This is a genomic window from Actinocatenispora rupis (assembly GCF_016861975.1).
GTDB classification, from domain to species: domain Bacteria; phylum Actinomycetota; class Actinomycetes; order Mycobacteriales; family Micromonosporaceae; genus Actinocatenispora; species Actinocatenispora rupis.
In genome coordinates this window covers 1-50,406 of sequence record NZ_BOMB01000036.1, presented here as the reverse complement: position 1 = coordinate 50,406, position 50,406 = coordinate 1, and the positions used below count along the sequence as shown (strand labels likewise).

The following is a 50,406-nucleotide window of genomic DNA, read 5'->3' as shown; positions in this document are numbered from 1 at the left end:
AGCACACCACTTTCCAGTACCGCAGCGGCGGATATGTGGCGACGACCGGTGACGAGCACGTGCTGTACGACGCCGACGGCAACGAGATCAAGCAGTGGCAGGGGAACGACGAGTCGACCGCGTCCACGTACCATCCGGCGGCCGGTGGGAACTTCACGCTGACCGATCCGCAGGGGACGGTCACCGAGTACACGGGTGACGGTCGGCTGGTGCAGCAGCGGGCGAAGGACGGGACGCTGACGACGTTCCAGTACCGGGGCGACAGCTACGTGGCGACCACCGGCGACGACCACGTGCTGTACGACAAGAACGGTGACGAGGTCAAGCAGTGGCAGGGGAACGACGAGTCGTCGGCAAAGACCTACCACAAGCTGGACGGCGGGCACTACACGCTGACCGATCCGCAGGGGACGGTCACCGAGTACACGGGCGACGGTCGGCTGGTGCAGCAGCGGGCGAAGGACGGGACGCTGACGACGTTCCAGTACCGGGGCGACAGCTACGTGGCGACCACCGGCGACCACCACGTGCTGTACGACAAGAACGGTGACGAGGTCAAGCAGTGGCAGGGCAACGACGAGTCGACCGCGAAGACCTTCCACCAGCTGGACGGTGGGCACTACACGCTGACGGCGCCGGACGGCACGGTCACCGAGTACAACGACAAGGACCAGCCGATCCGGGTCGACCGGCCGGGGCAGCCGCCCGAGACTATCGCCTGGCAGCCGAACGGCGATTACGTTGTCACGCAAGGGGATCAGCACAGCAGGTACAACGGCAAGGGGCAGCTGCTGGAGACGTGGACGGGCGGCGACGAGTCGCTCGCGGACCACTACCAGTACCTGGCGAACGGCGATCTGGTCATCACCGGGCCGGACGGCACGACCACCGAGTACGGGCCGGACGGCAAGCCGGTCACGACGACCGAGCCGGACGGTACGAAGATCATCTGGAAGGCCGACCTGGCGGCGCTGAACGCCGCGATCGTGTCGGTGCAGGCGGAACGGGACGCGCTGGAAGTGGACCTGAAGAGTGTGAAGACCACGTTCACCAACATCCAGTCGTCCTGGCAGAGCCCGGCGGGTACGTCGTTTTCGTTGCTGTCGGACGATTTCACCAAGGCGACGCGCGACCTGACCGACGCGCTGGACGAGGCCCTGCGGCGGATGCGCTCCTCGTACAACAACTACGTGGACTCCGAGGAGAAGAACGCCGCGACCATCATGCAGATCAACCAGGAGGGCCACAAGTTGGCCAACCAAGCAGGAGGTGGCTCGTGAACTATCCGAAGCCCGCGCCGGCCAACTACGACTCCGTGGATGCCTTGAAGATCAGCCCGTCGCAGATCGAGAGCCACGCGACGTCCCTGAACGCCACCGTGGACAGCATCAACGGCCACATGGACAAGATCTCCAAGACGTGGCAGGGCCTGAACCTCGGCTGGGCCGGCAAGACCAAGACCGAGGTGGACGGGTTCAACGCGCAGTGGTTGGGCGCGGTGACGGAGATGTTCGGCCTGCCGGCCGACGACAAGTCCGGCTCGAACACGACCAGCAGCAACGCGGCGCCGCCGGAGGGGCAGGCCGCGCTCGGCAAGATCCAGGCGCTGGTGAAGGCGGCGGCGAAGACGTACGCGACGGCCGAGGATTCGTTGTGCCAGAACCTTTTGCAGTACGGAGACAACCTGCCGGGCGGGGCCCACGAGTACACGAAGGACACGCTGCCGGACGGCGACAAGCTGCCGACGCACGTGCCGAAGAGCGAGGATCCGGACAGCGGTGGCACCGCCGACGACGGCGGTGCGCGCGACTACGACGACGCGCCGATCAAGGAGCACAACGACAAGAAGTAGCCGACCGGGTACGAGAAAAGAAGTGGCCGGAAGCGTGAACGGGTGGGCCGTTCCATCCGTCATCCGGGCGTCAGGGTGCAGGGCGCCGGTCGGCGCCGATCAGCTGGGGCAGGTCGTGACGAGCGTCGACACGCGGCAGCGGGACAGGAACGTCGGTGAGCCGGGCGAGCAGCGACGGGAGTTCCTGCGTGCTTTCACCGAGCAGGGCTGGGCGCGGCCGGGTGTCGAGCGGCCGACCGCCCGGCCGCACGTGACGCTGATCGTGGCGACGGTGGCGACCCTGTTCGCGTTGCTGGCCGGGGTGGCGATGCAGCTCATCAAGCCGGTGAAGCTGAAGCCGACGACGCACCGGGCGGCGGCCGCGCCGACTGCGGCGGCGACCTGGTCGGCGGTCGCCGGCTGGGACTGTGCGGCCGCCGACGACCGCGGCTTCACCGTGACCGGCCGGCAGTCGACCTGGGCGACGGTCGGCAGCGGCGCCTGGACGCGGAACGGCTGCCACGGCGACTACGAGGCGGTTCCCTTCACCGGTACGGAATCCGGCGTCGCGCCGAGCGTCGAGTGGTGGTTCCGGCCGGCCGCCGCGATGGTGCGCTGTCGCGTACAGGTGCTCGTGCCGGCGCCGCATCCCGAGGTGTACCAACAGGTCCGCGCGGTGACGTACTCGGTGCTGGACGGGCCCGGTGGCACCGAGCTGGCGCGGTTCACGATCGACCAGGGCGTGTCGACGACGACGTGGGTGCCCGGCGGGACGTACCCGGTGGGCGGGAAGGGCATCACGGTGCGGCTGTCGAGCGGGGGGAAGTCGCCGTCGGCCCGCGCCGGCCTGGCGGTGGCGCAGGTCAAGGTCGGGTGCACCCGATGACGCGCCTGGCGTTCCACCGGCCGCCGCGGTTCGCGCCGCCGACGCTGTCCACCGACCCGATCACGCTGCCGCTGCCGCCGGACGCCGGCAAGGGCGCGAAGGCGGGCACGTGGGTGGCGATGATCCTGCCGATCCTCAGCTCGGCGGGCATGGCCGGCTACATGATCACGTTCGGCCGGCCCGTGCTGATCGCGTTCGGCATGGTGTTCGTGGTGGTGTCGATCGGTGTCACCATCGCGATGCGGTCGCAGCTGCGCAGCAGCAACCGGCGCGAGGTGCGGCGGCAGCGCGGCCGGTACCGGGTGCACCTGGACGAGGCGCGGGTGAAGGCGCGCACCAGCGCCGCCGTGCAGCGTACGGTGAACGCGCTGAACCATCCGGATCCGGTGCAGCTGTGGGGAATCAGCACCGCGCTGGACCGGGTGTGGGAGCGCCGCGCCCGCGATCCCGACTTCCTGCACGTCCGGGTCGGCCTGGGCCGCGCCAACCTCACCACTCCGGTACGGCTGAGCCAGCCGCTGGATCCGTTGGGGGAGTACGACTGGGGGTCGTTGACGGCGGCCCGCCGGCTGATGTCCCGGCTGGGTTCGGTGGAGGGGCAGCCGGCAGTGGTGAACCTGGGCGACGCCGGCGTGGTGAGCCTGCTCGGCCCGCCGGAGCGTACGGCCGGGCTGGCCCGCTCGCTGCTGTGCCAGCTCGCCGTCCTGCACGCCCCCGACGACCTGCTGATGGCGGTCGAGTCGGCGGGCGGCGACTGGGACTGGGCGAAGTGGCTGCCGCACACGCTGGAACCCGACGCGGCCGGTGAGGCCGGCGTCCGCTCGCTGGTACGGGTGGACACCGCCGACCTGTCCACGTACCTGGAGCAGGAGCTGCGCGCCCGGCGCGAACAGCAGGCGGTGCAACGGGTGCAGATCACGTTCGACCGCAGCCAGCTGCCGCGGCCGCGGCACCTGGTGGTGCTGTTCACCGGGTTCCAGCCGGTGTCCGAGTGGGGCCGGTCGGAGCTGCTGCGCAGCCTGCTCGCCGAGGCCGGCCCGCAGTACGGGATCACGGCGGTGTTCCTGGCGGAGCGCGAGTCGGACGAGCCGAGCCGGGTGGACCTGCGGATCCGGCTCGGCGACGACGGTCGCGCCACGCTGGAGGGGCGCGGCGAGCTGGTCACCGCGGCCGTCGACGACTGCGTACCGGACGCGGTGAGCGCGGGCGCCGCCGAGCTGATCGCCCGCCGGCTCGCCCCGCTGCGCCTCATCGACGAGCGCGAGCAGGTCCTGACCCGCGACGTGTCGCTGACCGACATGCTGTTCGACGGCGACCCGCTGACCGTCGACCCCACCACCCTCTGGGTACGCCCGGACAGCAGCCGCCAGCTGCGCGTGCCGATCGGTACCGACAGCGAGGGTGGCGTGGTGCTGCTCGACCTGAAGGAGGCGGCGCAGGGCGGTGCCGGGCCGCACGGGCTGGTCGTCGGCGCCACCGGCTCCGGCAAGAGCGAACTGTTGCGGACGCTGGTGACCGGGCTGGCGCTCACCCACTCGCCCGAGGTGCTGAGCTTCGTGCTCATCGACTTCAAGGGCGGCGCCGCGTTCGCCCCGCTGTCCGGGCTGCCGCACGTGTCCGGGCTCATCACCAACCTGGTCGACGACCAGGCGATGATCAGCCGGGTGCACGCCGCGCTGCTCGGCGAACAGCAGCGCCGGCAACAGATGCTGCGCGACGCGGGCGACGTCGACTCGATCCGGGAGTACCAGACGCGGCGTGCGGCGGGCGCGACGAAGCCGGACGGTACGGACCTGGAACCCATGCCGTACCTGATGATCATCGTGGACGAGTTCAGCGAGCTGCTGTCCGGGCGGCCCGAGCTGGTCGACCTGTTCGTGCAGATCGGCCGGGTCGGCCGCAGCCTCGGCATGCACCTGCTGATGGCCACGCAGCGGCTGGAGGAGGGGCGGCTGCGCGGTCTCGACTCGCACCTGTCGTACCGGATCTGCCTGCGGACGTTCTCCGCCAGCGAGAGCCGCACCGTCATCGGCACCACCGACGCGTACCAGCTGCCGTCGATCCCGGGCTCCGCGTACCTGAAGGTCGGCGAGTCGGTGTACCTGCGGCTGCGCGTCGCGCACGTGTCCGCGCCGTACCTGACGACCGCGCAGCGTACTGAGGCGGGCGGGCCGGTCCGGACGGTGGTGCCGTTCGACGTGGGGCCGTTGCCGGACAGCGCGGTGGCGCCGGTGGAGGACGAGCCGGACGGGGCGCCGGAGGAGTCCGGGCCGACCGAGCTGCAGGTGCTGGTCGACCGGATGCGGCCGCTCGCCGCGCCGGCACACCAGGTGTGGCTGCCGCCGCTTCCCCCGGTGGTACCGCTGGATCTGCTGCTGGGCGAGCCGGCGGTGCGGCCCGGGCGCGGGATGTGCGCGCCGGAGTGGGCGGGCGGCGACATGAAGGTCGTCGTCGGCGTGCTCGACCGGCCGCTCCAGCAGGACCAGCAGCTGCTGATGGTCGACTTCGCCGGTACCCAGTCGAACCTCGCGCTGGTCGGCGCCCCGCAGACCGGCCGGAGTACGCAGCTGCGCACGATGATGCTGTCCGCGATGCTCACGCACACCCCGGCCGAGATGCAGTTCTACTGCCTCGACTTCGGCGGCGGCACGCTGCACCCGTTCGCCGACGCGCCGCACGTCGGTACGGTGGCGGGCCGGGGCGACGAGGAGCTGGTGAGCCGTACGCTCGCCGAGATCCGTTCGCTGATCGAGGAACGCGAGCGGCTGTTCCGCACGTTGGGCGTGGACTCGATCGCGGAGTTCCGGGCGCGGCGGGCGGCGGGGCGGCTGCCGGCCGGCACCCGTACCGCGGACGTGTTCCTGCTCATCGACAACTGGGGCGCGTTGCGCGCCGCGTTCGAGGAGGCCGATCCGCTGGTCACCGAGATCGCCGCGCGCGGGCTCGGGGTCGGCGTGCACCTGGTGCTCACCGCGAGCCGCTGGATGGAGATCCGGCCGGCGCTGCGCGACTCCATCGGCACCCGCATCGAGCTGCGCCTCAACGACCCGACCGACTCGGAGATCAACCGCAAGCTGGCGGCCCAGATCCCGGCCGGCGTACCGGGTCGCGGCCTCTCCGCCCCCGGCCTGTACTTCCACCTCGCCGTACCGCGGATGGACGGCGCGGAGAGTACGGAGGGGTTGCGGGAGGCGCAGCTGGCGGTGCTGGCCGGGATCGTCCAGGGTTGGCAGGGGCCGGCCGCGCCGCCGATCCGGCTGCTGCCGGCCCGGATCGCGCTGCCCGACGTGTGCGCGCTGCCGGCGCGGCGCGAGGGCGGCGTACCGGTCGGCGTGGCGCAGAGCGACCTCGGGCCGGTCGACCTCGACCTGGCCGCCACCGACGAGTCGCACCTGCTGGTGTTCGGCGACAGCGGCGCCGGCAAGACGTCGTTCCTGCATACGTGGATCACGTCGATGGTGGAGCGGCGGTCCGGCTGGGACGTGCGGTTCGTCGTGGTGGACTATCGGCGGGCGCTGCTCGGCCTGGTCCCGGACGAACACCTCGGCGCGTACGCGGCGGACTCCGAAACCCTCAAGGTGTACGTCGAGCAGGTGTCGGCGAAGCTGCGGGAGCGGCTGCCCCCGCCGACGGTCACCCCGCAGCAGCTCGCCGCGCGCGACTGGTGGGAGGGCCCGGAGATCTACCTGGTCGTCGACGACTACGACCTGGTCGGCGGCGGCATGCAGAGCCCGCTGCGCGCGTTCGCCGACTTCCTGCCGCACGCCCGCGACATCGGCTTCCACGTCGTACTGGCGCGTCGGGTGACCGGGTCGTCCCGGTCGCTGATGTCCGACGTCCTGGTGAACCGCATGCAGGAGATGGGCACCGCCGGCCTGATCCTGTCCGGCGACCGCCGGGAGGGCACCCTCGTCGGCGACCAGCGCGCGGCGGTCCGGCCACCGGGCCGGGGCGTACTGGTGACGCGGCGGTCGGCGCCCGAGCTGATCCAGGTGGCGTACACCGAGGACCTGATCACGACCAGCGGGGCGCCCCGGTGACGCGCCGTACCAACGAACAGGAGGAGCGCAGATGACGCAGTACAACGTCACCCCGCAGTACGTGGCGAACGCCGCGACGGACTGCGACACGACCGCGCAGGACGTGCAGACCCAGCTGGGCCTGCTCCGCACGTACGTGGAGGGGCTCGGGGCGAGCTGGCTCGGCGTCTCCGCGACCCAGTTCGCCGAGATGATGACCAACTTCCAGGTGTACTCGGTGGCCCTGCACGACGCGCTGGTCGACATCGGCCAGGGCCTGCGCGGCAACTACGTCAACTACGTCAACAGCGAGGCCGACAACCTCCGTGGCCTGGTCGGCATCGACGGCAACCTGGTCGACACGCCCACCGACCCGTCCGGCCAGCCGGCCACGGTCACCCCGCCGCCGGCCAACCTCTGACCCGCACCGTTCGCGAAGGAGAACACCATGCCCGACATCGAATCGAGCAACCTCCAGGTGCCGCCGGAGCTGGCCGGGGCCGGCACCCACATCCGCTCGATCTCCGCCAACCTGGCGTCCGAGCTGGACACCCTGCGGAAGAAGCTGGCGCCGCTCGCGGAGTCCTGGAAGGGCGACGCCCAGCAGTACTTCACGGGTCTCCAGCAGGAGTGGAACCTGGCGTCGATGGGCCTGTGGGGTGACGGTTCCGGCGGCAACACCGGGCTGCTGCCGTTCATCGCGCACGCCCTCGACGTGTCGTACGAGAACTACGTGAACGCCGAGGCCTCCAACACCAAGACCTGGCAGCGCTGAGAAGTGCTGGACAGGCGCAGCCGGATCACCGTGGTCGGCGCGGGGCGTCGCGTCGACGTCGCGCTCCCCTCGGAGAGCCCGATCGGTGAGTACGTGGTGGGGCTCGCGGACCTGTGCGGGCAGACCGGCGGCGGGGTGGTGGCCCCGGCGTGGTCGCTCGCGCCGGCCGGCGAGCTGCCGTGGCCGGTGGAGACGTCGCTGGCCGAGGCGGGCGTCGCCGACGGCCAGGTGCTGTACCTGCGGGACAGTGCCGACGATCCCGGTACGGCGCCCGTCGTCGAGGACATCGAGGAACTGGTCGCGTCGGACGCCCGGGAACACCGGGCGGACACCGGACACCGCGGCGTACTGACGGTCTGGCTCGGCGCGGGCTGGGTGACTCTCGCGGCGGCCGTCGTGGCGCTGCGCCGGCCCGGCGGCGGGCTCGTCGCCGCGGTCGGGCTGGCGCTGGTCGCGATCGTCCTGCTGGCGCTCGCCTGGGCGCTGAACCAGAAGCGCGCCAGCCTGCCCGCCAGCGCCTGCCTGGCCGTCTCGCTGTGCGCGGCGCCGTGCCTGGCCGCGGTCGGCGGGCTGGTCGGCCAGTCCCTCGGCGGCGGGCTGTTCTGGTGCGGTGTCGTGGTCGGCGCCAACGCGGGTGCGCTGATGGCGCTCGCGGCAACGCCGGAGCCGGCCGTCCTGGCCGTCGAGGTACCGCTGGCGTTGGCCGGCGCGGTCGGCGTCGTCCTGGCGCTGCTGCACGCCGACGGTACGCAGACCGCCGCGGCCGCCGCCGTGTCGGCTCTCGCGATGGTGGCGCTGGCCCGGCCGCTCGCCGGCCTCGTCGCCGCGTGGAGCGCCCGGATGCCGAAGGACGCCGCCGGGGTGGCGCCGACCACCGCGCGGCTGATGCTGCGCGCCCGGCACCTGCTCGCGCTGATCCTGGCGATGCCGGCGATGGCGCTGGTCGTGGCGCTGCCGGCGCTCGCGGTCTCCGGCGACCCGTGGGCGCTCGGCCTGGCCGGTACCGCGGGCCTGGCCCTCGTCGTACGGGCGCGGCAGGTCGGGTTCACCGCCGAGGTGGTACCGCTCGGTGCCGCCGGCGCGGTCGGACTGTTCGGCGTCGTCGGCGCCAGCGCCTACCGGTACCTGGGCATGAACGCGGCCGTCTGGGCGCTGGTGCTCGTCGGCGGGCTGCTCGTCGGTGTCGGCGTCGCGGTGGCGGTGCTGCACCGGCCGAAGCGCGAGGACGACCACGCCGCCTTCGGTACGGTGCTGGACACGCGCGACCGCGGCCGGTTCGTCGAGGTGATCGGCGTCGTGTGCCTGGTGCTGTCGGCGGTGCTGGCGATGGGCGTGTTCGGGGTGTTCGACGACCTGTTCTCGATGGGCCGCACGCTCGTCGGCTGACCGCCGTACGGGCGGTCAACGGACCGCCCGTACCGGCCGGATCCGTTGCCGTGACAGGGATCGGGCCCCGCCGGTCACTCCTCGCCGAGGCGGGACAGGCCGTCGGTGAGCGGACGCATCAACTGCTCCGCGACCCCGCGTACGTTGTCCAGCGCGTTCTGTACGGCCTGGGCGACGTGCCGCTCCAGCCGGGGCAGGTCGTCGAGGTCGACCGCACGGGACTCGATGCGTACCGAGGAGACGTCGCCGGTCGGGGTCATCGCCACCCGGACGGCGCCGTCGGCCGCGGTGCCGACGACCTCGTGCCGCGCCATCTGCTCGCTCGCCGCGCGCATCTGCGCGGTGATCTCCTGCGCCTGCCGCATGAAGTCCTGCATCTCGTTCTCGTGCGCCATCGCGTACTCCCGTCCGGTGTTCCGTGTCGGCAGGGAGACGGCCGCCGGGGCGTACCGGTTCACGGGTGACACCGGACGTCCCCCGCGCGGGGTGGCCGACGGGTCCTCATTTTTGGGTTCTGTGGCGCGATAAGTCGCCGGTGGAAGGGTGAACTGCGGCGGCGTCTGATCGATACGTCAGGGGAGGCAGGCTGTGGGCGGCAACGTCTCCTACCCGGACCCGGACCAGCTGGACAAGCTCGCCGCCAAGTGGGACGAGACCGGCGACAAGCTCGACACGCTCACCACCGAGGTGACCAAGGCGCACGGCAAACTGCTGTGGAGCGGCCGGGCGTCGACGTACTTCGACGACATCAGCACGATGACGTCCACCCACGTCGGCAAGGTCGCCAAGCAGACGCACGACGTCGCCGACGCGATCCGGGAGTACGCGGAGGAGATCCGCAAGCTGCTCAAGAAGCTCTGGAAGTCGGCGGTCGTCGACATCATCATGAGCGTGCTGGGGATCGCGGCGTTCTTCCTGCCGTTGGGCCGGCTCATCGAGTTCCTGTCGAAGGTGATCGCGGCCGTCCTGTCGATCGGCGGCCGGATCGTCCCGAACATCGCGGCGAAGGTCGCGCCGTTCGCCTCGAACATCGTCGTCGGCGGTGCGGTCGGCGCCGGCATGGTGACCATCGCCGAGGGCCTCGCCGCGGCGGGCACCCACACGCCGTTCACCGTCGACGGTACGGAGTTCGCCATGGCCGTCGGGCTGGGCGGGCTGTTCGGGCTGGGCGGTGCGCTGCTGGCGGGTGGCAAGATCGCGCCGCATCCCGGCCCGAAGGTCGGCCCGGGCGGCGTCGACGGCCGGGTGATCCACCCCAACCCGGTCCCGGACCGCAACCCCGGCGGCGGCAAGTCGCCCACCCCCGACGGGAACCACCCCACCGGCACCGACGTCACCACCGGTACGACGAGCGCCCCGCCGGCCGTCCGCCCCACCGGCGGCGACAACCCCGCCAGGCCCGTCCCGGTAACCGTTCCGCACGACACCCCGCCGGTCGGTACGGACCGGACCGCGCCCCGGGCGCCGCAACCACGGCCCGACACCACCAACGGCGGCAACACGGTGACGCCTGCCGGGGGCCGGCCGGGCGGCACCACCGACCCCCAGCGCGTCACGCAGCCCGAGAGTTCGGTGCCGCCACCCGCCGGCGGCCGTACCACCCCGCCCGCCGGGCGTCCGACCGGCGGCACCGATCCCGCCCATCCGGCTCCCGACCGCGCCACACCCGGGAGCCGGCCACCCGTACCGGAGGGCGGGCCGGGGCAGGGTCGGCCGGGCGGCGGCCAGCCGGCACACGACGTGCCGAACCCGCCCGCCAGACCGGCGCCGCAGTCCGGGAACCCGCCGGCCCGGCCGGTGACGCCACCGGGCCGGCAGCCGACACCGGCCGACGGTCCGCCCACCTCCTCGGCACACCCCGGCCCCACCCACGCGGGCGCCGGGCCACGCCAGCCGGCCGGCGTACACGACCACGCGGCGGGCGGCGACAACGGCACGCCCGTACCGATGCGGCCCCAGCCGGGGAACGCGCCGCACGGGACGCCGCCGCACGGCCAGCGCGTACCGCCGCGGATGGCCGACCCGGACGGGCCGCACCCGGCCGACAACCTGCCGCACAACGGCGATCCGGCCGGCGGGCACGGTTCGGGACTGCCGGCCCGGCCGTCCACGCCGCAGACCGACCGCGGCGGGCAGGGCGAGGACCGGATCTCGGTGCCGCCGAAGAACACCGGGCAGGGCGGCGAGCCGGCCGCGCCGAAGGTACCGGGCGGCGGCGGTGACCGGATCTCCTTGCCACCCAATCAGACCGGCGACGGGACCGCCCTGCCGCCGAACGGTGTCCGTCCCGGTGGCGGCGAGGCCGCGGGCCACCCGCCTGAGCACCTGGGTTCGCTGTCGCCCGAGGGATCCGGCGACGGGGTGTCCCTGCCGCCGAAGGGTGTGCGTCCCGGCGGGGAGGACGTGTTGGCCCCGCCGCGTACCGATCGGGGATCGTCGCACGGCGGCGACGGGGTGTCGTTGGCGCCGAAGGGTGTGCGGTCCGACGGGGGGTCGACGCATCCGCTCGGACGGCCGCCGAAGGGCGCGGACTCCGACGCGGTCTCGTTGCCGCCCAAGGGATCCGGCGACGCGCTGGTGCCACCGGTACGCCGGGCCGGTGCCGGCGAGGACGGCGGGCCGCGCGTCGCGTCGCTGGACACGGCCCCGCGTACGCCGCAGGCCGGGTCGGGTCCGCACGGGGCGCCCGAGCGTTCCGCGCCGTCGACCCGGGACGGGCAGAACCCGCCGGAGGCCAGTGCCGCACCCCCGCCGGTACGGGAGGGCAGGTTCGGCGCCGGCCACGACGCCCCGGGCGTACGGAACGGTGCCGGCGGTACGGACCGGGCGGGCGTGCCGCGGCCCCCGGACGACGCCGCGACACCGGTGGCGGTGCGCCCCGAGCGGGGACCGGTCGGCGCGGACCGTACGCCGGTCGGCGGTGGCGTCCGGGACATGGTCGCCCCGGGTGGCCGCGCGCCGCGGAACCCCGACGTGGCCGACCCGCACAAGGGCCTGTCCGACACGGTGGCGAGTCGTGAGGACCTGCTCGACAGCCAGCGGCACAAGGAGCCGCTGTGGCAGGCCGCCCGGGACCGCCTGACCCAGCGGTACGAGGCGATCGGCGACGCCATGGCCAAGGGCCGCGGCACGCCGGGCGACCGCTTCGACCAGGCGTACGAGGCGTGGCGGTCGGCGGGCGGCCGGGACCTCGACCCGAACACGTTGGCGTGGTTGAAGGGCGACTTCAACCATCGGCTGAACCGGATCTGGCAGGACCGGTACGCGGACCCGGCGGGGCCCCGGCCGGGCTCGCAGTCGAAGGGCGGGAACCCCGACCGGAACACGGTGTCGCGGCTGACGGGCGGGTTCACCGACCGGCTGGCCCGGACCTGGCCGGACCGGTTCGGCGCACCGGACCGGCCGCGGCCGCCGGCGAGGCCGATCGAGCCGGTCACCCGCGGCACCGCGATGGACGGGCCCCCGGCCGGCGGCGGCGACCGGCCGCCCGCACCGCGCGACGCCGACGACCCCAACGCCGTGTACCGGCAGTGGGACGGCGAGATCGACGGCCAGGTGGCCCGGCTGCCCGCCGCGTTCCGGTACCACGCGGGGCTGGACGAGGCGCAGGCGCGCGCGGGCACGGCGTTCGACCGGGCGCGCGCGACGTTCGAGCGGGAGAACCCGGACAGCGGCCTGTCCGAGGGCGACTTCGCGGGCATGCGCAGCCAGTACGTGGGGGAGGTGAGCAGCGGGTACCGGGGGCGCTTCGGCGACGGGGAGCGGCCGGGCGGGCGGCAGGAGTTCGAGGGATGGCAGCAGCGCCGGGAGAACGCGCTGCCGGCGCGCTTCGACCGCGAGGTGTCGATCGACCGCTACATGAAGGGCGGGTACGCGGACCGGCTGGAGCGGTGGAAGCAGGACCACGGGTTCGGCCGCGACGACGTACGGCCGTGGGAGAAGCGGGTCGCCCAGGACGTCCGCTCGGAGCTCCGCGACGACCTCACCCGGGGCCTCGGTCCGCTCCGGCACGGCAAGGGGATCGGCGACGCGCTGTGGCGCGAGCGGATCAGCGCGAAACTGTCGAAACGCTTCGACGGCAACGAATCCCGGCTGCAGGACCGGCTCGCCGACGACCGGGTGACCGACGCGGTGCGGGCGGTGGACAAGGGCGAGACGTTCGACGACGTCGTCGCCGGGTTCCAGCGCGACCGCCCGGACCTGGCCGAGCATCTGGACACCACCGTCCTCGACCACACCCGCGTGCAGTACCAGGGGAGCCAGCGCGAGGCGTGGCTGAACTCGCGGCCGGCGAACGTACGGGCGGCGCAGGAGCGCGGGTCGGGGTGGCGCGGCATCACCGAGCGGTTGCAGAACTTCCGGCCCGGTGGTCGCGGACTCGACGAGTCGGCGCCGAGCTGGGCGGAGGGCCGCAGCCTCACCGTGGCCCGGACGAAGGACTACCTGGCGCTCACCGGGCAGCGCGAGCAGCAGTTCGGCGCTGGGAAAACCCGGGCGACCGACCAGGACGGGCCGCTCCCCGCCGACGCCCTCGACCGGGTACGCGGGCAGCTCGGCCGCGACCTGACCCGCGCGTACCACGAGGTGTGGGGTGACCGGCCGGGCGAGTTCGGGCGCGGGCCGAAGGCCGAGGGTGCGGACGACGCGCGCTGGCAGCAGTGGCGGCAGCGTACCGAGCTGGTGGACCGCACCCTGGACGCGCGCTTCAGCCAGGAACGCGACCTGACCACCACCCTGGGGAACGCCGCGCGCGACTTCGACGCCGTGATGGGCCCGATCGGGCGGCCCCGGTTCGAGCTGCCGGCGTCGACCCGGGAGAGCCTGGCCGAACAGTTCCGCGTCGACTACGCGAACGCGCGGCACGGCATCATGGGCCGCCCCGGCGAGCGGCTCGACAGCTGGCTGGCGCACGAGAAGCTGACCGGCGACGCGTTCCGTACGGCGACGGCGGTGCTGCGCGTCACGCAGGGCATGAAGGACGGCCGCTACCAGCTCCCGCCCGGCGACGGCCCCATCACGTTCCCGCTCTCCGACGGCCACGTCGTCGAACTCGGCGAGCGCGGCTTCTGGGTACGCCCGGCCGACGTGCCGGACGCGGTCGCCGCCGCCGTACGCTCCGGCCGTCTCGCCGACCCCGCCGGCACCGACCCCGCCCTCGTCGTCGGCATCCCGGGCCGGGCCACGCCCCCGGCCGTCGCCTCGCAGGGCAAACGGTTCGCTGACAAACTGACCGGCAGTCCGCACGACTACCACGTCACCGTCCTCGACAGCCGTCCCGGTACGGGTGGGCCCGCGCCCCGCCCGCAGGGCGGTCGTACGCGGGGCGGCGCTCGCGACGGCGCACCCGGCACCGACACGCCACCGGCCGTACCGGAGAACCCGGGCGGCGCCGGCCCCAAGGGGACGGAGTCGCCCGAGGGTGACGGGGTGAAGCCCGTCGACGGGGCTGGGACGGGTGCGGAGTCGCGCGCGCCGAAGGTGACGGCGTCGCCGGCGGGTCGCCGTTTCCTGGACGCGTACGATACGCGCCAGGTGCGGAGATCCGTTGCCCCGCAACGGATTGCCGACGGTGCGGGGACGCCCGTCGGCACCGATGCGCCGCCGGCCGGGGGCACCGACAGGCCGGGCGGAGAGCCGGCCGGCGAGGCGACGCCGCCCGCGACCGACGGTGTGAAGCCGAGTGCCGGAGCGACGCCGCCGAAGACCGATGACGTGCCGCCGGCCCGGGACGACGCTGCCGCCGCGAAGGCGCCCGCGGGCGAGAAGGCGCCGGCGACGGACGGGGCGAAGGCGTCGGCCGGGGACGAGGCGGCCGGGAAGGCGCCGGCGGGGGAGACGGGCGGCGGCGCGACGGCACCGGGCCGGGAGAAGTACTCGGAGGGGAAGCTGGGCAAGGCCCGTACGCCGGGGGTGCCGCGGGCGTCGAAGCCCGTACCGGGGCGGCAGTTGGTGCGCAACGACCTGTTCGGGCACGCGGACGTCGTACGGGTGACGGCCGCGTCGCGGCTGACCGGGCCGGGCCGGACGCTCGCGGCGGACGGTCCGCACGAGCCGGCGGGGCCGGGTGCGCGGCCCGCGGACGACTCGCGGCACCTGTACACGGAGCTGGGTGCGGACGGGGTGCTGCGGCCGACGATCCTGCGTCCGGGCGAGCGGGTCGTGGAGGTGAAACCGCTCAGTGGCAAGGATCCGGGCGGTGTCGACAGCGCTGTGTTCCGCGGCGGGAGGCGGGTGCCGGTGGGCGGGCCGCGCGAGCGTGCTCTCACGTACGACCCGCAAAGCCGGTCGTGGGACGTCACGCCGATCGACCGGGTGGCCGAGCCGGCGGGGGCGCGCGGTTCCGGGCCGGTCCGCACGCTCGGGCGGGACGCGGAGCCGGATCCCGCGCCGGTACAGGTGTTGCGGCGCGACCCGGACGGTTCGATCCACCTGGTGACGTACTCGAAGCCGCCGACGACGGGCGGGCGTACGCCGGAGCCGGGCGCGGACGCGCCGACGTACCACGGGCTGGACGCGGCGGGCGTGGCGCGCGGCTGGCAGCCGGGGACGTACCGGGGCGGGACGTTCACGACGGAGCGGATCGGGGTGCCGCCGTCGACGGGGCAGCGGCTGGACGGCGTGCAGCTCGGTTGGGAGCGGGAACCGACCGCGCTGATCGTCCGGGATCCGCGGACGGGCCGGTGGACGCCGCTGGCCACGACGAAGGGCGCGGCGGCGCCGGTCCGGGACGTACCGGCCGGGTCGCGGGACACCAGGGTGGAGACGCGGCCACCGGATGCGGACGGATCGACCGGCGGCGGGATCTACCGCTGGAACGCGGAGCGCTCCACCGTCGAGCCGATGCCGATGCGGGACAACGGACTGGACGTGGCCGAGGTCGGCACGGCGACGGGTCACGTCTCGATCGAGAGGTACCTGCCGCGCGGTGGCCGGGACGGTGGACCGGGTTCGTTGCGGATGGACGTGGACGGGGCGCTGGTGCCGCGGGACGGCGGCGGTGTCTCCGCGCGCGACCTGACATACGACGCGGGCGACGGCACGATCCGGTTCGGCGGGCCAGAGCCGTCGTCGCGGCCGGGGAGCCGGTTCGGTGGCGACGACGGCCCGGGTGGCGCCGGCAGGGCCAACCCCGGCACGAGCGGCAAGGGCAACCCAAGCGGCGCGGCCGGCAAGGGCAACGTCGCCAAGGGACGCGGCGGCAAGGGCAACGCTGCCAAGGGTGGCGGCGGGCTGTCGGTTCGCGGGCTGTCGGACGGTTCGCGGACGGAGACCGGGTCCGAGCGGCTGGTGTTCGTACGGCAGCGGCCGGCGACCGAGGTGGTCGAGGCGACCCCGGCGGCGCCGGACCGTACGGCGGGCGGCGGGGAGCCGCCCGGGGCGCCGCGCGGGGACCGGACGGACGGCGGCCCGGCCGACCGTACGGGCGGGGACGGCGCGGAGGGCGTGGCGACGCGGGGCGACGGGGCCCGCGCCGCGAGGGACCGCACCACCACCACGACGACCGGGGTACCGGCGGGCAATGCCAGGAACACGGTGCTCGGGGGGTCGCCGGGGTCGGCGGTGGACCTGCCGCCGCGGCCGGCGAAGAGCGAGCCGAAGGGATCGCCGGAACCGAACCGGATCGCCGCGGAGAAGCTGGCCGCGGCGCATGCCGATGACGCCGCGAAGGAGGCCGCGGCCAAGGCGAAGGCGAAGGCCACGCTCAGCGCGGAGACCAGGGCGGGCGCGGCGGCGGCGGCCGGCGCGCGCAGTACGGCGGAACGGAACGAGGCGAACTGGGCCGCGCAGGACGCGCAGCGCGCCGCCGACGGGCCGCGTCTCGGGATCGAGCCCGACGCGCTGCCCGACGGCATCGGCATCCGGTTCGACGGCAACACGCTGGTGGTCTTCCGCGGCGCGGCACCGGTCTCGTTCGTACCGAGGGTGCGGGCGCCGGGTGACGGTGTGGTCGTCCAGGTGGACGGTTCGGTGACGAGTCTCGCGGACGTACGCCGGGTGCTGACGGCGATCCCGGCACACCGTCGCCCGAGCCTGCTCGTCCAGTTCCTCGGCAACCGCCGGCCGGTCGATCCGGCGCGCGCCCAGGCCATCGCCGACGCCGTACTCAAGGGGCTGGACGGGCAGACCGGCCCGGCGGGCGTGCTGTTCGGCCGGGACGCGGTGCTGGAACCGTTGGCGCACACGGCATTGCACGTACCGGTGACGGCCGGGCGCAAGGTCACCACGACCGGTGGCGCGGACGACTTCGTGGTGCATCCGCAGGACCGGCCGGGCCGCGGGCCGGCGGACGAGCAGCCGGAGCCGGAGCAGCCGGCCGGGCCGGTGGAGGTGCCGATGCGGGAGCCGACCCCCGAGGAGGCGGAGCGGTTCACGGCGATGCCGAGCGGCCTGTCGTCGGTCGTCGTCGGCGACACCGTCGTCCTGTACCGGGGCGACGCGCCGCAACAGCCGGCCACCGACGCGGGCACCCCGACGATCGTCGTGGACGGTTCGGTACGCGAGGTCGGCCTGGTCGCCGCCGCCGTCGCGCACCTGCGTCCGGGGTCCTCGTCGCCGGTCGTGGTGCGGTTCGCCGGGTACCGCACGCCGGTCACGCCGGCGCGCGCCCGCGACCTCACCGACCGGATCCTCGGTGGTACGACGGCGAACGCGGTGCTGTACCTGCCGGCGGACGCGCTGTCGGAGCGGCCCGCGCCGGACCCGTGGCTGGTGCCGGTGTCGGCGTCCGGCGGCCCCGCGTTCGTGCTGGTGGCCGCGGGGTACCGGTTCCATCCGACGCACCTGGCGTCGCCGCGCACCCGCGCGCCGTACGGGTTGGCGCACGGTCCCGTGCCGGGCACGTACCGGTCGGCGGAGGGGTTGCACTGGGACACCCGGGGCGCCGGCGAGGTGTGGGTGGGCGGCACCCCGCCGGCCGGCGTCGTACCGGCGGGGCGGACGGGTGCGGTCGTCGTCGCGGAGCCCGGCGACGTGCTCACCGCCGACCAGGCCGCGGAGGTCGAGCGGGTACGGGATCTGTTGCTGCACAACGATTCCAGCATCGAGACGGTGTGGCTTGGGCGGGCGTCGACGGCGGCCGAGCGGGCCGAGCTGGACGCGGTCCGGGCCGCGCTGCCGGCGGGCTGGACCGTGCGGCCGGTCGAGGCCGGCTGGGTGCTGGCGCCGGCGGGGGCGCCGCTGCGGGACCTCGGCCCGGTGGCCCTGCAGTCGCCGGTGCCGGGCGCGCGGGTCCTGTTCGTCGACCCGACCGGTACCGGGCCGGCGACCGTGGCGGCGTCCGTCGCCGACACGCTGGCCGCGCTGCCCGCGGAGCTGCGGGACCGGATCGTCGTGCAGCCGACCCCGGGCGTCACGCTGCCCTGGCGTACGGTCCGGGCGGTCGCCGGGCGGGTGGGCCGCCCCGTCGTCGTCCCGCGCGACCAGCTCACGGACGTGCCACCGGTGGACGCGACCGGCTTCGTACCGATGGCGTGGACGGCGCGCGGGCCGGTGCGTGCCGTGCCGCAGGCCGCCGACCACCACCGGGTGTACCCGCCGGGTACGGAGCCGGCCGAGGAGCTGCCGCCCGGGCTCGTACCGGGTGGGCGACCGGGCTGGTACGACGTGGACCTGCCCGGGTTGGACGGCTGGCAGGTCGACACCACCGACCCGGCCGCGGTGCGCATCCACCGCGCCGACACCGAGCCGGTCGCGTCGGCCGACCCGGTGCCGCCGGGCGCGGTCCCGGTCGAGATCACCGGCCCGGCCGACCAGGCGCAGCGCGCCCAGCTGTACCGGCTGGTCGAGCGGATCCGCGCCGGCCGGCCGCCCGCCGTGACCCTCGACGACGACCCGGGCGGCCGGAATGCGTTGGAGCACGCGGCGATCCGGGCGAGCCTGCCCCCGGGGTACACCGCGCACCGGGTGCCTGCCGGGCACGTCGTCGCCCCCGACACCGGCGCGCCCGTCGACTTGGACGGCGCCCGCCAGGTACCGCCGGTGGCCGAGGCGACCCTGCTGGAGATGGCCCCGGACGTACCGGTCGGGCAGGTGCTCGGCGCGCTGCCCGCCGCGATCCGCAACCGTGCCGTCGTACGGCGGACCGGCGAGCCGGCGCTGCCCGCCGACTGGGCGCCGACGTACCTGCGGCAGCGGCGCTGGCCGTCGGCGTCTGGTACGACACCGGTCACCTCGCCACGGCGTTCCGCCGCGGTGCGCTGGGCGCTGTCCAGCGCGGCGCTCACCCGCGCCCGGGTGGAACAGGTCCGCCAGACCCCGCCGGTCACCCGCCCGCCGGACACCGCGCCCGCCACCGCCCGCGCCATCCAGCTCGCCAACCTCGGGTACGCCGGGGCCGGCGCCGACCACCTCGCCGTCGAGTACATCGAGGGGGCCGACGCGCACGTGCAGGCGCTGCTGCGGGAGACGGGCGTCCCCAACCCCCCGCCGGTACGGCTCGGCGGCGGCGACGGCGCCCGCGCCCAGCACCACGCCCACACCGCCGTACTCGAAGCGGTGCGGTTGACGCTGGGCGGCGACCTCGACCGGGCCAGCCTCGTCGTACGACGGAACCGGAGCGCGCTCGTCGGCGAGGAACGGGTCACCTGGGTCCGCTGGCTCGGCGAGCTGGGCCACGCCCGCCCCGACCACGCCGGCGACCTGTCCCACCTGGCAACAGAGGTACTGACGTGCTGACCCGACCGCCCACCGGACGCGCGCCCGAGTCGCGCCCGCACGTAGGCGCCGACGTACGGACCGGACCTGTCGCCGAGTGCACGCCCCCAAGTCCCGCTGGTGCTGGCGTGCTGAGTCGATTCGCCGGCGGGTACGCGCGGGCGGACGCGCCGGCGCCGGGCCCGTCGGTACCAGGTGGGCACGGGAACGGGTCGGTGCGCCGGCCGGGTGGTCGTGCGCGGGCCGACCTGCCGGCGGCGCGGCGACGGGGGGTGGGGGCGTGACGGCGCCGGGCAGCGTACTGCTGATCTGCCGGGACGGGCGGATCATCGCCGCGCGGGGCGGCCCGTACGTGCACAACCGGCCGCTGACGGAGCCGGTCGACCAGCTGGCGATGGTGACCGCGCTGACGTCGGATCCGTTGCCGGACGAGCATTCCACCCTGGTGCACTCGGCGCCGGGTGCGGAGCGGTCGCGGCTGATGGAGAGCTACCTCGCCGGGCTGACCGACGGTGTACGCGACCGGCTGGTCATCAAGCCGTCGCGGGAGGCGCTGGAGCCGATCGACGTGGCGGCGCTGGAGTCGCTGAGCGACCACCACGACCTGCCGCTGCTGCTGCCGGTCGCGGACGAGCTGAAGCGGTCGGCGCGCGCGGTCCCCGTCGACGCCACCGGGTACGAGACGGTCTGGTCGCGGGCGACGTCGGTGCGGCTGCTGACCCGCGGGCAGGCGGCGGCGCGTACCTCGGCGCGTGACGCGATCCGTACGGCGGCGGGCGAGGAGCGGCCGTCGGTGCAGCGGCTGGCGGAGTGGTCGCGCCGGTCGGCGAGGACCCGGGAGGGGCTCGACGGTTCCCGGATACCGCCGGCGGCGGAGGCGTTCGCGGTGCACCTGGCGCGCTACGGCGTACCGGAGGGTGCGGACGTCGAGGCGGTGCTGCGGCCGGCGATGGCGCCGACGTGGGACACGGTGCTCACGGCGATCGGTGGGACGGCGGCGGAGGCCGACCCGGCGCGGCTGGTGGCAGGGCTGGTGGCGCATCCGGGGTCGGCGGCGCTGGTGCGGTTCCGCCGGGATCCGGACGGTCCGGCGCAGGTCGCCTGGCTGATGTCGGCCGACCGCCGGTCCGCGCTGTTCTGGCTGGAGCCGGGTGCCGGTCCGGTGGCGGTACCGACGACGCCGGACGCGGAGGACCCGTACCTGGCTCTGTTGAGCCGTTCCGGGACTGTCGTGGTGCCGGTGGACGCGACCGGCAGGGCGACGACGGTGGACGACCTGGCGGGCGCGGCGGATCCGGCGGACGACTTCGTCCCGCCGCCGCTGCAACGCGTCAACAGCGGCTTCTCCGTACTGGACGACCACCTGCGGGACCTGGTCGGCGCGCAGGTGGCGCACGGTCGTCACCTGATCGGCGAGCTGGTCGACCTGTCGAAGCAGCAGTTCGTGAAGGAGTCGCCGCGGGCGGCCACGACCGTGCTGGTCTCCCGGGTACGCGTGGCGCGCGCCGTCTCGCGGTTGGAGGACGACGCGCGGCACCTGCCGGGTCCGCGGCGGCGGGTGGCGCCGGCGCTGCACGAGCAGATCGTGGCGCGGATCGCCGCGTCGGTGGAGCACTTCGGCCAGGTGTCGGAGCACGCCAGCCACCGGATCCGCGACCTGATCGAGGACGCCACGTACGAGAGCTATCTGGCGACCCGGGACGACAAGGTGCGGGCCCGGGCGAAGAAGGTGCTGGAGTACGCGAGCAAGGCGCTGAACATGTCCGGCCCGCTGTTCCTGCCGGCGGGTGCGTCGTTCGCCCCCGCGGCGATGGAGCTGGGTACGACGGCGGCCACGATGGCGGCGGTGAAGGCGTTCGAGAGCTGGCAGCTGCGCCACTTCCGCAACGGGCACGCGGTGGGCGAGGTGTGGCTGAGGCACGACGACGATCCGCTGATCATGGCGAAGGCGATCGTCAAGGGCCAGTCCGACGCGTTGGCGCTGCTGATGTCGGCGGCCGGCATCGGCGGCGCGTACGTGCCGGGCTGGCCGATCATCGCGTCCGCGATCACCAAGGTCCTCCAGCGGTACCTGGACGAGCGGGTGACGAGGGCGGCGCAGCAGCTCGCCGGTGTCGACGTGGCGGCACGCCGCACGCTCTGGCGGGAGGTACTGGAGGATGTCTGGCGCGACCTGACGTCGGAGGTGAAGGGCAAGCTCAAGGACCCCGGCACCCTCAAGGAGTTCGTCAACGCGGTACGCGGCGAGCCGGACGTGATCGGCCTGGTCAACATCGTGTCCGACGTGGCGGTCAACGCCGCGCTCGGCGCGCTGGTCGCGCTGCTGCCGCCGAAGCCGGCGTCCCCGGTCACCGGCGAGATGCTGCGCTCGGCGGTGCTCGGCGTCGTCGGGATGCTCAAGGACGGCTGGGAGAAACCGGAACCGACCGGTCCGGGCCCGCTGCCGGACGAGACCGTCCCGCCGGATGTCGCCTCGACCGACAGCGAGGGCCGCCCGGTGACGCACTACCGGGAGATGCTGTCCGACGACCGCCGGGCGTACGTGGCGGTCACGTTCAACGGCAAGCCGATCTGGGGTTACCTGACCCGCGGCAGCTGGGAGTTCGAGCCGGTACGGCCGCACGAGTCGGCGTTCGCGGACCTGGCGGTGTGGCACGACCGGATCCCCGGCCCGGACCACTACCTCCAGCTCTCCGCCGACGGTACGGAGCGGACCAGGGTGCCGGGCAGCTGGTACCGGCCGTGGCCGGGCCAGTTCCACTACCTGTTCGTGGGCGCGGACGGGGTGCTGGAGTGGGCGCACGCGATGGCGCCGACGAGCCGGATGGACACCGACGAGTACAACGTGCACCGGCACTTCGAGGAGCATCCGGAGTGGCTGCGCGAGTTCGGCTGGACGCCGGGCGAGGTGCTGGACCTGGACTTCGACCGGGAGGGTTTCGCGCCCGCCTCCGGTACCTGGTCCGCCCGCCAGTTCGCGTACTCGGTCGCGCACCAGCTGGTCGCCGATCACCAGGCGGTGGGCGGCGCGTGGCGTACCCGGGTGCACGTGGAGGGTGGCGGGAACGGCCGCAACTTCGCCCGGTCGACGTGGGCGCAGTGGCGGCACGAGGCCACCGACCGCGCCGTGGAGTCCGGGCAGCGCCGCGCCGACGCCGCGTACACCACGCTGCGGGCGCTGGTCGCCGAGGAGCTGCGGCGCATCACGGCGGAGCGCGGGCTCGCCGCCGACGACGTACCGGCCGTGCTGGACGGGGTGTTCGCGGCGCCCACCAGCCGCGGCTCGGCGCTGCACGCCTCCCGGGCGCCCGGCCGGTCGACCGCCACCGCCGACGACCGCCGCAACCGCCAGGTGTACGTGTGGGTCGAGCGGGTCGCGGTCACCCCGGAGTCCAGCGATCCGCCGTCGCCGGTGGTGAGCGACGACGGCCTGCCCACCACCCCCGGGTACGCCGACGCGGCCGCGCGCCTCGCCCGCGTCGCCGAGGACCTGCCGGCGGTCACGGGTACGGACCGCAACGACGCCTGCGTGACGGCGGTCCGGGACTTCGCGGCGGAGACGTTCCCCCGTGGCGTACGCCCGGCCGCGGTCGGCGGCCCGGTGGACGACTCGGACATCGGTACCGCGCACGTGTTCCCGGCGGTGGCGGACAGGCACTTCACGCTGACGGAGTCGTGGGCGGAGGTCCGCGAACGGCTGTCCGCGGCGGGCCCGGGCGCCGTGGCGTTCGTACTCCTGGGGCGGCCGGGCCGGATCGGGCACGCCGCCGCCGCCTGGTACGACGGGGCGGGCCTGGTGTTCGCGAACCTGACCCGGCCCGCCGGTGCGCGCGTGTCGACCCGGCCCGGGCGGCTGCCGTCCCCGGTCGACCTGCGCACGCTGGTGGTGGACCGTACCGGTGCGGTGCGGCCCGCCCGCTCGGTACCGGAGTCGGCGTCGACTCCGCGGGCGCTCGTCGACGCCGCCGACCCGCGGTACGGGATGGACTCGCCGGGTGACGGGTCGCCGCGGCCGGAGCTGCACCGGGTCAGCAGCAAGCTGACCGACCGGGAACTGCGCGGCATCGTCGACGAGCGGCTCGCCCGCGGCACGCACCTGCTGGAGGTCGCCGGCCGGCTGTCGAAGTACGGGTTCGTCTCGGAGGCGCCGGGCAACCGGCTGATGGTGCACCACGAGCGGTCCCGGCTCAGCCACGCGATGGACGACCTCCGCGAGCAGGCCGACACCGTACTGCGGGGCGCGCCGGTGACCGTCACGCCGGAGCACGTCCAGGCGGGTGCGGAGCTGTTCGAGTCGGCGGCGGAGTTCAGCCGGCTGTCGGCGGATGTCGGCCGGCGAATCGGCGCGCTGGTGCTGGGCGAGGGCGTCAAGGGCTACCTTGCCACCCGGAACGACCGTACCGGCGTCTGGGTGAAGCGGGCGCTGGGCGTGGCGAGCAAGGCGCTGAGCCTGTCCGCGCCGGCTTTTTTGCCGGCGGGCGCGTCGGCGGCGCCGGCCGCGCTGGACTTCGCGACCACGGTCGTCACGCACGCCTCGATGAAGGCGTTCCTGCACTGGCAGAAGGAGAACTACCTGCGGAACCACTCGGCGGCGGAGGCGTTGCTCGCGCACGACGACGACCCGCTGACGATGGCGAAGGCGATCGTCAAGAGCCAGACCGAGGCGGTCGAACTGCTGATGGCAGCGGCCGGCATCGGCGGCGCGTACGTGCCGGGCTGGCCGATCATCGCCTCGGCGATCACCAAGGTCGTCCAGGGGTACCTGGAGGAGCGGGTGCAGCGGGCGGCGGAACAGGCCGCCGCCGCGTCGGGGGCGACGCGCCGGGAGCTGTGGAACAGGGTCGGGGAGAACGTCTGGAAGGGCCTGCGGTCGGAGGTGACGGCCAAGGTCAAGGACCCGGCCACGGTCAAGCAGATCGTGGACGCGGCGCGCGGTGACGCGGACGTCCTCGGCCTGGTCAACATCGGCTCGGACATCGCGGTGAGCGCCATGCTGGGCGCGCTGGTGGCGCTGATGCCGCCGAAGCCGGCGCAGCCGGTGACCGGCGACATGCTGCGCACGGCCGTGTCCGCGATGGCCGGCACGGCCGGTACGGGCGCGCACGTGTCGGTGCCCGACGAGCCCGGTACGCCGACCGAGGAGGACGTGCCGCCGGACCTGCGTACGGAGGACGCGGAGGGCCGGCCGGTCACCCGGTACCGGGCGGACCGTTCCGACGACCGCCGGGCGTACGTCACGGTCGACTTCAACGGGCAGTCCGTGTGGGGGCACCTGGACCGGGACACCGGCGACTTCGAGCCGGTGGAGCCGCACCAGTCGGCGTTCGTCGACTCGACCGTCTGGTACAACCGGGTGCTCGCGGCGGACCACTACCTCCAGTTGCCGCCGGAGGGCGCGGACCCGACGGCGACCCGGACGCGCGTCGACGGCCGCTGGTACCGGCCGTCCTGGGACAAGTTCCACTACCTGTACCTGTTCGTGCGGACGGACGGAACGGTGGAGTGGGCGCACGGCACCGCGCCGACGGGCCGGATCGCGGGGCCGACGAGCCAGGTGCACCAGGTCCTGTCCGGGCATCCGCAGTGGGTGCGGGACTTCACCTGGCGTACGCCGGGGGTGCTGGCGGTCGACTTCGAGCCGGGCGAGCACACCGCGGCGGCGGATCCCTGGTCGCTGCGCCAGTTCGCGTACGCGGTGGCGGACCGGGCGGTCGCCGCGCGCTCGGCGCCGGGCGGTGCGTGGACCCGCCCGCTGGTACACGTGGAGGGCGGCGGGAACGGGCACGGCACCGTGCACGAGGTGGTGGACGCGCTGCGTCACGTGCACGCCGACCACGCGGTCGAGTCCGGCCACACCCGCGCCCGCGGCGTGTACGAGCGGCTGAAACCGTTGGTGGCGCAGGAACTGCGCCGGATCGCCGCGGAGCGCGGCCTGGCCGACGACGAGGTGCCGCCGTCGGTGGACGAGCTGTTCGCCGCGCCGACGAGCCGCGGCGCCGCGTTGGACGCCTCGCAGGCGCCGGGCATGGGTACGGCGCCGCCCGACGACGCGCGCAACCGCCAGGTGTACGTGTGGATCGAGCACGTGCCGCTCACCCCGGAGTCGAGCGATCCGCCGTCGCCGGTGGTGAGCGACCCGGCGTCGGCGCTCCGTCTGTCCACTGTGGACATAGTGAGCCGGGCGCAGGCGATCGGCCGTACCCCGGAGACCCCGGCAGTCCGGCTGCACGAGCTGGTCACCGCCGTCGAGGAGGTACCGGACGCCGACCTGGACACCGCGCTCGCCGACTGCGTACCCCGGGCGTACGCGGCGTTCGTCGCGTACCACGGGCGGGCGGCGAACACCTCGGACGTCGAGGCGGCGAGCGACCCCGCGCGAATGCGCATCGACGACCTGGCGTACCTGCTCGGGGGAGCGTTCGAACCGCTGGCGGACGTGGACCGGGTGCGGGACCAGCTGCGCGCCGAACCGGGGGCGATGGCGCTGCTGCGGCTGCCCGCCGACGGCAACCGCCCCGGCCACGTGTACTGGCTGTGGTCCGAGCCGGGCGGGGCCGGCCCGACGCTGCGCTGGATCGACACGCAGGACCCGGGCCTGCTCGACACCGAGGCGTTCGCCGACCCCGACGACGTGCACGCGACCGCCGCCCGGCGCGCCGGCGTGACCGTACTGCGGCTCGGCGCCGACGGCCGACCCGCCCGTACCGACGGGACGGCGGAGGTGGCGCGGGACGTGGCAGCGCTGACGCTCGCGCGCGGGACGACGGCCGAGCCGGGGATGCGGCAGGCGCTCAACAAGGTGGCGCCGACCCGGATCCTGCACGGCACCGGTACGCCGGCGCAGACCAGGGCGGCGGAGCTGCGCGACGACGTCCGTACCGTGTTCCTCGGCGGTGACCAGCGGGCCGACCGGAAGACGCTCGACGGCGCGCTGTCCGCGCTGTCCCGGCGCCCGGTCCGGATCGTTCCGCCGGCGACGGTGTCCGCGGACCTGCTCGACTGGCTGCGCGGCCGGGCGGCCCGGGCGAAGGTGCCGGTCTTCGTACCCGGGGTCGGGCAGCGCGCGGTGGTGGACCGCGGTGACCTGGCCGCGCGGTGGCCCGACGGCATGCCCGGCGACTGGGTACGCATCGGCGGCGACCCGTCCGGCGGGTACGCGACCGTCGACAGTGGACACCTGGCCCGGTCCGTCGCGCCCGGCGAGAAGGTCACCGCCGGCGAACTCGTCGCCGACGAGCTGCGGACCGCGCGCGTGCCCGTACAGCTGGATCCGTTGCCCGGTGAGCTGGTGGGGATCCGCTTCGGCCCCGAGATCGAGTACGACGCGGGCGAGGGCGTCGACCCGGACGCGTTGAACCGGGCGGTGATCACCGACCTGCGCGAGTTCGGGCGCACCGAGCAGGACGCGATGGCGACGTACCACGACACGATGCTCGCCGGGTACCGCAGCGACCGGGCGGGGTGGAAGATCGAGCGCGACTCGACGGTCACCGGCGAGATCGTGGCGCCGATCCTGCCGTACGCGCCGGGCCGCTGGTACCAGACCTGGTACGACCTCGCTCTGGTGCGGGCGGTGATCCGCCGGCACGGCGGCGTCTACAGCGAGCGCGCCGGCGGGCACCTGCACGTGTCGGTGGCGTCGTTCGGGCAGCAGGCACCGAAGCTGGCGAACCTGCTCCGGCACGTACTGCACCGGATGGACGTGCTGTTCCGGATCGGCGCCAACGGCCTGTACCACCGCGGATCCGGCCAGACGGCGCCGTTCCCGCCGCGGGCGTTCGACGACATCGGCGGCCTCGACTGGGAGGGCCTGATCCGGCTCGGCGGCAAGAAGTCGGCGCTGTCGCTGGACGCGTTGAAGGACAGCATCGGCGATCCCGAGCGCGACCACGTCGAGCTGCGCATCCCGGACGGGATCGACGATCTCGGCCACCTCCAGTTCCTGGTACGGGTCGTGCAGCGGCTGGTGGACGCGGCGGGCCGGTCCGGCCCCGCCGGGTACGCGCCGCAGCGGCTCGGCGAGCGCTTCGGCGACCGGTCGGCGGACGTCGACCGCGCCGGCCTCGATCTGGTACGCGAGCTGTTCGGTGCGGACGCGCCGGCGGTCGAGGACCAGCTGCGGGCGGTCTGGGCGAACAGCCGCTGGCAGCCGGCGCTGGAGCACCGCGTCCGGCGGTACGGCATGGAGATCGGCAGCGTGCCGGCCGCCGGCACGTACGGTCGGGTCGGTCCGGCGCAGCACCGGGCCAACACCGCCGCGCTGCGCGCGCTGACCCGCGGGATGCCGCAGCCGGTGATCGTCTTCCACCACCTGGACGCCGCGAGCCTGCCCGTACCGGGGACGCCACAGGGATCGCTGGTCGATCCGCAGCGCAACCTGCGGACGCTGCGGGGCTTGCTGGCGAACCACGGCTCGACGGGGCCGCGCCCGCTGGTCGTGCTGTTCGAGCCGCGCGGGTCCGCCGTGGTCGGCCCGGCGCACGAGCGGGACCTCGACGCGATGGCCGACGAGTACCGCGCGCTGGTGGTGCGGCCGCACGGCGGGCCGGTGACCACCGTACGCGGGCGTCTGTCCACTGTGGATGGTTGGGAGCTGCGGGAACCGGGCGGCCGGACCCGCCCGCTCGGCCCCGTCCTGCGCCGGGACCAGCTCGACGAGCTGGTCGTCCGCGGACCGGACGCCGCGCGGACCGACCAGTCCGACCCCGGCCTCTGGGACCGGCTGGCCGGCAGCACGGACGGGGGCCTGCGCTGGGTCGGCGCGCCCCCGGAGACCGTCGACGGGTGGCTCCGCCGGACGGGCGAGGTCGGTGCGGCGCGGGAGCGTCCGGTACTGGTGCTGCGGCCCGACCGGACCGGCCCGCGCGGCACCCCGCAGTACTCCCGGGCCCGGCTCGACGCGCTCGACGCGCAGCTGACCGACGACCCGTTCCTGGCGCGTACCGGGGTGTTGCTGGTGGCCGGGGACGCCGGGCCGGTCGCCGCGCTGCGCCGGCAGCACCGCATCGCGACGGTCTTCCGGGGCGACGCGGGGCCGTCCGGGCGCGGCGACTGGCGGCTGGTCACCTGGGACGGCGAGCTGGTCGACCTCGGCGACGCTCTCGACCACCGTACGGTCGGCCGGGTCTTCGACCACCTCGACGGGATCGCCGCCGCGGACGCGGGGGAGGCGCTGGCCGCGCTGGACCTCGACGCCGGCCCCTCGACCGCCACCCGCGCACAGGATCCGCTCGTCACGCCGCCGCCCGGATCCGCCTGGGACGGCCGGGTGCTGGCGCTCGGGTCGTGGGACGGCCCGGCCCGCGCGCAGCTCGACCAGCTCCGCGACTGGGCCGGCGACCTGACCCGGCCGGTGGTCGCCGTGCACGCGCCGTCGCCCGCGACCCGGGCACACACCATGAACGACCTCGATACGACGCTGCTGCGGTTCGCGCGCGTCGGCGTCCACCCGATCGTGCTGGCGAACGCGGTCGATCGGGCCACGTTCGACGACCTCCGCGACCGGTACCGGCCGGTCACGGTGCAGCGCACCACCGCCGGCTTCGACGACGTCTGGCAGCTGCGTACGCCGGGCGGTGACGCGGACCGGTTGGTGGACCGGCCGAGCGGGGGCCTGTTGCGCCGCGCCGACGAGCTGCCCGCCACCCCCACCGGGTACGAGCTGCCCCGGGTGCTCGCCGACTGGCTGGCGCTGAACGACTGGCCGGCGCGCGGGGAGTACCTGCGGGCGCACGCCGCCGAGCTCATCACCCCGGACGTCGCCGGCCACCTGGACCGCGTCCCGGACGCCGAGGCCGGGCCGTACCGGGTGCTGGTGGACGTGGTGCGCCGCGACGGTGGGGAGTCCGCGCCGCGGTCGGACACCCGGCCGGAGACGTTCGTGGTCGAGTACCTGGAGCCGCGGGGGTCGGCGCAGGACCGCAAGCCGTGGAACGACCGGCTGCTGCGCCTGGTCGCCCGCAACGAGCTGACCGCGGCGCAGGCCGCGCGGCTCGCCCGCGGCCTCCCGGAGCCGAACGCCGAGTCGCACGCGCGGGTGTTCGACGCCATCGACGGGGTGCTCGCCATGACGCCCGAGCAGGCCGCGGTCGACCACCGGACCAACGCGCGCCTGACCGCGCTGCTGAACGAGATGGTCGGCTGCGACGTGACCCCCACCGACCGGATGTTCTGGGTGTACCGGATGGACGAGTTCCGCGACGGGCTGCGCGCCGCCGGCCGTGCCGCGCACGCCGACCTCGTCGACGTGCTCACCTACACGCTGGCGAACTGCTGAGTCGGAGGATGCCGATGGACCTGCCGCTCGCCTCCGGGCACCTGGCCGAACTGTGCGGGGACCGCCGCACCGTGCCGGCCCTCACCAACGGCGTACACCTGCACACCGGGGACACGACGCGCTTGGACGACGACCCGTACCTGCGGGAGGTGCACAACCGGCCGCCGCTGCCGCAGATCACCCCGCTGAGTTTCGGCCCCGGCGCGCAGGGGTCGCAGCTCGCCGAGGGCTTCCTGCGCCGGCATCCGGTGGAGTCGCTGGACCTGATGGCGCTCGTCCCGCTGCGTACCCTCGACGGGGCGATGGACCTCGCCGCGCTCGGCGACCGCGCCGACCGGCACCGGCTGCCCGCGCAGGTACCCGTCGAGCAGCTCGGCCCGGACGGCGCGGACGTACCGCTGGCGCAGCACCGGGTCGTCCCGCTGGACGCCGACGGCCGGACCACCACCCCCGACCGGGCCGCGATGGTACGGGTGGTGCCGCGGTCCAGCCGCGCCGCCGGGGCGTACGAGGGGGTCGGCCCCGAGGTCGCCGCACTCTGGGCCGCCCGGCCGTACATGTGGGGGCACGTCGTGTTCGGCCCCGACGCGGTGAACCTCGGCTGGCCCGCCGGACTGGCGACCTTCTGGTTCGGCCCGGCGATGTCCCGCTTCGGCCGGCCGCTCACCCGCGCCGACGTCGACGCCGCGGACGGCACCGGCACGGACATCACCGGGTACGTGGAGCTGCTGTACCGGGTGGAGTCGGCGCCGCCGGGCAGCCAGGGCCTGGTCGAGGCGGACGACCACGTGTTCCTGGCGCACCGCGGGGACAACGGCGTCGCGTTCCTGGATCCGGGCACCGGCCGGGCCGCGGCGTTCCCGCTCGACCCCGACCGGCTGCGGCTGACCCCACTGCCCGACACCATGTCGCTCGACGAGCGGTTCGACGCGCTGAACCTCGCCCGCTTCGGCCCGCGTACCGAGCCGTCGTGGCCGATCGTGTGGCCGCCGACCGCCGAGCGGTACCAGCCGGAGAACGCCGCGGAGCCGGTCGTCGTGCTCGGCCCCGTCGACCGCGAACCGCCGACCGTACGGGACCGGGTGGCGGGTGCCGCGGCGGCGACCGGCCAGCCCGTCATCCTGCTCGGTACGGACAGCGCCGGTGCCCCGCCGGCCGGCGACCGCATCGACCAGCTCGGCTCGCTGCTCGAACAGTACGGCTGGCGCGGGCGGGTGCCGGTCGTCGTCACCCGCGCCGGCGTCGGACCGGACGCGCCGACCACCGCCGCGCTGCACGACGTGCTCGACCGCTACGGCGCGTCCCTCGTCCACCAGGTCACCGACCGCACCACCGCGACGGGGTCCGGCGGCCTGGTGTCCTTCCTCGGCAACCCCTGGACGGTACGCGAGGCGAACGCGCCGGCCGACGCGCGCCGGCCGCCCGTCGCCGACAGCATCACCCCGGACCTGTTGCAGTTCGCCGCCGGGGACCGGCGCCGCCCGGCGTACCCGGCGCCGCCCGAGCCGGTCGCCACGTTCCTGACGACACCGCTCACCCGCCCCGGCCTCGACCTCGCCCACGCCCCGGTCCGGACGCTCGCCCCGCTGGTACGCCAGATCGCGGCACGCGACCCGTCCTTCGCCGGCCACGACGCCGCCGTACGCCTGGCCGATCTCGGCCACGCCGACACCGTCACCTCGTACCTGAACGACGTGGCCGGCGGCGGTGACACGCTGTTCGCGCCGCTGCTCGACGCGGGCGGCGCCGACGCCGCCGACCGCCAGCAGAGCATCCGGACGCTGCTGCCGCACCTGTCCGCGCTCGCCGGCGGCGACGTCGGCGACCACGCGAGCCGCGCCATCCTCGCCGCTCTCGACGACATCCTCGCCCTGCCGCCCGGCTCGGCCGACGCCGACGCGTTCCGGGCCCGGATCTGGGCGTACAAGGACTATCTGCCGGACGACGGGAAGGTCCGCGTCGGGTGGCAGCGGCGGCTCACGGCGCTCAAGACGCAGCTGCCCGACGAGTACGACGCGGACGTCACGATGGTCACCCTGGCGATCATGACCTGCCCGGAGCCCAGCTCGGGCGCGACCACGTGAGCCGGGCGTCACGCGGCGGGGGAGGACCGCCGGTGCTCGGGGAGGTGACCCAGCTCGATCGCCATCCGGGTCAGCTCGGCCTTGTTGCTCACGTTGAGCTTCGCCCGGATCCGCTTCGCGTACGTGTGCACGGTGGCCTGCGACAGCCCCATCCGGGTGGCGACCTGCGCGTGCGTGAAGCCCAGGGCGATCCACCGGAGCGTCTCGATCTCCCGCGGCGCCAGGCCGCTCGGGTCCTCGTCCGCCTGCCGGGACAGCTCCTCCTGGAACCGGCCGACCAGCCGCGGGCACAGGTAGAAGCCGCCCTCGGCGACGATCCGCAACGCGTCGCGTACGGCGGCCTGCTCGGTGTGCCGGGTGATGCAGCCACGCGCGCCGGCCCGGATCGTCGCCAGCAGCGTCGGCGGCTGGTCCCACGACGCGCACACCAGCGGCCGGCCCACCGTCGCCACCCGCGAGATCAGCTCCAGGCTGGCGTTCGCGGTGCGCGGCGGAAGATCGACGATCACGATGTGGAACGCGCCGGGTCCGGTCCGCGCCAGCTCGTCGACCGTACCGACCGAGGCGGCCACCTCAAGGGACGGATCCTCCGACACGAGCCTCTCCATGCCGGCCCTGGACACCGGCTGGTCGTCGACGATCGCGACGCTGAACACATCTACCTCCATGCGGCTGACCGGTCGCTGGCCGCGAGGATCACCCTCGTGGTCGCTGCCCCCATGACGGAGCGACCCGGCCCGTGGTTCACGTACCGGGTAGATTCGTCCGCAGCCGCGTCCCCGAAGAGGTGACACGTCGCCCCACCCGCAGCGGTGAGCCCGTTCGTGGTCGCGGTTCTCCGGCGAAGCCGGACCGCACATCGTGAACCGGGCGGCGGGCACGCCCGTCGTTGAGACGAACGGACAGAGCGAGATGGTCCCGGCCCGCCGGGGGTGACTTGAGGATCTGATGCCGAGTGGATTCCACGGACGAGCCGCACGTGCGGCTCTCGCTGGGTCTGTACCTGCTGGGCGCGGTGGACGCCGCCGAGCGGGCGACGATCGAGCGGCATCTGGCGACCTGTGACGCGTGCCGGGCCGAGTCCGACGAGCTCGCCGCGACCGTCGCCGCCGTGGCGCTGATCCCCGACGATGACCGGCGGTCGATCGTCGCCGAGTTCGGCATCCCCGGCCCCGCCCCGTCCCGGTCGCAGCCGCCGTCGACCCCGCAGTCGCCGGAGTCGGAGGTGGCGCCGGCGCCGAAAGTCCCCGCCGCGCAGGCGCCCGCACCGGACCGTCCGGTGCCGACCGTGACCCCTCCCGTACCGCCGGGTCCGGTGCCGGGAAACCCTGTGGCGCTTGATGACCAGGCCGCTCCGGGTACGTCGACGGAGGTCGCGCCGGAGTCGGCTGGTGCGGGCGCGGGTGACGTGGTGCCGGGGAGCCGCCGGCGGCGGACCGCGCTGCCGTTCGTCCGTCCGGGTTCAGGCCCGCGTCCGGTACGGCCGGGCCGGTCGCGTCCGCGCCGACGTACCCGGGGGCTGGTGGGCATCGGGAGCCTGGTGGTCGTGGTGCTCGCGTCGGCGGGCATCTTCGTGGGGTTGGCGGTGGACGGCGGGCGGCCGGATCCGCCGCGGCGTACGGCGATCTCGCTCGCGGCGACGGCGGCGACCACGACCGGCGCCACGCTGTCGGCGGTCGCGGTGGCGCACGGTGACGGGATCACGGTGCGCGCCAGCGTCAGCGGGCTGCGTTCCGACACGCACTACCAGCTCTACGTGGTGGCCGCGAGCGGCGCGACCCACGTGGTCGCCACCTGGGCCGGGTCGAGCCGGCCGCGGGAGATCACTGGCGAGGCCCCGCTCGCCGTGTCCGACCTGGTCTTCTTCACGGTCGCGCGCGCGGACGGCACCCCGGTCGTCTCGGCCGCCGTCCCGCGCTAGCCACCGCGACGCCGGCTGTTCCGCCGCAGCGGTGGCTGTTCCGCGGCGACGCTGGCTGTTCCGCGGCGACGCTGGCTGCTCCGCCGCGACGTGGCCGCGACGGGTGCCGTGGCCGGGACGGCGGCGCCGGACCGGTCTGAGCGTCCATTGTGGACAATGGCGAACCGTTGCGGCGTCAGGCGAAGAAGCGCAGCAGCTGCGAGGTGACCTCCTCGGCGTGGGTCCAGCACAGGCCGTGGTCGGCGCCCTCGACCGGGACGAACTCGGCGTTCGGCAGCAGCTCGACACTGCGCGGGCCGCACGCCTCGATCGGCAGGATCCGGTCGGCGGTGCCGTGGAGTACCAGGACCGGGATGTCGATCTTGGGCAGGTCGGCACGGAAGTCGGTGTGCCACGTGGCGACGCAGGCGACCGTACCGGTCGGTGAGGCGGAGACGGCCGTGTTCCACGCGTCCTGGACCGTCTCGGCGCTGATGCGCGTGCCGAGCGTCTCGTCGAGGTTGAAGAAGTTCTTGTTCCACTCGGTGAAGTACGCGAAGCGGTCGGCGGTCAGCGCGTCGGCGATCTGGTCGAACACCTCCTGCGGCACGCCCTGCGGCGTCTCGTCCGTCTTCAGCAGGTATGGCGGGATGCCGGAGACGATCGCCGCCCGCCGGACCCGACCCGTCCCGTACGTGCCGAGGTAGCGCGCGATCTCGCCGCCGCCCATCGAATGCCCGGCGATGTCGATGTCGTGCAGGTCCAGCGCGGTCATCAGCCGGTCGAGGTCGGCGGCGAACGTGTCGTAGTCGTACCCGATGCTGGGCCGGCCGGAGTTCCCGAAACCACGCCGGTCGTACGCGATGACGCGGCGGCCCGCGGCGAGCAGCTCGCGTTCCTGGCGCTCCCAGGCCCTGCCGTTGAGCGGGAAGCCGTGGATCAGGACGACCGGGCGGCCGGTGCCGTGGTCCTCGTAGTAGATGTCGATGGGCGCGGAGTTCTCGTGGCCGACGGTGACGAAAGGCATGACTTCCTCCCGGTTCGGGGCGGCCGGCGCCGCCCGGCGTCGCTCTGCGGCGAGGTGCGCCTCGGGCGCGGCAGGGCGCGCCGGACGTCGAACGCACACCAGTCCACCAGATCCGCCCGCGTCGCGCGGACGTTCCCGGCGAACTTCCGCAGGTGGCGTACGTCTCGGCCGGCCGTACCCCCGAAGGCGCGTGGTATCCGCCGGTTCCGTACCGCCGGGGTGGCCCGGGCCGTGCGTACAACCGTTGCGGCGTCAGGGTTCGACGCGTCGCGCGGCGCGTTCGTGCACGATCGCCCGAACGGTACGGATGGCCCGCGTTCGGTGAGCCCTGTCCGGACCTGGCCGACCGGTACGCGCGGCGCCCCGTACCGTCCACAGTGGACTCACGAGTGGCCTCGCCGGTCCTCCGGGAGCGGGTCGCGATCGGCCCGGTGGAGCCGCCGGGGTCAGTCCGCGACCAGCGACCCGGTCCGCTCCGCCCCCGTCGACTCCTGACCGGGTACCGATCCGGGCGCCGGGATCGCCGCTGTCGCAACGGATTCGGGCGCCGGACCGGTTGCGGGTGACGGACCGGTTGCCGGCGACGGGCCGTTTGCGGGCGGCGGGCCGGTGACGGCGGTCGGGCCCCGTCGCGGTGCCGCGGGGCGGTTCGGTCGCTGGAACAGGGCGACGAGCCCGGCGGCCAGGCCGACGGCCACCACCCCGATGCCGACGGCCATCGGTACCGCGTCGTAGTCAAGGCCGGTACGGGACGGCACGATCGCGTCCATGATCAGCGACGTGTACACGCCGATCGTGATGCACACGGGGCCGGCCGGCAGCGCGGCGAACGCGATACCGACGCGCAGCCTCCGGCTCCGCCGACCCGGGTACGCCAGCATCGCGACGAGGACCGCGACGAGCGGCGCGAGGTGCGGAACCCATTGCAGCCACGCGCCGGGCCGGGCGGTGAGCAGCGCGAGACCACCAGCGAACAGCACGCCGACCGGCACGTACGCGATGCGGGCGGCAAGCCCGGGGTGTGGGGTGCGGGCGAGCCCGAGGCAGTACCCGGCGAGCCCGCCGAGCCCGGCGCCGAGCAGCACGGTCAGCGCGACCATCGTCGAGGTGGGGGCCAGGTCGGTGTCGGAGAAGACCGGCGGTACCAGCGTGCACGCCGCCGCGGCGATGGCGACGACGGCCGGGGTCCACCGGCCGTACGTCCGGTCGGGCCGCGCGACCAGCCGGGTCACGGCGCCCGCGGCGGTGGCGCACAGTACGACGGTGGACACGGCCACCGTTGCGGCGATTCCCGTCGGCGGCCCGGTACGCCCGAGTGCGATGTCGGCGGCCAGCAGCGCCGGTGCGGTGAGCAGCGCGGGCCAGGCCGGTCCGGCCCGGCGCAGCGCGACGACCAGGCCGGCGGCGGTCAGCAGTACGGCGAGGTGGCGCAGGTCGAGGGTGAAGACGAGAAGGACGCTGTCACCGCCCTTCCCGGCCGCGGTCAGCCGGTCGGCGGGCGGCGTCATCCGGGTGACGAGACCGAGCCACGCCACCGCGCCGACCGCGGCGAACACCCACCCCAGCCCCCGGTACCGCGGGCCGGCGGGCCACGCGACCCGTTCCACCGGCGCGCTCCGCGGTACTGCGAGGCGCGAGCGGGCGGCGGACGTCGCGTAGCCCAGCCCGTACGCGGCGGCGGCAACGAGCATCAGCGGCAGGTACCAGCCGGCGGCGGTCAGATGTTCCGACACGTACCGGTGCGTGTCGCCGGGCAGCGGCAGGATCTGCGCGCTGTCGACGAGCAGGTCGGGTACCCACAGCGGCAGGGACCGGACCGCGCCGGGTACGCGGAGCAGGTGGGGCGCGACGGTGACGGTGATGCCGAGCCAGGTCGCGACGAGAGCGGCGAGTACCGACCAGGTCGTGGCGAGCCGCCGCCGTCCGGCGTGCAGCGTCCGCAACACCACCGGTACGGCGAGCGCGACGAGTACCGCCCAGAGCGTCAGCCCGCCGACCGGGCCGGCGACGCCGTTCACGGCATGCTGGACGATCACCCATGGCACGGTGCCGACCAGCAGCATCACCACCGTGACCACCGCCGCGACCGTCGTCGAGTACGGGCCGGAGGGCGCGGTGGACAGCGGCAGCCGGCGGCCGGTCGCGCGGCCGGCGACGAGCAGCAGCACCATCAGCGCGAGGGTCATCGCGATGCGCAGCCCGAAGCCGACGAACACCAGCCAGAAGTGCGGATCGTGCGGGTCGCTGGTGACGATCGGCAGGTCCGCGAGCCGCAGCGCGGCACCGCCGGCGACCACCACGACGCTCGGTACGAGCAGGAGGACCAGCAGCGGCGCGGCGAGGCGGACCGACCACCCCGACCGGTCACGGGCGCCCAGCCGCGGCGCGCGACTGCACGCCAGGCTCGCGGCGAATACCAGGCTCTGCCAGCCCGCGTTCGGCGCGCCGCGCAGCTCGGCCAGTTCCCCGAGCCACTCCTCGTACGGGTCGGGGCGGCCGGCGGCGACCCAGCGGTCGGCGGCGAACCGCAGCAGGCGTCCGGTGAGGCCGCCCATCACGCGAGCCCCGTCGCCGGCCGGCCGGGTACGCCGAGCGCGCGGTGCAGCGCGGCCAGCTCGCGGCGCGCGGCGACGACGCCGTCGGCGGTGAGCCGGTAGTAGCGGCGGGGCGGGCGGCCGGTGCTCTGCGCGGCGGTGGCCTCCTCCCATTCGGCGTCGACCCAGCCGGCGTCCTGCAGCCGGGCGAGGACGGGGTAGAGGGTGCCGCTCGGGTGCCCGGTGGCGCGCATCAGTTCCAGCCCGTACCGCGCGGTGTCGGGCTCGGCCAGGAACGCCGCGAGCACCGTGGCCACCGCGGCCGTGATTCTCGGTTCCCTACTCATGCCGGAACTCTACATAGGTCAGCCCATGCCGGCAACACCCCGGGTGAGCCGAGGTGCCGCCGGTGCTGGACCCCTTGCGTACCAAGGGAAAGGGTCAGGAACAGGCGCAGTCGTGGTGTGGCGCCGGGGTCGCCGACGAGTGCAGCGCGTCGTCGCGGCCGGCGGTGATGCGCGACCACTGCGCCGTCGGCCGGCCGTCCGTACGCCACACGTCGCGGGCACCCGCGCCGAAGCCCTGCGGCCAGCCCTCGGGCGAGTCCTCCCACGTCTCCTGCCGGCCGTACACGGTGCGGTCCAGCAGGCCGTGCGTCGGCGACATGGCCGCCTCGTAGCCACGGATCGTCGTCGCGTACGTCTCGTACACCCGGTCGGCGTCCCGCAGGTAGCTCGCCAGCAGGAAGAACGGCCGGCCCGCCAGCAACTCGTCCGCGCAGTCGCACACCGAGTACCACGGGACGTCCCACCCCATGAAGTCCCGGTACCGCAGGCTCTCGTCGAGCGGCCCCTGGCAGAACGTCGCGTACGTGACGTCGCGCGAGTGCAGGTACGACAGCTCCCGCACCTGGCTGTTGAAGAACGTGCACCCCTCGCACTGCTCGGCCGCGGGCAGCCCGTCGAACCACATGTGGAAGTACGCGACGAGCTGCCGGCGGCCCTCGAACACGTCCAGCAGCGACACCGGCCCGTCCGGCCCCGCCAGCGTGACCGACCCGTCCACCGGCACCATCGGCAGCCGCCGCCGGGCCGCCGCGATCGCGTCGCTCTCCCGGGTGTGCGCCTTCTCCCGTACCCGCAGGCGGTCGATCTCGGCCTGCCACGTCGCCCGGTCCACCACCGTGGGCAGTGCCGGCGCCGCGTCCTTCTCCGTCATGGCGATCTCCGTCCGATGTAGCAACCACTCGGTTGCCACACTATGGCAACCGTACGGTTGCGTCAATGCTCGATGGCGACCCGGCATGCCATCACGCGCGAAAACCGTTGCGGCACAAGCATTTCCCCTCGGTACGGGGAGGGGCGGATCGGTGCGCTTGGGTGGCGGGCCGCTTCGAGGTTATGGGTAGCGGAGTGCCGAAACGTCCTCATGGGTGGCTGGTGACCGGACGCTCGCGTGGCGATGCGGGGGCGCTGATGATCTTGGCGCCACTGCCGATGATCTTGGTGCGCCTATCGATTGTCCAATTGTCGCCTTGTTCAACAAGGGAACAGTTGAACAATCTGGGCCGCTGACACGCCGACACGCCGACACGCCGAGACGTTCAGCCTGGGCAGTCCGGAGTCCGGGCGGGCCTCGGCGCGACCCCGGAGGCGACGACCTCCGTCCGGCAACGGTTCGTACCTGAAATGTGCACCGGGAACGGGCCTCCGGAAAGGCGCCAACGTCAGCCGCCTTCCGGAACGGGCCAACGTCAGCGCCTCTCCGAGACGAGGCAACGCAGCGGCCTTCGGAGGGTGCCGCGGGGCGTACGCGATGACGGCGACGTAGATGGCCGCGCCGTCAGGTCTCGGCGGTCCGGCCGGAACTTGTCGACGGCCAACGGCGAAGGCCCGTGCGGCGACGGCTCGTGCGGCGACGGCTCGTGCGGCGCTGGCCTGGGTGCGGTGGGCCTCCGGGTGTGATGACCCCGGACACGATGGAGCCCGGGGTTCGCCGGTGAACGCCACCCCCCAGAGACGTTCCGTCGGCGAACTCGCCCGGGCTTCCAGCAGAGCCACTTCTGGTGAACCACCAGCAGGCTCAGCTCGGAAGCTAACCGAGCGTTCAGAGGACGACAAGAGTCGGCATGTGTGAACAGTAGTGTGTGCATGACATTGCGTGACGTTGACGGGTGTGGTTGTGGTCGGTCGGGCTCCCCGCTGTCCGCTTCACCGGCCGGCGCGGACCCCGCCGGTCACGTTTCGTTACCTTCGAAGATCACTCCGACGGGTGACCGTGGCGGGCCGGCGCGAGCGTACGACCGGCGGGTTCACTCGTCCGAGGGGTCGCCTGCACCCGATCGGGTGTCGTAACTTAGCGCCGGAGTCGTGCTTCGATGTGTAACCCCCTGACACATCGGCCCGGCGGGAACCCCCCTCGCCCGACTCCGTGGCGTGACGGCCCGGTGGTCCCCCCTGCCGGGCCGTCCTGCGCCACCACAAACCGCCAGCGTCCCAGCGGACCACACCCCGCAAGCGGCCGAACGGGCTGCACTGCGAGCGGCCGAGCGGACAACACTGCCAGCGGCCGAATGGACTGCGTTGCCGAGCGGGCACCACCGCCACCGCCCGAGTGGGCTGCGCCGTCCGCGGCCGAGCGGGCCACGCCGCCGACGGTGAAGCGGACCGTACCGCCAGGGCCCGGGTGGACTGCGTCGTCCGCGGTCGAGCGGACAACACCGTCACTGCCCGAGCGGGACGCCACCTGTCACCGTCCGAGTGGACAACACCGTCGACGCCCATGCGGACCGCACCGTAACGGCCTGAGCGGGCGGCACCGTGACCGCATGAGCGGACGGCACGGCCAGCGCCCGAGCGGCTTGCGGTACGGGGTAGGGGATTCCGGGTCAGGCGGGTGTGGGCTGCCAGTCGAAGCCGTCGGGGTCGGTGAACGCGCCGGCGTCGCCGCCGATCGTGAGCCGGTGCGAGCCGCTGCCGTCGGGCGCGACACCCGCGTCCTTGGCGAGGCCGCGCCGCCCGTACAGGGCGAGCTTGACGGTGCCGGGCGTGGACGCGAACTCGGTGTACTTGCGGCCGAAGCTCTTGGCCACGGTGAGCCCGCGGTCGACGTAGAACCGTTTGCTGGCAACCATGTCCGCGACTCCGAGCAGGAGTACGACGTCGTCGACGCGGCGGGTGGCGGGGCCGGTGTCCTTCTTCTCGGAGGTGGCGATCTTCCAGATCGTGCCGTCGGGTGCCTGGACGACGCCGCCGAAGCCCCAGAAGGACTTGGCGGCGGGTTTCAGTGCGGTCGCGCCGGCGTCGAGGGTGGCGTCGATGAGGGCGGCGGCGGTGGACGGTTGGGACACGACGAGCGACACGGTGAATCCGCGGAAGCCGGTCGTCGGTGTCTCGTCGGCGCGGGTCAGTACCGGGACGGCGCCGTCGAATGCCTTGCGGTAGAAGGATTCCGCGGCCGACGGGTCGGTCACGCCGAGGGTGAGCGATGCGATGGACGTCATGCCGACCACGCTAGGTACGCGGGGGTCGTGGCGGCTTCTCGATTCCTGCCCGATCCGGCGTCACCACCGGACGGGGAGTGCGGCGAGGCCGCCGGTGAGGTGCGTGGTGCGCGCCGGCAGTTCGTCCACCGGTACGGCGAGGCGCAGGCCGGGCAGTCGCCGCGGGAGGGTGGCGAACAGGGTCTGGAGTTCGAGTCGGGCCACGGGCGCGCCGATGCAGTAGTGCGGGCCGTGGCCGAACGTCAGGTGGGTGCCGTCGGTACGGCCGGGGTCGCAGGCAGCCGGCCGGTCGAACGTGTCCGGGTCGAGGTTGGCGTCCTGGAGGTCGAGGACGACGAGGTCGCCGGCGGGGATGGTGGTGCCGTCGACGTCGATGTCCGCGTTGGCCCAGCGGGGCAGGCCGGGGGCTGGCCCGTCCGCCACCGGTACGGGCAGCGGTAGCCGCAGGATCTCCTCGACGGCGCCGGCGATCCGTTCGGGGTCGGCGGCGAGTTCGGGATGTCGGTCGAGCAGGACGACGCCCTTGTCGATGGCGGCGACGGTGGTCTCGTGGCCGGCGAACAGCAGCCCGGCGGCGATCATGGCGGCCCGGTCGGGTGCGAACCGGCCGGTCCCGTCGTCGCTGGCGGCGCCCAGTTCGGAGAGTACGTCGGGGCCGGGTTCGCGCCGCTTGCGCGCCACGATGTCCCGCATGTACGCCCAGAGCGCGGCGAGGCCGTCTAGGGAGCGTTGCCGGTCGGTCATGTCGGCGGCGGCGTCGGACCAGCGGCGGAAGTCGTCGCGGTCGTGGTACGGGACGCCGAGCAGTTCGCAGATCACCAGTACGGGCAGGGGGAAGGAGACGGCCTGGTGGAAGTCGGCGGGCTGGTCCTGCGCGGTGAGTTGGTCGAGGAGGCCGTCGACGAGGTCTTGGACGCGGGGTCGCAGCCGGGCCATTCGTCGCGCGGAGAACGCCGGGGTGAGCAGCCGGCGCAGCTGCACGTGGTCGTCGTGTTCGGTGGGGGAGGCGGGCAGCGCGCGGCCGAAGACCATCGATTCGGAGTACCGGGAGGCGTGGTCGGGGTCGGTGTGTGTGCGGCCGAGCCGCGGGTCGGCGAGCAGCCGGCGGACGGTGCGGTAGCCGGTGACGCGCCAGGCGGGGTCTCCGGCGTACGTGGTGGCGTGGTGGACGGGCATGTGCGCTCCTCGTGCCGGTAACCTTTCCCTGAGGCTAGAACATAGTGAACTGACTTCACAATGAATTGCGGGTACCGATGTCGGATGAGGTGCTGACGGCGTTCGACGCGCTGTTCGAGCTGACGACCCGGCTGGGCGAGTCGATGCGGGCGGACCTCGGCGCGCACGGGCTCAACCCAGCGCGCGCCGAGGTGCTGCTCGTCCTGCACCGGCGCGGCCCCGTCGTCCAGCGCGAACTGAGCCAGATCCTGCGCGTCACCCCGCGGCACGTCACCGGCCTGGTCGACACGCTCGCCGAGCAGGGCTGGGTCGCCCGTACGCCGCACCCGTCCGACCGTCGCGCCGTCCTCGTCGGCCTCACCGACGCCGGTACCGCGCAGGCCACCGAGATGCACCGGCGGCGGGCGGAGGCGGCGCGCGCCTGGCTCGGCGACGTCGATCCCGCCGACCTGACCACCTTCCGTACCGTCCTCGGTCAGGTACTCGACCGGCTCGGGTCGTCCGGCGAGCGGTGACCCGGGGCTCCACTGTGGACGCCGGATCGGGGAGACTGGGGCGATGGGTGGGCGCACGCGGGACCTCGGCGTACCGGTGGGTGGGCTGCCGGCGGGCCGGTACGACGCGATCACCGACGTTCCCGGGGTACTCGTCGGACACGAGACGCTGCTGCGCGGCGACTCCGTGCGTACCGGGGTGACGGTGGTGGTGCCGGGCCCGGGGTCGGTGTTCCACCACAAGTTCCCGGCCGCGGTGGCGGTGCTGAACGCGTTCGGCAAGGCGACCGGGGTGACGCAGATCGGTGAGCTGGGCACGATCGAGACGCCGGTCGCGCTGACGAACTCGCTCGCCGTCGGCTCGGCGTACGAGGGGCTGGTGCGGCACGCGCTGGCCGGGCACGACGACATCGGGGTCACGACGAGCACGGTCAACCCGGTCGTGTTCGAGTGCAACGACGGTTCGCTGAACGACATCCGGGCCCGGACGGTCACGCCGGACCACGTACTCGCGGCGCTGTCCGCGGCCGCGTCGGGACCGGTGGCGGAAGGTCCGGTCGGTGCCGGTACCGGGATGGTCTGTTACGGCTGGCGTGGCGGGATCGGCACCGCGTCCCGGATCGCGCACGGCTACACGGTGGGTGCGTTGCTGTTGACGAACTTCGGGCGGGCGGCGGAGTTGCGGGTCGCGGGTGTCCCCGTCGGTGCCGCGGTACGCCCGCCCGGTGATCCGGTCGAGCGCGGCGCGGGGTCCTGCATCGTCGTGCTGGCAACGGATGCGCCGCTGGACGCGCGCCAGCTCGGGCGGCTGGCGCGGCGGGCCGGCGTCGGGCTGGCCCGTACCGGGAGCGTCATGCAGCACGGCAGCGGGGAGTACGCGCTGGCGTTCGGTACGGCGGAGCGGGTGCCGCACCGGCCGGGCGGGCCGTCGCGCGCGACGACGGTGCTCGCCGAGGACGGCCCGGTACTCGACGGGTTGTTCACCGCGGTCGCCGAGGCCGTCGAGGAGTCCGTGCTGAACGCGCTGTTCGCCGGCACCACGACCACCGGCGTACGCGGGAACGTTGTGGCGGCGCTGCCGGTGGCGGCCGTCGTCGAGCGGGTTCGCGCCGCGTACCGGGCGCTCGGCGACTGACCGCCGGCCGCGACGGTCGACTGTGGACGGTTGCGGGTACTTCTGCCGATGTCCGCGGGCCGCGGGCACGTTAGCGTCGGCGGCTGTGACGGGCCGACGTGACCTGCCGCGGTACGGGTGCACGCCCGGTCGGGCTGACCACCTCGGCCCGCCGCGCCGCGTACCCGGGTCGTTCCGTGAGGAGAAGTGGGTGGGCCTGCTCGGCAAGCTCAGGGGCGTTCTGGCGACCAACTTCCCGGAACTGCCGGACGCGCCCGTGCTCACTCCGTTCCAGGAGCGCGGGTTGGCGCTCGGCGCGGTCTACGCGGTGGAGGGTGCGCTGCCGGTCAACGCGCTGACCGCGGACGTGGATCCGGTGACGGCGATGCGGATCCTGGCCGCGGACTGGGACGTACGGGACACCGCCTCGGCGCGCACCGCGTACGGATACCTGCTGGGCGGCGGGCACCGCACCCGGTACGACTGCGTGCGCAACCACCTCAACGTACCGGGGGAGTTGAGCCATTCGGTGGAGCGCGCGGTGACCGAGCGCGCGGTCCGCGAGCTGCCGGCGGTCGCGTCGCGGCACGGGCAGCGGTCGGAGGAGGCGCTGCACTGGTTCCGGCACGCGTGGCCGCACCGTACGGTGCTGGTGCAGGGCACGTCGCGGACGATTCCGGAGTCCGTCGCCGGCTGGGACGCCGCCCGCGTGGTCCACATCAGCCGGTACTTCCTGGACGCCGGGTACGTGCGGCCCGACGAGGCGTGGACGGCGATCGGCGAGGCGGTGACGCTGGCCCGCTCGTACCACGGGTCGTGGGAGTCGTTCGAGGCCGGATTCCTTGCCGGGCGGGCGTTCTGGCAGTTGGGCAGCGGGTTCGAGATCGGCGAGATCGTGCGTGACCAGCTGGGTTTCCTGAAGGCCGGCCGGCTGCTGCGGACCCGGCAGGACAGCCCGTGGGCGCGCATCGCGTGGTGACGTACCGCCGCTGAGCGGGGCAACCCGGGCGCGGGACGAGAGCTGCATCACGCCCCGGCCTGTCACATCCGGCCGGTCCCGGGAGTCACATGGGTGTACCCGTCCACGACACCAGGGAAGCGCCGCTCCACCTCGCCGCACCGACCCGGATCCGTTGGTACGCCGTGCCGTCGCGCATCGTCCGGCACGGGGTACCGGTGTGCCCGGAGACGGTTGCGGGCGTCCGGTGGCGGTGCGGGAGGAACGTCATGAGTTCAGCACTGGACACGCTGCGCCGCGACTTCGGCGGCGACGTCATCGAACCGGGTGCGGCGGACTACGAGTCGGCCCGCCGTACCGTGCTCGTCTCGGGCAGTCCCGCGGTTGTGTTGCGCCCCAAGGACATCGGGGACGTGCAGGCCGCCGTACGGTTCGCCGGCACCGCCGGGCTTCCGCTGTCGGTACGCGGCGGGGGGCACGGGTTCCCCGGCCACGGCACCAACGACGACGGTGTCGTCATCGACCTCGGCGCGCTGTCGGAGGTCTCGATCCTCGACGCGGACGGCGGTCTCGTCCGGGTCGGCGGCGGCGCCACCTGGGGTCAGGTCGCGGATGTGTTGTCCCCGCACGGTCTGGGCATCTCGTCCGGTGACACCCGCAGCGTCGGCGTGGGCGGGTTGACGCTGGGCGGCGGGATCGGCTGGAAGGTCCGCCGGTACGGCCTGGCGACCGACAACCTGGTCGCGGCGGAGCTGGTCACCGCCGACGGTACGGTCGTGCGGGCCAGCGAGGCCGAGCATCCCGACCTGTTCTGGGCGGTCCGCGGTGGCGGCGGCAACGTCGGCGTGGTGACCGCGTTCGAGTTCACCGCGCACCGCGCCACCGACGTGTACGCCGGCCGGATCGCTTTCCCCGCAACGGAAGCCGCCACCGTACTCCAGGGTTGGGCGGAGGTGCTGCGGGCTGCGCCGGACGAGCTGACGTCCATTGTGGAGTTCGCGAACCCGTTCGCCGGTGGGCCGTCGGCGCCGGTGGACGTCCGCGTGGTCGTCGACACCGATGATCCCGCGGTCGCCGCCCGGGTACTCGACCCCATCCGCCGGCTCGGCACCGTACTCGACGACGACGTGGCGCGGAAGCCGTCCGCGGACACCCTCGTCGAGGGCATGGTCCCGCCGCCCGGCGTCCGGCTGCTGACCCGGAACGCCTTCGTGGCAACGGATTCGGTGCCCGACGTACTGCGGATCCTGGCCGAGGTCGGCGCCGCGGCCGGCGCACCGTTCCTCGCCGTACGCAGCCTCGGCGGTGCGGTGTCGCGAGTGCCCGCCGACGCCACCGCGTACGCGCACCGGGACGCGGACCTGATGGTCGTGACGACCGTGGCGGGGCCGGCGCCGGTGGTGGAGGCGGCGCGGCCGGGGCTGGCGGCGGTGTGGGAGCGGCTCGCGCCGCACGTGTCCGGGGCGTACGTGAACTTCCTGGACTCGGCGACCGCGGACGACGTCGCCGCGGTCTACCCGCCCGACACCCGCCGCCGGCTCGCCGCGGTCAAGCACCGGTACGACCCGGCGAACCTGTTCGCGCGCAACCACAACGTCCGCCCGGAGTGACCCCGGCGCCCGGCGGCCCCGCGCGGGTCGCCGGGCGTTTGCCGGGGACGGCCGCGGGCGCTACTGTCGCCACATCGAGATGGTGAGAACATCTGATGTGAACATGTGGGAGTGCGTATGAGCCTGGCCGTACCCGAGATCGCGTTGACCGATCCGGAGGTGCACCGCGACCCCTTCACCGTGTACGGCCGGGCCCGTGAGCAGTCGCCCGTCGTCCGGCTGCTGGCGCCCGGGTTCGCGCCGATGTGGGCGCTGACCAGGCACGACGCGATCACTGCGATGCTGACCGACCCGCGGTTCGCGCTCACCGCGGCCAGCTACCAGCGCCCCGACGTCCCCGCCGACTGCCTGCCGTACCTGCGGACGATGCAGGAGATGGAGGGCGCGGAGCACCGGCGGTTGCGGCGGCTGCTGTCCGGCGCGTTCGGTGCGCGGCGGGCGGCGGAGTTCCGGCCGCGGATCGTCCCGCTGGTCGACGCGCTGCTCGACGACGTCGCCGCGCGCGCCGCGGACGGCCCGGTCGACCTGCTCGATCTGTTCGCCCGGCCGCTGCCGATCGACGTGATCAGCGTGCTCGTCGGCGTACCGGAGGCCGACCGTCCACAGTGGAAGGAGTACGGTGCGGCGGTCGCGGCCGGGCACGGTGCCGCGTTCGCGGCGGCGATCCCGCGGATCGTGGCGGACGCCCGCGCGGTGGTGGCACGGCGCCGCGCGGAGCCGGCCGACGACCTGGTCTCGTACCTGCTCGCGGCCGACGACGGGGACGGCGACCGGTTGGCGGAGGCCGAGATCGTGACGCTGGTCTGGCATCTGGTGCTCGCCGGCCAGACCCCGACGAACCTGATCGCGAACGCCGTGCGCGCGCTGTTCGAGCATCCCGACCAGCTCGCCCTGCTGCGCGCCGACGAGGGCCTGCTGCCCGGCGCCGTCGAGGAGCTGACCCGCTGGTGCGGCCCCCAACTCATGAGCATCCCCCGGTACGCGCAGCGCGACGTGACGCTAGCCGGCGTACGGATCGCGGAAGGTGAACCGGTGACGGCGCTGCTCGCTGCGGCGAACCGGGATCCGCGGGTGGTCGACGATCCGGAACGGCTCGACGTCACCCGGCCGGTCGGCGCGTCCGCACATCTCGGGTACGCGCACGGCCCGCACCACTGCCTCGGCGCGCCGCTGGCCCGGGTACAGACTGAGGTGGCGCTGGGCGTGCTGCTGCGCCGGTTCCCGGATCTGGCGCCGGCGGGGGAGGCGCCCCGGGTGCCGGACCCCGGTACGTGGCGGCTGGCCGCGCTGCCGGTCCGGCTCGACGATTCCCTTGTGTACCAACCGAAAGGATGTGATCCGTGGACCTGACGGTACGCGCGGCCGGGGTGCGTGACGTGCCCGCGCTGGTGGAGCTGCGGGTGGCGAACGCCGAGGCACACGTGCTGCTCGACCCGGACACGTACCGGATCCCGGACCGTGCCGCGGTCGCGGACCACTTCGCCGCGGTACTCGCAGGCGGGCGGGACGCCGTGTTCGTCGCGGAGCGCGCCGACGGCCGGGTCGTCGGCATGGTCGAGGTACTGCTCCGCACCGAGCCGCCCGCGCACCAGATCCTGCGGCCCGAGCCGTCGGCCGAGGTGCACACCGTCGTCCTCCCCGACGTACGCGGGGGTGGGGTCGGTGCGGCGCTGCTGGCCGCGGCGCGACGGTGGGCCGCGGACCGGGGCGTGACGTACCTGGGGGCCGGCATCCACCACGCGAACGCCGGTGCGGTGCGCTTCTACACTCGCCACGGCTTCACCACCGCCGGCGTACGGCTGACCAGCCGGCTGGCGCACTGACGTACCGGTGGTGGGACCGCTACCGGTGCGAGGATCCGGTCGCCGCGCGTTCCCTTAGAGGTCCTGGCAGAAAGGCGTCGGATGGCTGGCGAGGCTCAGGGCGGGGCTGCCAAGGCGGAGGTGCAGTCGCATACCGGTGTTGTATGCGACTGTGCCGACAACGTCGGCAGCGTCGTCCTGAGTCCGCCAGGCGCCGACAGTCCTTCTGTTAGGACCTCTCAGGCGTCGACGGTGATCAGCTCGCGAAGCGCTTCGGCGACTGCCTCCCGCTCCGCCGCAGGCAGCGACCCGCAGGCGTGCTGCTTGCGTAGGCGACGGCGGTCGAGCGCCTTGACCTGGTCGCACATCGCGTAGCCGGGCCCGTCGTCGAGGGTGACCTGCGGCTGCCAGGGCAGGCCGCGGTCGGTGTGCGTGCATGGCACCAGGATCACGAGGTTGTTGGGGAGTTGGCAGGCCAGCTCGGTACCCACCACGATGGCGGGTCGCCGGCCGGCCTGCTCACGTCCCAGCTGCGGGTCGAACTGCGCCCACCAGACCTGCCAGGGCTCGACACTGGTGCTGCTCACTCATGCACCTCGACGTCGACCTCGGCCAGCTCGTGCGCCTCCCGCTGGTAGTCGGCCAGCTGGTCGGGGTTGTCCTTGAGCCGGGCGATCGCCTCGTAGGCGCGCTGGCGGAACAGGATGGTGCGCAGCGCGTCGTCCAGCGACGGGGAGCCAAGTTCCCGCTGCCGCTGGGCAAGAGTGTCGCGGGTGGAGCGGCGTACGCGCATCGTCGTGATCTCGTCAGCGGACTTCCGGTCTCGACCCTTCGTAGCAGGCATGCAGCAAAGTATACGCGTACACATGCGTGTGCCTATGCGATCGGCGGCAGGTCTGAGCAGCGTGCGGCCGATCTGTCGTTGTCGTACCCAGGCGCGACGATTGGGGGATGTCCGAGCCCGAGCACCGCGACCACCAGCAGTACGTCCTGGACCTGGTCGACGGCTGGGGGGTCGGCTGGCTCGGCGCGGCCGCGGCGCTGGCCGGAGTGGTCCTGGTGGGTCTGTTCCTGAGCCAGGGCGCCACCGTCGACGAACACGTCACCCTGAACGACTCGCTCCTGCTCGGCACCGCACCGGTACTGTTCCGCGTCACGGCCGGACTCAGCGCCGTGCTGCTCGTCGGCGCGGTACTGGCTTGGGCGCGGCGCTGGTGGCGGCTGCCCGGCCGGATCGGGTACACGGTGGTGGCGCTGGTGGCGTGCACCGCGGTGGCGGCCACGTACAAGCTGCTCTGGTGGGCGGAAACCGTGCGGTGGCAACGGATCCGCCGCACGGAAACCGGTTGCTCGCCGGGTGCTCGTCGGGAACGCTGGCGACCGCCCGGACGGCGGGCGCACCGGACGGAGGTCGGACCCGTGTGGTACCCGAAGATCCCGCAACGGTTCGGCGACGGCGCCCTGCCCGGCGGAGTGTGGGTGGCGGAGGAGAAGGTGCACGGCGCGCACCTCGCGCTGGTCAGCGACGGCCGGACGACCCGGGCAGCCGGGCGGCGCGGACCGTTGGACGAGGACCGCTTCGCCGGGTTCTTCGGCGTGGCAACGATCTGGCCGCAGCTGGCGACCGCGGCGTCGGCGGCGGCGCGCACTGCCGGCACCGACCTCGTCCTGTACGGCGAGCTGGCCGGCGGCCGCTACCCGCACCCGGGCGTACCGGCGGTGGATGGGTCCGAACCGGTGCAGACCGGCGTCTGGTACGCCCCGGGCCTGGTGTGGCTCGCCTTCGACGCCGCCGTACGCACCGGCGACGGGTGGCGGTGGACCGGCCGGGCCGCGCTCGTCGAGCTGACCGCGGCGGTGGGCCTGGCGTGCGTGCCGGCGCTGGGGGAGGGGCCACGGCAGCGGCTGCGCGGATTGCCGATGGACTTCCCGACCCGGGTACCGGCGGCGCTGGGACTGCCGGAGCTGCCCGGGAACCGCGCCGAGGGCTTCGTCGTCAAGCCCGCTTTCGCCTGGCACACCGGCGAACGCGGCCCCCGCCCGGTACTCAAGGTCAAGCACCCCGAGTTCGCCGAGGACGCCCGGTACGCCGGGGCCCGGCCGTACGTGCCGCCGGCCGGTGGGCTGCCGGCGTGGCTGGTGGCGGCGGCGGTGGAGCGGCTCACCCCGCCGCGGGTGGCCGCGGCGCGCAGCAAGCTCGGCCCGGCCACCGCGGCGGACGAGCTGGCCGCCGAGGTGGTCGCCGACCTGCTCGCCGACCTCGACGCCGACCTCGGCGGCCTGCCCGGGCCGGACCGGACACGGCTCGCCGCCGCGCTCACCCCGGCCGCGCGTACCCTGGCGGGTCCTGCCGCGCGCTGACCGCGGATCTGGCTCAGC

General features: G+C 74.2%; 28 protein-coding genes. 18 read left to right on the top strand and 10 right to left on the bottom strand.

Annotated features, from left to right (window positions below):
- From Aru02nite_RS29320 to Aru02nite_RS29290, 7 genes are all read left to right on the top strand, one after another.
- On the top strand, positions 1-1,280 hold a 1,280-nt coding region (locus tag Aru02nite_RS29320), incomplete at its 5' end, for a WXG100 family type VII secretion target (protein WP_203663123.1).
- Entirely contained in the window at positions 1,277-1,852 is a 576-nt protein-coding gene (locus Aru02nite_RS29315; RefSeq protein ID WP_203663121.1) for a WXG100 family type VII secretion target, read from the top strand. The genes Aru02nite_RS29320 and Aru02nite_RS29315, both read left to right, overlap by 4 nt.
- Before the next feature lie 115 nt (positions 1,853-1,967).
- Positions 1,968-2,717, top strand: coding sequence for a hypothetical protein (locus tag Aru02nite_RS29310; RefSeq protein WP_203663119.1), 750 nt, complete (start codon positions 1,968-1,970; stop codon positions 2,715-2,717).
- Positions 2,714-6,757 carry a type VII secretion protein EccCb gene (gene eccCb, locus Aru02nite_RS29305; RefSeq protein WP_203663117.1) on the top strand — a complete coding sequence of 1,348 codons (4,044 nt, stop codon included), beginning with the start codon at positions 2,714-2,716 and terminating at the stop codon, positions 6,755-6,757. Before Aru02nite_RS29310 ends, eccCb begins: the two co-directional genes overlap by 4 nt.
- 31 nt (positions 6,758-6,788) lie before the next feature.
- Entirely contained in the window at positions 6,789-7,157 is a 369-nt protein-coding gene (locus Aru02nite_RS29300; RefSeq protein ID WP_203663115.1) for a WXG100 family type VII secretion target, read from the top strand.
- A gap of 27 nt (positions 7,158-7,184) precedes the next feature.
- Positions 7,185-7,511, top strand: coding sequence for a WXG100 family type VII secretion target (locus tag Aru02nite_RS29295; RefSeq protein WP_203663113.1), 327 nt, complete (start codon positions 7,185-7,187; stop codon positions 7,509-7,511).
- A 3-nt stretch (positions 7,512-7,514) separates the two neighbouring features.
- A complete protein-coding gene (locus Aru02nite_RS29290; RefSeq protein ID WP_203663111.1) occupies positions 7,515-8,897 on the top strand; it encodes an EsaB/YukD family protein in 1,383 nt (460 codons plus the stop codon).
- 74 nt (positions 8,898-8,971) lie between these two features.
- Here the strand turns inward: Aru02nite_RS29290 and Aru02nite_RS29285 are convergent, their stop codons facing one another.
- On the bottom strand, positions 8,972-9,355 hold the full coding sequence (locus tag Aru02nite_RS29285) for a YbaB/EbfC family nucleoid-associated protein (RefSeq protein WP_203663109.1): 384 nt from the start codon (positions 9,353-9,355) through the stop codon (positions 8,972-8,974).
- 130 nt (positions 9,356-9,485) lie between these two features.
- Here Aru02nite_RS29285 and Aru02nite_RS29280 point away from each other — a divergent pair, with 130 nt between their 5' ends.
- From Aru02nite_RS29280 to Aru02nite_RS29270, 3 genes are all read left to right on the top strand, one after another.
- Positions 9,486-19,571, top strand: coding sequence for a WXG100-like domain-containing protein (locus tag Aru02nite_RS29280; protein ID WP_203663107.1), 10,086 nt, complete (start codon positions 9,486-9,488; stop codon positions 19,569-19,571).
- Positions 19,572-19,830: 259 nt separating this feature from the next.
- Positions 19,831-29,826 (top strand): hypothetical protein, encoded by a 9,996-nt coding sequence (locus tag Aru02nite_RS29275; protein WP_203663105.1) that lies wholly within the window; start codon positions 19,831-19,833, stop codon positions 29,824-29,826.
- Positions 29,827-29,840: 14 nt separating this feature from the next.
- On the top strand, positions 29,841-31,910 hold the full coding sequence (locus tag Aru02nite_RS29270; RefSeq protein ID WP_203663103.1) for a hypothetical protein: 2,070 nt from the start codon (positions 29,841-29,843) through the stop codon (positions 31,908-31,910).
- Between the two features lie 8 nt (positions 31,911-31,918).
- Here Aru02nite_RS29270 and Aru02nite_RS29265 read toward each other — a convergent pair whose 3' ends face one another.
- A complete protein-coding gene (locus Aru02nite_RS29265) occupies positions 31,919-32,578 on the bottom strand; it encodes a response regulator transcription factor (protein ID WP_203663101.1) in 660 nt (219 codons plus the stop codon).
- Between the two features lie 311 nt (positions 32,579-32,889).
- Between Aru02nite_RS29265 and Aru02nite_RS36965 the strand changes: the two genes are divergently transcribed.
- Positions 32,890-33,831, top strand: coding sequence for a zf-HC2 domain-containing protein (locus tag Aru02nite_RS36965; protein WP_239077025.1), 942 nt, complete (start codon positions 32,890-32,892; stop codon positions 33,829-33,831).
- A gap of 175 nt (positions 33,832-34,006) precedes the next feature.
- Here the strand turns inward: Aru02nite_RS36965 and Aru02nite_RS29255 are convergent, their stop codons facing one another.
- From Aru02nite_RS29255 to Aru02nite_RS29230, 6 genes are all read right to left on the bottom strand, one after another.
- Positions 34,007-34,837, bottom strand: a complete 831-nt coding sequence (locus Aru02nite_RS29255; protein ID WP_203663099.1) for an alpha/beta fold hydrolase — start codon at positions 34,835-34,837, stop codon at positions 34,007-34,009.
- Positions 34,838-35,283: 446 nt separating this feature from the next.
- A complete protein-coding gene (locus Aru02nite_RS29250; RefSeq protein ID WP_203663096.1) occupies positions 35,284-37,392 on the bottom strand; it encodes a hypothetical protein in 2,109 nt (702 codons plus the stop codon).
- Complete coding sequence (locus tag Aru02nite_RS29245) at positions 37,392-37,718, bottom strand: PadR family transcriptional regulator (protein ID WP_203663094.1); 327 nt, start codon at positions 37,716-37,718, stop codon at positions 37,392-37,394. The genes Aru02nite_RS29250 and Aru02nite_RS29245 overlap by 1 nt, the downstream gene beginning before the upstream one ends.
- A gap of 94 nt (positions 37,719-37,812) precedes the next feature.
- Positions 37,813-38,589 (bottom strand): DUF899 family protein, encoded by a 777-nt coding sequence (locus Aru02nite_RS29240; protein WP_203663092.1) that lies wholly within the window; start codon positions 38,587-38,589, stop codon positions 37,813-37,815.
- Positions 38,590-40,258: 1,669 nt separating this feature from the next.
- Positions 40,259-40,873, bottom strand: coding sequence for a VOC family protein (locus Aru02nite_RS29235; RefSeq protein WP_203663090.1), 615 nt, complete (start codon positions 40,871-40,873; stop codon positions 40,259-40,261).
- A 60-nt stretch (positions 40,874-40,933) separates the two neighbouring features.
- A complete protein-coding gene (locus Aru02nite_RS29230) occupies positions 40,934-42,049 on the bottom strand; it encodes a cytochrome P450 (RefSeq protein ID WP_203663088.1) in 1,116 nt (371 codons plus the stop codon).
- Between the two features lie 77 nt (positions 42,050-42,126).
- Between Aru02nite_RS29230 and Aru02nite_RS29225 the strand changes: the two genes are divergently transcribed.
- The 6 genes from Aru02nite_RS29225 to Aru02nite_RS29200 all read left to right on the top strand — a co-directional run bounded on the left by Aru02nite_RS29225 (position 42,127) and on the right by Aru02nite_RS29200 (position 48,048).
- Positions 42,127-42,564 (top strand): MarR family winged helix-turn-helix transcriptional regulator, encoded by a 438-nt coding sequence (locus Aru02nite_RS29225; RefSeq protein ID WP_203663086.1) that lies wholly within the window; start codon positions 42,127-42,129, stop codon positions 42,562-42,564.
- A gap of 43 nt (positions 42,565-42,607) precedes the next feature.
- On the top strand, positions 42,608-43,678 hold the full coding sequence (locus Aru02nite_RS29220; RefSeq protein ID WP_203663084.1) for a DmpA family aminopeptidase: 1,071 nt from the start codon (positions 42,608-42,610) through the stop codon (positions 43,676-43,678).
- A gap of 85 nt (positions 43,679-43,763) precedes the next feature.
- Positions 43,764-44,636: a DUF1266 domain-containing protein gene (locus Aru02nite_RS29215; RefSeq protein WP_203663082.1), complete on the top strand. Its 873-nt coding sequence runs from the start codon at positions 43,764-43,766 to the stop codon at positions 44,634-44,636.
- 248 nt (positions 44,637-44,884) lie between these two features.
- Positions 44,885-46,225 carry an FAD-binding oxidoreductase gene (locus tag Aru02nite_RS29210; RefSeq protein WP_203663080.1) on the top strand — a complete coding sequence of 447 codons (1,341 nt, stop codon included), beginning with the start codon at positions 44,885-44,887 and terminating at the stop codon, positions 46,223-46,225.
- Positions 46,226-46,342: 117 nt separating this feature from the next.
- Positions 46,343-47,575: a cytochrome P450 gene (locus Aru02nite_RS29205; protein WP_239077024.1), complete on the top strand. Its 1,233-nt coding sequence runs from the start codon at positions 46,343-46,345 to the stop codon at positions 47,573-47,575.
- A complete protein-coding gene (locus Aru02nite_RS29200) occupies positions 47,566-48,048 on the top strand; it encodes a GNAT family N-acetyltransferase (RefSeq protein WP_203663078.1) in 483 nt (160 codons plus the stop codon). Before Aru02nite_RS29205 ends, Aru02nite_RS29200 begins: the two co-directional genes overlap by 10 nt.
- A 218-nt stretch (positions 48,049-48,266) precedes the next feature.
- Here the strand turns inward: Aru02nite_RS29200 and Aru02nite_RS29195 are convergent, their stop codons facing one another.
- Together Aru02nite_RS29195 and Aru02nite_RS29190 are read right to left on the bottom strand one after the other, a co-directional pair.
- Positions 48,267-48,614 carry a type II toxin-antitoxin system PemK/MazF family toxin gene (locus tag Aru02nite_RS29195; protein WP_203663076.1) on the bottom strand — a complete coding sequence of 116 codons (348 nt, stop codon included), beginning with the start codon at positions 48,612-48,614 and terminating at the stop codon, positions 48,267-48,269.
- Entirely contained in the window at positions 48,611-48,871 is a 261-nt protein-coding gene (locus Aru02nite_RS29190) for a hypothetical protein (RefSeq protein ID WP_203663074.1), read from the bottom strand. The genes Aru02nite_RS29195 and Aru02nite_RS29190 overlap by 4 nt, the downstream gene beginning before the upstream one ends.
- A gap of 107 nt (positions 48,872-48,978) precedes the next feature.
- Here Aru02nite_RS29190 and Aru02nite_RS29185 point away from each other — a divergent pair, with 107 nt between their 5' ends.
- Positions 48,979-50,388 carry an RNA ligase family protein gene (locus Aru02nite_RS29185; RefSeq protein ID WP_203663072.1) on the top strand — a complete coding sequence of 470 codons (1,410 nt, stop codon included), beginning with the start codon at positions 48,979-48,981 and terminating at the stop codon, positions 50,386-50,388.
- Positions 50,389-50,406: the final 18 nt, after the last annotated feature.

Bases quoted from the DNA above. Each gene is read 5' to 3' on its own strand.
- Aru02nite_RS29245 (WP_203663094.1), bottom strand. From the start codon at position 37,718: ATGAGTAGGGAACCGAGAATCACGGCCGCGGTGGCCACGGTGCTCGCG.
- Aru02nite_RS29225 (WP_203663086.1), top strand. From the start codon at position 42,127: ATGTCGGATGAGGTGCTGACGGCGTTCGACGCGCTGTTCGAGCTGACG.
- Aru02nite_RS29210 (WP_203663080.1), top strand. From the start codon at position 44,885: ATGAGTTCAGCACTGGACACGCTGCGCCGCGACTTCGGCGGCGACGTC.
- Aru02nite_RS29270 (WP_203663103.1), top strand. From the start codon at position 29,841: ATGGACCTGCCGCTCGCCTCCGGGCACCTGGCCGAACTGTGCGGGGAC.
- Aru02nite_RS29255 (WP_203663099.1), bottom strand. From the start codon at position 34,837: ATGCCTTTCGTCACCGTCGGCCACGAGAACTCCGCGCCCATCGACATC.
- Aru02nite_RS29265 (WP_203663101.1), bottom strand. From the start codon at position 32,578: ATGGAGGTAGATGTGTTCAGCGTCGCGATCGTCGACGACCAGCCGGTG.
- Aru02nite_RS29205 (WP_239077024.1), top strand. From the start codon at position 46,343: ATGAGCCTGGCCGTACCCGAGATCGCGTTGACCGATCCGGAGGTGCAC.
- Aru02nite_RS29235 (WP_203663090.1), bottom strand. From the start codon at position 40,873: ATGACGTCCATCGCATCGCTCACCCTCGGCGTGACCGACCCGTCGGCC.
- Aru02nite_RS29185 (WP_203663072.1), top strand. From the start codon at position 48,979: ATGTCCGAGCCCGAGCACCGCGACCACCAGCAGTACGTCCTGGACCTG.
- Aru02nite_RS29295 (WP_203663113.1), top strand. From the start codon at position 7,185: ATGCCCGACATCGAATCGAGCAACCTCCAGGTGCCGCCGGAGCTGGCC.
- Aru02nite_RS29240 (WP_203663092.1), bottom strand. From the start codon at position 38,589: ATGACGGAGAAGGACGCGGCGCCGGCACTGCCCACGGTGGTGGACCGG.
- Aru02nite_RS29230 (WP_203663088.1), bottom strand. From the start codon at position 42,049: ATGCCCGTCCACCACGCCACCACGTACGCCGGAGACCCCGCCTGGCGC.
- Aru02nite_RS29250 (WP_203663096.1), bottom strand. From the start codon at position 37,392: ATGGGCGGCCTCACCGGACGCCTGCTGCGGTTCGCCGCCGACCGCTGG.
- Aru02nite_RS29190 (WP_203663074.1), bottom strand. From the start codon at position 48,871: ATGCCTGCTACGAAGGGTCGAGACCGGAAGTCCGCTGACGAGATCACG.
- Aru02nite_RS29300 (WP_203663115.1), top strand. From the start codon at position 6,789: ATGACGCAGTACAACGTCACCCCGCAGTACGTGGCGAACGCCGCGACG.
- eccCb (WP_203663117.1), top strand. From the start codon at position 2,714: ATGACGCGCCTGGCGTTCCACCGGCCGCCGCGGTTCGCGCCGCCGACG.
- Aru02nite_RS29220 (WP_203663084.1), top strand. From the start codon at position 42,608: ATGGGTGGGCGCACGCGGGACCTCGGCGTACCGGTGGGTGGGCTGCCG.